Annotated in this window: 44 protein-coding genes (1 of these 44 running past the window's edge); 20 read left to right on the forward strand and 24 right to left on the reverse strand. The window is 71.0% G+C overall.

Annotation, left to right across the window (positions count from 1 at the left end; all coding sequences use genetic code 11):
• The 5 genes from L2K70_RS01290 to L2K70_RS20860 all read left to right on the forward strand — a co-directional run.
• A protein-coding gene (locus L2K70_RS01290; RefSeq protein WP_236397839.1) for a DUF4395 domain-containing protein crosses the window boundary here: on the forward strand, nucleotides 1–118 show its 3' end. The gene continues 350 nt to the left of window position 1, outside the view; 118 of the gene's 468 nt are visible here — the last part of the coding sequence; its start codon lies off the left edge, out of view; the stop codon is at nucleotides 116–118.
• 53 nt (nucleotides 119–171) lie between these two features.
• Complete coding sequence (locus L2K70_RS01295) at nucleotides 172–1,020, forward strand: sulfurtransferase (RefSeq protein ID WP_236397842.1); 849 nt, start codon at nucleotides 172–174, stop codon at nucleotides 1,018–1,020.
• Nucleotides 1,020–1,337 (forward strand): DUF1416 domain-containing protein, encoded by a 318-nt coding sequence (locus tag L2K70_RS01300; RefSeq protein WP_236397845.1) that lies wholly within the window; start codon nucleotides 1,020–1,022, stop codon nucleotides 1,335–1,337. The genes L2K70_RS01295 and L2K70_RS01300 overlap by 1 nt, the downstream gene beginning before the upstream one ends.
• A 137-nt stretch (nucleotides 1,338–1,474) precedes the next feature.
• The gene (locus L2K70_RS01305) at nucleotides 1,475–2,971 is read left to right on the forward strand and encodes a sensor histidine kinase (protein ID WP_236397847.1); all 1,497 of its coding nucleotides are present in this window, start codon (nucleotides 1,475–1,477) and stop codon (nucleotides 2,969–2,971) included.
• A 441-nt stretch (nucleotides 2,972–3,412) separates the two neighbouring features.
• Entirely contained in the window at nucleotides 3,413–3,535 is a 123-nt protein-coding gene (locus L2K70_RS20860) for a hypothetical protein (RefSeq protein ID WP_268929993.1), read from the forward strand.
• A 38-nt stretch (nucleotides 3,536–3,573) separates the two neighbouring features.
• Here the strand turns inward: L2K70_RS20860 and L2K70_RS01310 are convergent, their stop codons facing one another.
• From L2K70_RS01310 to cysD, 3 genes are all read right to left on the reverse strand, one after another.
• Nucleotides 3,574–4,932 carry a helix-turn-helix domain-containing protein gene (locus L2K70_RS01310; protein ID WP_236397851.1) on the reverse strand — a complete coding sequence of 453 codons (1,359 nt, stop codon included), beginning with the start codon at nucleotides 4,930–4,932 and terminating at the stop codon, nucleotides 3,574–3,576.
• 156 nt (nucleotides 4,933–5,088) lie between these two features.
• Nucleotides 5,089–6,402, reverse strand: a complete 1,314-nt coding sequence (cysN, locus tag L2K70_RS01315) for a sulfate adenylyltransferase subunit CysN (protein ID WP_236397854.1) — start codon at nucleotides 6,400–6,402, stop codon at nucleotides 5,089–5,091.
• Nucleotides 6,402–7,316 (reverse strand): sulfate adenylyltransferase subunit CysD, encoded by a 915-nt coding sequence (gene cysD / locus L2K70_RS01320; protein WP_236397856.1) that lies wholly within the window; start codon nucleotides 7,314–7,316, stop codon nucleotides 6,402–6,404. The genes cysN and cysD overlap by 1 nt, the downstream gene beginning before the upstream one ends.
• A gap of 171 nt (nucleotides 7,317–7,487) precedes the next feature.
• Between cysD and L2K70_RS01325 the strand changes: the two genes are divergently transcribed.
• Nucleotides 7,488–8,618, forward strand: a complete 1,131-nt coding sequence (locus tag L2K70_RS01325) for a glycoside hydrolase family 16 protein (RefSeq protein WP_236397859.1) — start codon at nucleotides 7,488–7,490, stop codon at nucleotides 8,616–8,618.
• On the opposite strand, the gene dtd is transcribed toward L2K70_RS01325, so the two are convergent.
• Nucleotides 8,619–9,047, reverse strand: a complete 429-nt coding sequence (gene dtd, locus L2K70_RS01330; protein ID WP_236397862.1) for a D-aminoacyl-tRNA deacylase — start codon at nucleotides 9,045–9,047, stop codon at nucleotides 8,619–8,621.
• A gap of 55 nt (nucleotides 9,048–9,102) precedes the next feature.
• Between dtd and L2K70_RS01335 the strand changes: the two genes are divergently transcribed.
• Both L2K70_RS01335 and L2K70_RS01340 read left to right on the forward strand, forming a co-directional pair.
• On the forward strand, nucleotides 9,103–9,927 hold the full coding sequence (locus L2K70_RS01335; protein WP_236397864.1) for a beta-keto acid cleavage family enzyme: 825 nt from the start codon (nucleotides 9,103–9,105) through the stop codon (nucleotides 9,925–9,927).
• Between the two features lie 51 nt (nucleotides 9,928–9,978).
• Complete coding sequence (locus tag L2K70_RS01340) at nucleotides 9,979–10,575, forward strand: TetR family transcriptional regulator C-terminal domain-containing protein (RefSeq protein WP_236397868.1); 597 nt, start codon at nucleotides 9,979–9,981, stop codon at nucleotides 10,573–10,575.
• Nucleotides 10,576–10,751: 176 nt separating this feature from the next.
• Here the strand turns inward: L2K70_RS01340 and L2K70_RS01345 are convergent, their stop codons facing one another.
• The 3 genes from L2K70_RS01345 to cysC are packed head-to-tail and all read right to left on the reverse strand — an operon-like array spanning nucleotide 10,752 to nucleotide 13,467.
• A complete protein-coding gene (locus L2K70_RS01345) occupies nucleotides 10,752–11,759 on the reverse strand; it encodes a sulfite exporter TauE/SafE family protein (protein WP_236397869.1) in 1,008 nt (335 codons plus the stop codon).
• Complete coding sequence (locus L2K70_RS01350; RefSeq protein WP_236397872.1) at nucleotides 11,759–12,283, reverse strand: arsenate reductase/protein-tyrosine-phosphatase family protein; 525 nt, start codon at nucleotides 12,281–12,283, stop codon at nucleotides 11,759–11,761. The genes L2K70_RS01345 and L2K70_RS01350 overlap by 1 nt, the downstream gene beginning before the upstream one ends.
• Nucleotides 12,280–13,467 carry an adenylyl-sulfate kinase gene (gene cysC, locus L2K70_RS01355; RefSeq protein WP_236397875.1) on the reverse strand — a complete coding sequence of 396 codons (1,188 nt, stop codon included), beginning with the start codon at nucleotides 13,465–13,467 and terminating at the stop codon, nucleotides 12,280–12,282. The genes L2K70_RS01350 and cysC overlap by 4 nt, the downstream gene beginning before the upstream one ends.
• A gap of 41 nt (nucleotides 13,468–13,508) precedes the next feature.
• Between cysC and L2K70_RS01360 the strand changes: the two genes are divergently transcribed.
• The 4 genes from L2K70_RS01360 to L2K70_RS01375 all read left to right on the forward strand — a co-directional run bounded on the left by L2K70_RS01360 (nucleotide 13,509) and on the right by L2K70_RS01375 (nucleotide 16,162).
• Entirely contained in the window at nucleotides 13,509–14,474 is a 966-nt protein-coding gene (locus L2K70_RS01360; RefSeq protein ID WP_236397878.1) for an asparaginase, read from the forward strand.
• Nucleotides 14,475–14,567: 93 nt separating this feature from the next.
• Nucleotides 14,568–14,984: a helix-turn-helix domain-containing protein gene (locus L2K70_RS01365; protein ID WP_236397881.1), complete on the forward strand. Its 417-nt coding sequence runs from the start codon at nucleotides 14,568–14,570 to the stop codon at nucleotides 14,982–14,984.
• A 43-nt stretch (nucleotides 14,985–15,027) separates the two neighbouring features.
• Complete coding sequence (locus L2K70_RS01370; protein ID WP_236397884.1) at nucleotides 15,028–15,756, forward strand: hypothetical protein; 729 nt, start codon at nucleotides 15,028–15,030, stop codon at nucleotides 15,754–15,756.
• 109 nt (nucleotides 15,757–15,865) lie between these two features.
• The gene (locus L2K70_RS01375; protein ID WP_236397887.1) at nucleotides 15,866–16,162 is read left to right on the forward strand and encodes a DUF2516 family protein; all 297 of its coding nucleotides are present in this window, start codon (nucleotides 15,866–15,868) and stop codon (nucleotides 16,160–16,162) included.
• Between the two features lie 78 nt (nucleotides 16,163–16,240).
• Here the strand turns inward: L2K70_RS01375 and L2K70_RS01380 are convergent, their stop codons facing one another.
• From L2K70_RS01380 to L2K70_RS01390, 3 genes are read right to left on the reverse strand one after another with little or no spacing between them, the layout of a single operon-like run.
• Complete coding sequence (locus tag L2K70_RS01380) at nucleotides 16,241–17,674, reverse strand: sugar nucleotide-binding protein (RefSeq protein ID WP_236397890.1); 1,434 nt, start codon at nucleotides 17,672–17,674, stop codon at nucleotides 16,241–16,243.
• Nucleotides 17,671–18,669 (reverse strand): dTDP-glucose 4,6-dehydratase, encoded by a 999-nt coding sequence (gene rfbB / locus L2K70_RS01385; RefSeq protein ID WP_236397892.1) that lies wholly within the window; start codon nucleotides 18,667–18,669, stop codon nucleotides 17,671–17,673. The genes L2K70_RS01380 and rfbB overlap by 4 nt, the downstream gene beginning before the upstream one ends.
• A gap of 25 nt (nucleotides 18,670–18,694) precedes the next feature.
• Nucleotides 18,695–20,608 (reverse strand): DUF4012 domain-containing protein, encoded by a 1,914-nt coding sequence (locus L2K70_RS01390; protein ID WP_236397894.1) that lies wholly within the window; start codon nucleotides 20,606–20,608, stop codon nucleotides 18,695–18,697.
• A gap of 53 nt (nucleotides 20,609–20,661) precedes the next feature.
• Between L2K70_RS01390 and rfbA the strand changes: the two genes are divergently transcribed.
• A complete protein-coding gene (rfbA, locus tag L2K70_RS01395; protein ID WP_236397897.1) occupies nucleotides 20,662–21,528 on the forward strand; it encodes a glucose-1-phosphate thymidylyltransferase RfbA in 867 nt (288 codons plus the stop codon).
• 110 nt (nucleotides 21,529–21,638) lie between these two features.
• On the opposite strand, the gene L2K70_RS01400 is transcribed toward rfbA, so the two are convergent.
• Together L2K70_RS01400 and gmd are read right to left on the reverse strand one after the other, a co-directional pair.
• Nucleotides 21,639–22,586 carry a GDP-mannose 4,6-dehydratase gene (locus L2K70_RS01400; RefSeq protein ID WP_236397904.1) on the reverse strand — a complete coding sequence of 316 codons (948 nt, stop codon included), beginning with the start codon at nucleotides 22,584–22,586 and terminating at the stop codon, nucleotides 21,639–21,641.
• Complete coding sequence (gmd, locus tag L2K70_RS01405; RefSeq protein WP_236397907.1) at nucleotides 22,583–23,563, reverse strand: GDP-mannose 4,6-dehydratase; 981 nt, start codon at nucleotides 23,561–23,563, stop codon at nucleotides 22,583–22,585. The genes L2K70_RS01400 and gmd overlap by 4 nt, the downstream gene beginning before the upstream one ends.
• Nucleotides 23,564–23,606: 43 nt before the next feature.
• On the opposite strand from gmd, the gene galE reads away from it, so the two are divergent.
• The 3 genes from galE to L2K70_RS01420 all read left to right on the forward strand — a co-directional run bounded on the left by galE (nucleotide 23,607) and on the right by L2K70_RS01420 (nucleotide 26,416).
• Nucleotides 23,607–24,620, forward strand: a complete 1,014-nt coding sequence (galE, locus tag L2K70_RS01410; RefSeq protein ID WP_236397910.1) for a UDP-glucose 4-epimerase GalE — start codon at nucleotides 23,607–23,609, stop codon at nucleotides 24,618–24,620.
• A 215-nt stretch (nucleotides 24,621–24,835) separates the two neighbouring features.
• On the forward strand, nucleotides 24,836–25,525 hold the full coding sequence (locus L2K70_RS01415; RefSeq protein WP_236397913.1) for an N-acetylmuramoyl-L-alanine amidase: 690 nt from the start codon (nucleotides 24,836–24,838) through the stop codon (nucleotides 25,523–25,525).
• Nucleotides 25,526–25,636: 111 nt separating this feature from the next.
• Nucleotides 25,637–26,416: a DUF559 domain-containing protein gene (locus L2K70_RS01420; RefSeq protein ID WP_236397916.1), complete on the forward strand. Its 780-nt coding sequence runs from the start codon at nucleotides 25,637–25,639 to the stop codon at nucleotides 26,414–26,416.
• 46 nt (nucleotides 26,417–26,462) lie between these two features.
• Here L2K70_RS01420 and L2K70_RS01425 read toward each other — a convergent pair whose 3' ends face one another.
• The gene (locus L2K70_RS01425) at nucleotides 26,463–27,365 is read right to left on the reverse strand and encodes a dihydropteroate synthase (RefSeq protein WP_236397919.1); all 903 of its coding nucleotides are present in this window, start codon (nucleotides 27,363–27,365) and stop codon (nucleotides 26,463–26,465) included.
• Between the two features lie 30 nt (nucleotides 27,366–27,395).
• On the opposite strand from L2K70_RS01425, the gene L2K70_RS01430 reads away from it, so the two are divergent.
• Entirely contained in the window at nucleotides 27,396–28,079 is a 684-nt protein-coding gene (locus L2K70_RS01430) for a dihydrofolate reductase family protein (RefSeq protein WP_236397923.1), read from the forward strand.
• A gap of 7 nt (nucleotides 28,080–28,086) precedes the next feature.
• Here the strand turns inward: L2K70_RS01430 and L2K70_RS01435 are convergent, their stop codons facing one another.
• The gene (locus tag L2K70_RS01435; protein ID WP_236397926.1) at nucleotides 28,087–28,611 is read right to left on the reverse strand and encodes a type 1 glutamine amidotransferase domain-containing protein; all 525 of its coding nucleotides are present in this window, start codon (nucleotides 28,609–28,611) and stop codon (nucleotides 28,087–28,089) included.
• Nucleotides 28,612–28,680: 69 nt separating this feature from the next.
• On the opposite strand from L2K70_RS01435, the gene npdG reads away from it, so the two are divergent.
• On the forward strand, nucleotides 28,681–29,346 hold the full coding sequence (gene npdG, locus L2K70_RS01440; RefSeq protein WP_236397929.1) for an NADPH-dependent F420 reductase: 666 nt from the start codon (nucleotides 28,681–28,683) through the stop codon (nucleotides 29,344–29,346).
• Between the two features lie 89 nt (nucleotides 29,347–29,435).
• Here the strand turns inward: npdG and L2K70_RS01445 are convergent, their stop codons facing one another.
• From L2K70_RS01445 to L2K70_RS01455, 3 genes are read right to left on the reverse strand one after another with little or no spacing between them, the layout of a single operon-like run.
• Nucleotides 29,436–30,596, reverse strand: a complete 1,161-nt coding sequence (locus L2K70_RS01445; RefSeq protein WP_236397932.1) for an acyl-CoA dehydrogenase family protein — start codon at nucleotides 30,594–30,596, stop codon at nucleotides 29,436–29,438.
• Between the two features lie 43 nt (nucleotides 30,597–30,639).
• Nucleotides 30,640–31,050 (reverse strand): ANTAR domain-containing protein, encoded by a 411-nt coding sequence (locus tag L2K70_RS21455; protein WP_236397935.1) that lies wholly within the window; start codon nucleotides 31,048–31,050, stop codon nucleotides 30,640–30,642.
• Nucleotides 31,051–31,081: 31 nt separating this feature from the next.
• On the reverse strand, nucleotides 31,082–32,146 hold the full coding sequence (locus L2K70_RS01455; protein WP_236397938.1) for a hypothetical protein: 1,065 nt from the start codon (nucleotides 32,144–32,146) through the stop codon (nucleotides 31,082–31,084).
• A gap of 24 nt (nucleotides 32,147–32,170) precedes the next feature.
• On the opposite strand from L2K70_RS01455, the gene L2K70_RS21460 reads away from it, so the two are divergent.
• Nucleotides 32,171–32,581, forward strand: coding sequence for a VanZ family protein (locus L2K70_RS21460; protein ID WP_236397941.1), 411 nt, complete (start codon nucleotides 32,171–32,173; stop codon nucleotides 32,579–32,581).
• Here the strand turns inward: L2K70_RS21460 and L2K70_RS01465 are convergent.
• Together L2K70_RS01465 and L2K70_RS01470 are read right to left on the reverse strand one after the other, a co-directional pair.
• Complete coding sequence (locus tag L2K70_RS01465) at nucleotides 32,553–32,837, reverse strand: PqqD family protein (protein WP_236397944.1); 285 nt, start codon at nucleotides 32,835–32,837, stop codon at nucleotides 32,553–32,555. The two genes, L2K70_RS21460 and L2K70_RS01465, sit on opposite strands and share 29 nt — an antisense overlap.
• Entirely contained in the window at nucleotides 32,834–33,697 is an 864-nt protein-coding gene (locus L2K70_RS01470) for a nucleotidyltransferase family protein (RefSeq protein ID WP_236397947.1), read from the reverse strand. The genes L2K70_RS01465 and L2K70_RS01470 overlap by 4 nt, the downstream gene beginning before the upstream one ends.
• An 82-nt stretch (nucleotides 33,698–33,779) precedes the next feature.
• On the opposite strand from L2K70_RS01470, the gene L2K70_RS01475 reads away from it, so the two are divergent.
• Nucleotides 33,780–35,270, forward strand: a complete 1,491-nt coding sequence (locus tag L2K70_RS01475) for a tyrosine-protein kinase domain-containing protein (protein ID WP_236397950.1) — start codon at nucleotides 33,780–33,782, stop codon at nucleotides 35,268–35,270.
• A 6-nt stretch (nucleotides 35,271–35,276) separates the two neighbouring features.
• Here L2K70_RS01475 and L2K70_RS01480 read toward each other — a convergent pair whose 3' ends face one another.
• The 5 genes from L2K70_RS01480 to L2K70_RS01500 all read right to left on the reverse strand — a co-directional run.
• Nucleotides 35,277–36,689, reverse strand: a complete 1,413-nt coding sequence (locus tag L2K70_RS01480) for a sugar transferase (RefSeq protein ID WP_236397953.1) — start codon at nucleotides 36,687–36,689, stop codon at nucleotides 35,277–35,279.
• A gap of 18 nt (nucleotides 36,690–36,707) precedes the next feature.
• Nucleotides 36,708–37,817 (reverse strand): glycosyltransferase, encoded by a 1,110-nt coding sequence (locus tag L2K70_RS01485; RefSeq protein ID WP_236397956.1) that lies wholly within the window; start codon nucleotides 37,815–37,817, stop codon nucleotides 36,708–36,710.
• Nucleotides 37,817–38,839 (reverse strand): glycosyltransferase family 4 protein, encoded by a 1,023-nt coding sequence (locus tag L2K70_RS01490; protein WP_236397959.1) that lies wholly within the window; start codon nucleotides 38,837–38,839, stop codon nucleotides 37,817–37,819. Before L2K70_RS01490 ends, L2K70_RS01485 begins: the two co-directional genes overlap by 1 nt.
• Nucleotides 38,832–39,998 carry an O-antigen ligase family protein gene (locus tag L2K70_RS01495; RefSeq protein WP_236397962.1) on the reverse strand — a complete coding sequence of 389 codons (1,167 nt, stop codon included), beginning with the start codon at nucleotides 39,996–39,998 and terminating at the stop codon, nucleotides 38,832–38,834. The genes L2K70_RS01490 and L2K70_RS01495 overlap by 8 nt, the downstream gene beginning before the upstream one ends.
• Nucleotides 39,995–41,103: glycosyltransferase (locus tag L2K70_RS01500; RefSeq protein WP_236397965.1), on the reverse strand; the 1,109-nt coding region annotated here is incomplete at its 5' end. The genes L2K70_RS01495 and L2K70_RS01500, both read right to left, overlap by 4 nt.

Genomic DNA, 41,103 nt, shown 5'->3' on the forward strand with positions numbered 1-41,103 from the left:
CACCGTCGTCGCCCAGGTTGCCGTCGGCGCCGCGCTCGTCGCGGCGCTGCTCAACGCCGTCTTCGCCTTCTGCCTGGGATGCGAGGTCTACCTGCTCATCAAGCGCGTCACCGCCTGACGCACCCACCCACCTGACATCGAAGAACCACCACAGCAAGGAGCACAACCACCATGAGCCGCGAGAACTCGCTCGTCACCGCCCAGTGGGTCGAGGACAACCTCGACACCGACGGCATCGTCCTCATCGAGGTCGACGAGGACACCACCGCCTACGACAAGGGCCACATCCGGGGCGCCATCAAGCTCGACTGGACGACCGACCTCCAGGACCAGGTCCGCCGCGACTTCGTCAACAAGGAGCAGTTCGAGGCGCTGCTGTCCGAGCGCGGTGTCGCCAACGACGACACCGTCGTCCTCTACGGCGGCAACAACAACTGGTTCGCCGCCTACGCCTACTGGTACTTCAAGCTCTACGGCCACCAGGACGTCAAGCTGCTCGACGGCGGCCGCAAGAAGTGGGAGCTCGACTCCCGCGAGCTCACCGACGAGGCGACGAGCCGCGAGAAGACGTCGTACACCGCCAGCGAGCAGGACTCCTCGATCCGCGCCTTCCGCGACGAGGTCGTCGCCGCGATCGGCACCCAGAACCTCGTCGACGTCCGCAGCCCCGACGAGTACGCCGGTCGGCTGCTCGCCCCGGCCCACCTCCCGCAGGAGCAGGCGCAGCGCGCCGGCCACATCCCGACCGCCGCGAGCGTGCCGTGGAGCAAGGCGGCCAACGACGACGGCACGTTCAAGTCCGACGAGGAGCTGAAGCAGATCTACACCGAGGCCGGTGTGGACTGGGACAAGGACACGATCGCCTACTGCCGCATCGGCGAGCGCTCCTCGCACACGTGGTTCGTGCTCAAGGAGCTGCTCGGCCAGGACAACGTGAAGAACTACGACGGCTCGTGGACCGAGTACGGCTCGCTGGTCGGCGTCCCGGTCACCCTGGGTGACGAGCGGGGCGACGCCTGATGTGCGGCGCGACCGAGGGCGGGCTGTCGCTCGACGGCGTCAACGTCGCCAAGGAGGCCGTGATCCAGGGCCAGGTGCTGCGCGGCGGTGCTGACGGTGGGGGAGAGCCCGTGGGCAACGCCTACGTGCGCCTGCTCGACCGCAGCGGCGAGTTCACCGCGGAGGTGCCGACCTCGGCGACCGGACACTTCCGGTTCTTCGCCGGCGACGGCGAGTGGACGCTGCGGACGCTCGCGCCCAAGGCCGAGCCCGTCGACACCAAGGTCGTGGCCGCGACCGGATCCGTCGCCGAGGTGCAGGTGCTCGTCTCCGCCTGACCCGACGGCTCCTCGGAACCGCCCCGGACGCATCGGCGTACGGGGCGGTTCTCGCATTTTCGGCATGGTTCCGGGCAAGCCGAGGTGGAAGACTGCGCTTCCTCGTACCGTGGGGTGGCAGGGGAAGGAGGGTCCTCATGGACGCTCTCTCCGGTGTCCTCGACACCGGAGAGCTGTGGCGCCTGACCATGGAGCACTCTCCTGTGGGGATGGCGCTGGTCTCGACCGACGGGAAGATCCTCGCCGCCAACACGGCGCTCGGCGAGATGCTCGGCTACGACCCCGACGAGCTGGCGCAGCGCTCGGTGGCCGACCTCACCCACCCCGACGACCTCGCCACCGACCTCGACCTCATGCGCCAGGCCATGGCGGGCACGACGACGTCCTACCGCGTGCCCAAGCGGTGCTTCCGCTCCGACGGCAGCCTGTTGCAGGGGGAGCTGTCGGCGCTCCTGCTGCGTGACACCGACGGTGTGCCGCTGCAGTTCATCATGCAGATCATCGACCGCACCGAGGTGCACGCGTTCGCCGAGCGCCTCGACGCCGCCGAGGAGACCACCCACGACCTCATCAGCAAGGGACAGGCCATCCTCGGCAGCGTCTCGGTGGGGCTGCTCCTGGTCGACGCCGACGGCACGTACAGCGCCTGGAACCACCGCCAGCAGGAGCTCCTCGACATCGCCTTCCCCGACGGTCACGGCGGCCGCGCCGGGCAGCTCGGCTTCGTTTACGACGCCGACCAGGAGGCAGCGCTGACGTTCGAGCAGTTTCCGTGCGCGCGCGCCACCCACGGCGAGGGGGAGGAGTTCGACGACCTCCTGATCTGGATCGGCGAGGAGCCGGCCTCGCGTCGCGCCCTCTCGGTGTCGGCGCGAACCGTGCGGGACCGCAGCGGGTCGCTCACCGGGGCCGTGCTGGCCTACAACGACGTCACCGAGCTCATCCGTGCCACGCGGGTCAAGGACGAGTTCGTCTCGACGGTGTCGCACGAGCTGCGTACGCCGCTGACGTCCGCGCTCGCCTACCTCGAGCTGCTCGACGAGTCGGTCGAGGCGGCGCCGGAGGCGCACCAGCAGGTGGCTGCGGCGCGCCGCAACGTGCTGCGGCTCTCGCACCTGGTCGCCGACCTGATCTTCTCCACCCGCGCGGGGTCCGGGTCGCAGGTGATCGACCCGCACCCGACCGACGTGGTGCGTGTGGTGCGGGAGGCGGTCGATGCGGCGGGTGTCGCCGCTGACGGTGCGGGTGTGGGGCTGGTGCTCGAGCACCCCGAGCGCCTCGAGATGGTCGCGGACGGTCTGCGCCTGCGTCAGGTGCTGGACAACCTGCTGGACAACGCGATCCTCTACGGCCGGCCCGGTGGCCGGGTCCGGGTCGTGGTGGAGGAGACCCCCGGGGCCGTGACGATCACGGTGGCGGACGACGGCGACGGCGTCGACCCGGACGACCTCCCGGAGGTCTTCGAGCGCTTCTTCCGCGGCCAGAACGCCCAGCGGCGCCAGGTCGGGGGCACCGGTCTGGGCCTGGCCATCGTGCGGACGATCGTGGAGGCCCACGGCGGGGAGGTCTCGATCTCGAGCGAGCCCGGGGAGGGCACGACGGTGCGCGTGCTGCTCCCGCGGACCGCGCTCTAGACAGCGCCACTGACGACCGATTCCGTCGCCGGCGGTCCAGACCAGCACGCATCCCGTGTCCAGAGCCGGCGGCGGTCCGGCTCAGGTTGCCCGCAGGTATGCCGCACGAGGCAAGTGGCGGGGCACACGCGCCCTACCGTTTCCGGACCGGCAGGCGGCAACGAGCCGGACGAAGCCCGGGAAACGCGAGGACCCCCCGCACGAGTGCGAGGGGTCCGGGCGCGTACCGGGTGGGGTCCGGTGCGTGTCTCGCGAGGTGGGGGCCATCCCGCGAGGCTGTCGCCAACAACTGCCATCAGGAGCATTTGCCAACGGCTCTTGCCTAAGTTTGCCAAAGCACGACACACTCTGCACAGGTTTTGGGACTATTTCTTTCGACAGCTTTCTCGCGGGACGCTGCTCACCAACCCCACACAGCACAACAAACCCCTGGAGACCCACATGAAGACCAAGGCCCCCCGCCTCGTCGTTGCCCTCATCGCGATCGTCGGCGTCGCCGGCATGACCGTTCCCGCTGACGCCGCGCCTGCGAAGCAGACGGCGCGCAGCGTCTGGTGCTGCTGATCCCTCGTTCTCTGAGCGGGGCCTGACGGCCCGACGGCTCAGCTGCGGGCGTACGTCGTCGTGGCGACGCGCGCCCGCAGTCCGGACGACACCGCCGCCCGGCGGTAGGCATCCAGGGCGGCCTCGTGCATGCCGACTCCGTTGAGGAGGTCAGCGAGGTCGAACCACAGTTGCGCGGCTTCCTGGTCGGAGCCAATGGCTGACAACCTGAGCACTGCGTCCTGGTAGGACGCGGCCGCGCGCTCAGTCGCCCCCTCGGCCGCGTAGGTCCGGCCCTCGAGGGTCAGTGCCTCGGCCTCGACGATCGGTGCGTGGCCTTCGGTGGTCGCGTGGACCTGAGCGACGAGCTCACGGCTCTCGTCGTGATCGCCGGCGATGAAGGCCACCCGAGCCAAACCGAGCAAGGTGTAGGCGACGTCGATGGGGCTGGCGCTGCTCCACTTCATGTCGGAGGCAGCCTGCTCGAAGTTGTGGCGTGCGTCGGCCAGGGCCGGCGGGTCGAGCTCGAGCTGGAGCCGCCCCACCTCGGTGCGCAGGCGCGCGAGGTTGCGGGCGTCCTGCCCCTCACTCATGAGCGCAAGCGCACGCTCTGCGAGTGGTACGGCGGCTGCGGCGTCGCCCCGGCGTCCCTGCATCACGCTGGCGTTCCAGTAGGCCGAGGCGCGCGCACGCGGCGAGCCGAGGGCCTCGGCGCGGGCGATCGCCTTGCGACACAGCCGCACCGCGTGTCCGGTGTCGCCCCGCTCGAAGTGCGCGGCCGCCACGGTCACGGCGAGCTGGACGGCCTCGTCGCACGCGGCGAGGCCGGCGTCCTCCACCTGCGCGATGACCCGCTCGCCGCACTCGATGGCGCGGCCGAGGTCGCCGGTCTCCCGGAAGATGCGGCTCAGCGCGATGCCCGCCTTGATCCTGGTCATGCCGTTGGTCGTCGTGTCCTCGAGCAGGGACTCGAGCTCGAGGACCGCGTCGTCCTCGCGCTTGGTGGCCTCCAGGGCTCGCGCGTGGAGCAGGCGCGCGCGCTCGCGCATGCCCTCCATCTCCTTGCTGGCGAGCGCGTCGAGCGCCTTGCTGAGGTGCTTCTCCGCTTCTTCGGGCTGGCCCGACTCGAGGGAGAGCTCGGCGTAGTCGAGAGCGAGACGCATCTCGTGGATCTCGCGACGGTCCGCGACCCCGAGCAGGGACTCGACGGTGACGTCGAGACGGACGGCCAGCGTCTCCAGCGCCAGGGCCGTGGGCTGACGGTGCCCGGACTCGATGCGGGAGAGGTAGGCCACGGACATCAGGTCGTCGGCCACCTCACCCTGCGTGAGGCCGCGCGCCTGCCGCGCAGCGCGCAACCGTCCGCCCAGCTCCACACGGTCGGTCTGCGCCAGCACAGCCGCAAGTCGCGAGTCCATGAGGGCCATTGTGCGGCACGTTTGACTGAAATCCGTTGAATTGGGTCAAGTATTAACTTAGGAGATCCTTTGCTGCCCCATTCAGGTGAGCTCAGGGGTTCGACGAACGTAGGTCTCACGTGCCGCGTTTGACCGCGGCTTGAGCGTCCCTGCTGCTCAGCTGCCGCTGTTGATCATGCCGGCGCCGACGGTCACGCCGGTCGCCTCGTCGATCAGGATGAACGACCCAGTGGTCCGGTTCTTCGAGTACGGGTCGCACAGCAGCGGCACCGTCGTACGCAGCTGGACGCGACCGATCTCGTTGAGGCCGAGCTCGCCGGCCTCCTGGTCGCGGTGCAGCGAGTTCACGTCGAGGCGGTACTGGATGTCCTTGACCATCGCGCGACCGGTGCGGGTCGTGTGCTTGATCGCGAGCTTCTGGCGCGGACGCAGCGGCTCGTTGGTCATCCAGCACACCATCGCGTCGATGTCCTGGCTCGGCTTCGGGGCGTTCTTGGGCCGGGCGATCATGTCGCCGCGGGACACGTCGACGTCGTCCTCGAGGTGCACGGTGACCGACATCGGCGGGAACGCCTCGGTGACCTCCTGGTCGAAGAGCTCGACGCGCAAGATGGTCGACGTCATGCCGCTCGGCAGCACGACGACCTCGTCGCCCTTCTTCAGCACGCCGCCGGCCACCTGGCCGGCGTACCCGCGGAAGTCGTGGTACTGGTCGGACTTGGGCCGGATGACGTACTGCACCGGGAAGCGCGTGTCGACCAGGTCGCGGTCGGAGGCGACGTGGACGTGCTCGAGGTGGTGCATGAGCGTGGGGCCTGAGTACCACGGCGTGTTCTCGGAGCGGTTGACGACGTTGTCGCCCTGGAGCGCCGAGATCGGGATGACCTCGAGGTCGGGGATGTTGAGCTTGGTCGCGAACTGGGTGAACTCGCGGTGGATCTTCTCGTAGACCTCCTGCGACCAGTCGACGAGGTCCATCTTGTTGATCGCCAGCACGAGGTGCGGCACGCGGAGCAGCGACAGCAGCACCGCGTGGCGGCGCGACTGCTCGGTGAGGCCCTGGCGGGCGTCGACGAGCACAAGGCCCAGGTCGGCGGTCGAGGCGCCGGTGACCATGTTGCGCGTGTACTGGATGTGGCCCGGGGTGTCGGCGATGATGAACTTGCGGTTGGGCGTCGCGAAGTAGCGGTAGGCCACGTCGATGGTGATGCCCTGCTCGCGCTCGGAGCGGAGGCCGTCCGTCAGCAGCGCCAGGTCGGTGTAGTCGTAGCCCTTGGACTGGCTGGTCGTCTCGACCGCCTCGAGCTGGTCCTCGAAGATCGACTTGGAGTCGAGGAGCAGCCGACCGATCAGGGTCGACTTGCCGTCGTCGACGGAGCCGGCCGTCGCGAAGCGCAGCAGGTCGGCGTTCTCGGTGACGGCGGCTGCGTCCGCGCCGGCGGTGGTCGGGGTGGTGTCCGGGGTGGCCATCAGAAGTAGCCCTCCTTCTTGCGGTCTTCCATGGCGGCCTCGGAGAAGCGGTCATCGCCTCGGGTGGCGCCGCGCTCGGTCACCCGGGCGACGGCGATCTCCTCGATGATGGCGGCGGTGTCGGCAGCCTCGGACTCCACGCACCCGGTCTGGGTGCGGTCACCGACGGTGCGGAAGCGCACGGTCTTCGTCACGGGGGTCTCGCCGGCCTTGGGCTGGATCTCGGGACCGACCGACAGCAGCATGCCGTCGCGCTCGATCACCTCGCGCTCGTGGGCGAAGTAGATCGACGGGATCTCGATCTGCTCGCGGTGGATGTAGCTCCAGATGTCGAGCTCGGTCCAGTTGGACAGCGGGAAGATCCGCATGTGCTCGCCGGCGTGGATGCGGCCGTTGTAGAGGCTCCACAGCTCGGGCCGCTGGTTCTTCGGGTCCCACTGGCCGAAGTCGTCGCGGTGGGAGTAGACGCGCTCCTTGGCGCGGGCCTTCTCCTCGTCGCGGCGGCCGCCACCGAAGGCGGCGGTGAAGCCGTTCTCCTCGATCGCGCCGAGCAGCGTGCCGATCTGCATGCGGTTGCGGCTGGTCTTGCCGTCGTCGACGACGTGGCCCGCCGCGATGGCCTCGTCGATGGTCGCGACGATCATCCGGGCGCCGAGGCGGTCCACCCACGAGTCACGGGTGGCGAGCACCTCGTCGAAGTCGAGGCCGGTGTCGACCTGGAGCAGCGGGAACGGCAGCTTCGCCGGGAAGAACGCCTTCTCCGCCAGGCGGAGCATGACGATGGAGTCCTTGCCACCCGAGAACATCAGGACCGGCTTCTCGAACTCGGCGGCGACCTCACGGAAGATGTGGATCGACTCCGCCTCGAGCTGGTCCAGCTGGCTCAGCTGGTAGTCGACGTGGGTGTTGGTCATGACGCAGGGAGGGCCTCTCTCGGGACAGCAGCCATCATCGTAGCGACGGGCGACCGCGTGGACGATTCGCGCTCGCGCGACCGAGTCGGCGAGACTCGCCGGATGAGCCGTCGCCTCCGACTCGCACGTCCCGCCTCTTCGCGCAGGCCCCGCAGGACCACCCTGTCCGCCGTGGCCCTCATCACGGCGGCAGCCACCTTCGCGGGCTGCTCCTCGTCACCGAGCAGCGACGGCGAGCGGCCGTCGTACACGACGAGCGACGACGTGCAGGCGCGGGTGCTGCCCCAGCTCGCGGCCAACGGCGACGACGTGGAGTCCGCGGACGACGCGTCGTGGGTCGTCGACGCGACGGTCGCCGGGGTCGATGAAGGCACGACCGTCACCCTCCTCGCCAAGACCGATGGCGGGGACTGGGACGAGGTCTCGGAGGGCGAGACGGACGCCGACGGGCACGTCGCCCTCACGAGCGACACGGCCGGCACGCTGGTCGTCGTGACGGGTGACGGCGACGACGCGATCGGCACCGAGGTCGACACCAGCGACGCGCCGGAGCCGACGTTCACCGACGAGTTCGACGACGCCGACAGCGTCGACGGCGGTCCGGACGCCAAGTGGCGCACCCGCCAGCAGGGCCGCACCGGTGTCCGCACCTGCTCCCACGCTGACCCGAGCGCCGCCGAGGTGACGGACGGCGTCCTCGTGCTCAGCGTCGAGGAGGACCCGGCCGGCGGCGAGTGCCAGCTGCCCGGACGCCGCAAGATGTTCCCCTACCGGATCAACGGACATGTCGGCACCGAGAGCATCTTCGGCTTCACCTACGGCTACGCCGCGGCCCGGATCCGCACCCAGTCCGCGCGCGGGCAGCACGCTGCCTTCTGGATGCAGGCGGTCGGCGGGCAGCAGCCCGGTGGCCCGAAGGCCGGCGGCGCCGAGATCGACATCATGGAGTACTTCGGTGACGACCACCCAGAGGGCGGCCTGACGAGCTTCACCTACTTCCTGGACAAGGCCGGCAAGAAGCAGACGCTCGGCGGATGGCTGCCGGACGTCGATGACCTCGGCGACGACTGGGCCGAGAAGTACCACGTGTTCTCCGTCGAGTGGACGCCCGAGGAGTACGTCTTCCGGATCGACGGTCAGGTGACGCAGCGGATCGAGGGGGAGACCTCCGGGCGCGAGGAGTTCCTCATCCTGAGCCTGCTGTCGTCGGACTACGAGCTGCCCCGGTTCAACGGTGAGCTGCCCGAGACCATGGAGGTCGACTGGGCGCGCGTGTGGGAGACCGGTCCCGAGGAGGGCTGATCACGGCGAGTCGAGGACCAGGGTGATCGGCCCGTCGTTGACGCTCTCCACGCGCATGTCCGCGCCGAACCGGCCGTGCTCGACGTGGGCGCCGAGGCGCTCGAGCTCGGCGCACACCGCGTCGTAGAGCGGTTCGCTCACCGGCCCGGGCGCGGCCGCCTGCCAGGTCGGCCGCCGGCCCTTGCGGGCGTCGCCGTACAGCGTGAACTGGCTGACGACCAGCACCGGCGCGCCGACGTCGCTGGCGCTCGTCTCCTCGCGCAGGAGGCGCAGGTCCCAGATCTTGCGCGCCGTCCACGCCACCTCGCCCGGCCCGTCGTCGTGGGTGACGCCGAGGTAGACCAGGAGGCCGGGGGAGCCGAGCTCGCCGACCACCTCGCCGTCGACGCGGACGCTGGCGGAGAGGACCCGCTGGATGACTGCGCGCATGGTGACATGGTCTCGATACGCTCGCTGCGCTCGCTACTCGACCACCGAGGAAATGATGACTGACCCGCTCCTGATCACGGTCGCGCCCACCGGCGCCGAGACCGCGAAGGCCGACTGCCCGCAGCTCCCCACCACCCCGGAGGAGATCGCGCGCACCGCGGCCGCGTGCGAGGCGGCCGGCGCCGCCATGATCCACCTCCACGTCCGCGATGGGGAGCACGCGCCCACGCTCGACCAGGCGCTGCTGCGCGAGTGGGTGGCGGCGGTGCGCGAGTCGTCGTCGCTCGTGGTGCAGCTCTCCACCGGCGGCTCCGTCCACGACCCGCTGGACGAGCGGCTGAAGGTGCTCGACGCCGAGCCCGACTCGTGCAGCCTGACGATGGGCACGACGAACTTCGGCGATGACGTCTTCCTCAACCCGTGGCCGTTCGTCAAGGACCTCTACCAGCTCGCCCTCTCCCGAGGCGTGGCGCCGGAGTTCGAGCTGTTCGACCTCGGCCAGGTGCACGCCCTCGGGCGGCTGATCCGGGAGTACGGCGTCCCCACCGGCGGCAAGGTGCACGTCGACTTCGTGATGGGGGTGCCCGGCGGCATGCCCGGCACCGCCCCGGCCCTGGTCGCCGGTGTGGCGGCACTCCCGCCCGAGGTGACCTCGTGGTCCGCGACGGGCATCGGCCGCTCGACCCTCGCCGTGGCCATGGCCTCGCTCTCGATGGGCGGCCACCTGCGCGTCGGCATGGAGGACGTGCTGACGATCAGCCGCGGCGTACCGGTGGAGTCCAACGCACAGCTCGTCGAGCGCGCCGTCGACCTCGGCCGGATCGCCCAGCGCACCCCGATGTCACCCGCCCAGTGCCGGGAGCTCCTCGGCCTGTCCTGAGCCTGTGGAGGACCGTTTTCCTCCGGGCCCGATCGCTGGTGGGGTGGCAGGGTGCACCAGCTGCCACGCATTCCCCGCCACCTGAGCTCCCGCGAGTCCACGCTGAGCTCCCTGGCCGAGTCGCTCTACTGGACTATCAACGCCAGCGGGCTCCGGCTTCCGGCCAGACGTGACCTGGCCCGTCACGCCCTGGTGTCGGAGCCGACGATCTCGCGTCGCCTCCGCGCGTGGGCCGACGGCGAGGAGCGCCTCGTTGCCCGGCTCGTCCTCGCGCGCCAGAGGACCTACCCGCCTGGCTACGCCGAGGAGGGCTGGAGTCGGTGGATCCCCCAGGACGACGCCGATCTCCAGGACGCACGAGCATGGCTGGCCTGCCTCACGTTCGCTTCATCGGGGGAACCCATGCATCCCGTCGTCCGCCAAGCCGTGTGTGAAACCTGGTGGCACGAGCACGACGAGGTCGTCCGCCAGCTGGTTCGGAGCGGTGTGCCGACAACGGGTGGTCATGAGGGAGAGGCGTCGCTTCGCGCTGAGATCGTCCAGTCCCTGCTGCTGGGCCTGAGCCTCAGGCGTCTGCTCGACCCTGATTGCACGGCTCAGCACGCCGAGGCCCTGCTGGACCGTGCGGTGGCATCCCTCGGTGGTTGATCGAGAACTTTCGCTCACCGGTCCGCCGCTGCTGAGGGTCTCCGTGAGCGATAATTCTCGATCACCGAGGCCTGGGTCTGGGCGTCGGGCCGCGCACGAAAGTTCTCGATCACACGCCGACGGACTGCTTGGCGATTGGTGCACGAAAGTTCTCGATCGGCGCCACGAAGCGTGCGTCAGGAGTCGTCGACCTTCTTCATGCCAACGACGCCGGGCCGGTAGCCGGGGTCCTCGAGCTGGGCGATGGTCGGGGAGCCGAACATCGGCAGGCCCTGGGACTTGCGGATGAAGCCCCAGACGATCGGGAGCACCAGCAGGACGAACAGACCCACGCCGGCGATCAGCATCGGGTGCGTCTCGTCCTCGCCGGCGCCGAGGGGTGCCCAGCCGGCCTTGTCGAGGAGCGCGACGCCGCTCATGGTCAGGACGACGACGATGCCGCGGCGGATGAAGGACTGCGGGACCCGCGGCGCGATCGCGGAGCCGATCAGGGTGCCGGGCACCGAGCCGATCACCAGCGGGATCAGGATCGCCCAGTCGAGGCCGTGCAGTGCGATGTTCGAGATCGCCGCGGCCAGCACCAGGGGGACGGCCTGGACGAGGTCGGTGCCCACGAGCCGTACGGCGGAGAGGCCGGGGTAGAGCATCAGCAGCGCGATCATGATCACCGAGCCGGAGCCCACGCTGGTGATCCCGACGAGCAGGCCGCCGAGCGCGCCGACCAGCAGCGTCGGCAGCGGCCGGATCTTCGGGTTGTCGTCCGGGTGCTCGCCGCCGCGGACCCGCACGAGGTTGAGGTAGAGGCGCAGGGCGTAGGTCGCCGCCGCGAGCAGCAGCGCGAAGCCGATGCAGAGCTTGAGCGTGTCGTCGATGTCCTCCGGTGCGACCACCCACGACACGAGGTGGGGGCCGAGGAGGGCCATCGGTATCGACCCGATCATCAGCCACTTCGCGAGCTGCATGTTGGGCGAGCCCTCGCGCTTGTGCACGATCGCCCCGCCAGTCTTGTAGATCGCGGCGGCCGTGAGGTCGGCCGTCACGACGGTCGCGGCCTCGCCGACGCCGAGGAAGATGAGGGCGGGCGTCATGAGGGCGCCGCCGCCCATGCCGGTCAGGCCGACCACGATGCCGACGAAGAAGCCGGCGGCGAGGATCGAGAAGAAGGTGGCGGTGATCCAGTCCATCAGCTGTCTCCGGTCAGGCGGGGGATGACGACGCGCAACATCTCGGTGATTCTGGCGGTGGCGGTGGCCGCCGCCTTCTCCCCACGCCGGTAGGGGTCGGCGACGTCGAGCTCCGGGTGCGCCGGCTGGCGCTTCTGGCCGACCGCCGTGACGAGCTCACGACCCGAGAGGTCGGGGATCTCCTCGATCGCGGCTTCGAACTGGCCGAGCGTGAAGATCTTGCGGTGGTGGTGTGCGTAGTCGTCCAGCACGTGCTGGCGGTGGATCGACTCCGCGGTGAGCACGAGGTCGGCCTCGTCCACCATCTCCGGCTTGAGCCGTCGGCTGCGGAACCCCGAGACGTCGAGGTGCGGGATCGTCGCCGCCTGCACCGGGTTCATCCGGTGACCGGTGTGGGCGTGCGTGCCGGAGCTGGAGAAGACGACGTCGGCGTCGCCTGCCAGGTCGCGGGCGATGATCTCCATCGCGGGCGAGCGGCAGATGTTGGCGGTGCAGAGGAACAGCACCGAGAGCGGCTCGGTCATGCGCCTGCGGCTCCCCGGGCCAGGTGGAGGTATCCGGCCTCGTCCAGCGCGACGAGCACGTCGTCGAGCGCGTCCTCGATGGTGCGGCCGGTGGTGTCGACGCGCACGGCCGGGTCCTCGGGCTCCTCGTAGGGAGAGGAGATCCCGGTGAACTCGGGGATCTCGCCCGCCCGCGCCTTGGCGTACAACCCCTTGCGGTCGCGACGCTCGCACTCCTCGAGCGGGGTCGCGACGTGGACCAGGAAGAAGGCGCCGCCGGCGTCCTCGACCATCTGCTGCACCTGCGCGCGCGTCTCGGCGAAGGGAGCGATCGGCGAGCACACGGCGACCCCGCCGTGCCGGGCGATCTCGGCGGCCACCCAGCCGATGCGACGGATGTTGGTCTCGCGGTCGGCCTTGGAGAAGGTGAGCCCGGCGGAGAGGTGGCGCCGTACGACGTCGCCGTCGAGACTGGTGACCGTGCGGCCACCCTGCTCGAGCAGCAGGTCCATCAGTGCCCGCGCAAGCGTCGACTTGCCGCTCCCGGACAGGCCCGTGAAGAAGAGCACGAGGCCCTGGTCCTCGGGCTCGGGCCGGTCGGCCGCGACGATCTCGGCGATCGAGGCGGGGTAGTGATCGTCGGGGTGCTCGGCCAGCGCGTGGACCGGGTCGTCTCCGGCGTAGGTCGCGACGACCCGGGCCCCGAGCTCGTGGTCGACGTCGGCGTCACCGTGCGACGGGAGGGGTACGGCGACCACGTGGGCGTCACCCAGCAGGTCGGCGGCAGCGAGGGAGGCCCGCACCAGGGCGACGGGGGAGAGGTCGGCGGTGCCCGTGCCGGTCAGCGCGACGAGGACGACGCGACCGAGGCCGCGGACCTCGTCGAGCTCGGCCTCGGTGAGCGCGTCGACGACCCGGACGAAGGTGGCGCCGGCGTGCTGCTCGCGGACCTGGTCCGGCGTCAGGTGCAACCGGCGGAAGGGGCCGTACTGCGCGTGCGTCAGGGGCGCCAGGCTCCCGTCGCTCGACACCCGCGCGAGGGGCAGGCCTTCGGGGTCGACGAGCTCGGCCTCGGTCTCGCCGCCGGGCAGGTCGAGGGTGACCGGGCTGCCGGGCTCGTTGAAGCGGGTGAGCGGTGCGTAGGCGCCGGAGACGAGGAGCTCGAGGTCGTCGAGCTCGGTCGGCGTCGGGCAGTGCTGGATCACCCGCGCATCTTCTCAGAACGCCGGTGAGTAGCCTGCGCCTCATGTCCCACGCAGGTCTGCCCGTCGTCGCAGAGATCGTCCGGTCCGGCTTCGTCGAGGGTCACCACTACGGCTCGATCGTCGCGCTCGCCGCCGACGGCACCGTCGACTGGTCGGTCGGCGAGGTCGCCGCTCCGGTGCTCCCCCGCTCCAGCAACAAGCCGGTCCAGGCGCTGGCGATGGTCGAGCTCGGGCTGGACCTGCCGCCCGACCTGCTGGCCCTGGCGTGCGCGTCGCACTCGGGGGAGCCTTTCCACGTCGAGGGCGTACGACGCACGCTGGCGTCCGCCGGCCTCGACGAGTCGGCGCTACAGACACCGCCCGACTATCCCTTGGACGACGACGCCCGTGAGGCCGTCATCCGCGCCGGTGGGGCGCGGTCGCCGATCCTGATGAACTGCTCGGGCAAGCACGCCGCGATGCTGGCGACGTGCGTCCTCATGGGGTGGGACACCGCGACCTACCTCGACCCGCAGCACCCGCTGCAGGTCGCGATCATCGAGACGTTCGCCCGCGTGACCGGCGAGCCCGTGACCACCGTGGCCGTCGACGGGTGCGGCGCGCCGCTGCTGTCCACCTCGCTCACGGGGCTGGCCCGCGCGTACGCGACGTTGGCGACGGCGACCGAGGGCCCGGAGCACCGCGTCGCCGAGGCGATCCGGCAGCACCCCGAGTTCGTCAGCGGCACCACGCGCGACGAGCTCGCCCTGCACCGCGCGGTCCCGGGCCTGATCGGCAAGGCGGGCGCCGAGTCGTGCTACGCCGTCGCCCTTCCGGACGGCCGCGCGTGGGCGCTCAAGACCGACGACGGCGCTGCCCGCGTCCGCCCGGTGCTGATGGCTGAGGCACTGCGCCGGTCCGGCGTCCTGGCGGAGGAGGGGGTCGACGCGGAGGCGGTCGAGGCCACCGGGCGCCTCGACCTGCTCGGTGGCGGCAAGCCCGTCGGCGTGATCCGTGCTGCCTTCTAGCTAGCGCCGAGAACTCCCGTGGAACGGGCCTTTGTGAGGGCCGTCACCCCCCTCCGGTTTGCATCTGCTAACAGTAGTTAGCACACTGGAGGCATGGCCAAGGACAAGAGCGCCAAGGCGGCGAAGACGAGCGGCACGGTCGTCGGCTCGCTGGGCTCGCTGGGCGACTACCTCAAGGAGCAGCGCCTGGCCGCCCGGCTGTCACTCCGCCAGCTCGCCGACCAGGTCGGCGTCAGCAACCCCTACCTCAGCCAGATCGAGCGCGGTCTCCGCAAGCCGTCCGCCGAGGTCCTGCAGCAGCTGGCTCGCGCGCTGCGCGTCTCTGCCGAGCAGCTCTACGTCCGTGCCGGCATCGTCCACCCCGACCCCGGCCAGGCGGGCTCCGTCGAGCTCGCCGTCCTGGCGGACACCCACCTGACCGAGCGGCAGAAGCAGTCCCTGCTCGACGTGTACGCCTCGTTCCTCGCGCTCAACGAGCGCGACGCGGCCGCACCGCCCGACCACCCCTGAACCAGACCAGCACCACCCCACACCCACCAGAAGGAGACCAGCAATGGCCACCGCCAAGTTCGACATCAAGACCGAGGCCCTCAGGCCGCTCCTCGCCGGCGTCGGCGTCACCGACCTCGCCGTCGAGGCCGTCCGCGAGGCCGTGGCCGACGTGCAGAAGCGCGCCGCCGCCGCCCAGAAGGACGTCACCACCCGCGTCGCCGACGCCCGCAAGGACGTGACCGCCCGCGTCGCCGACGCCCGCAAGTTCGACGCCAAGGCCGAGGCCAGGGCCCGTCGTGCCGCCGTCGAGTCCCGCGTGGCCGAGCTCCAGGCCGAGGCCAAGTCGTACCCCACCAAGGTCTCCGCGCTCGTCGACGAGAACGTCGCCGCCGCCACCGCCACCTACTCCGAGCTCGTCAAGCGCGGTGAGTCCCTCGTCGGCCGCATCCGCCGCCAGGAGTCGACCAAGGCCACCGTGAGCTCCGCGAAGACCACCGTCTCGAAGGCGAAGACCACCGCGACCCAGGCCAAGAAGGCCGCTGACGCCAACGCCACCGCGGCCGACCGGACCGCCGCGACCAAGGTCGCCCCGAAGCCGAAGAAGACCGCCAAGAAGGCCACGCGCTCCGCCGCTGCCAAGAAGGCGTCCGCCACGACCGCCCGCAAGACCGCGGCCAAGAAGACCGCCACCGCCCAGAGCAGCGCGAAGGCCACCGCCACCGCCGCGCAGGCGACCGCGACGAACGCCCTCAAGGCCGTCGCCGACGCCGCCGAGAAGATCGGCGACTGAAGAGCGATCGACGACGTCGAGCAGCTGACGCTGTTCTAGTCGCACCAGCGAGGACCCCCGGCCGGACAGGTCGGGGGTCCTTCCGCGTCCGGTCGCCTACTCTTGGCTCGTGAACATCTACGCGTTCAACAGCACGCTCATGCTCGTCGTGCTGGTGGTGCTGCTCGCGATCAAGGGCTTCGCCTTCATCAACGCGCTCACCTACTCCGCCGGGGCCTACGAGGCCGCCGGCAAGCTGACCAAGCAGGCGTGGTGCGCCATCACCGGCCTGGGCTTCGCCGCCCAGCTGATCCTGATCGGCGGCTCGCCGCTCGGGATCATCCACCTGGTCTTCACGATCGCCTCGTTGGTCTACCTCGCCGACGTGCGACCCGCGCTGGCCGAGGTGACCTCCGGCCGCCGCTGATCCCCGCTGGTCGAGGAAGGACGTAGTCCTGTCACGAGACCAGGACCTCGGTTTCGAGACGGTCGCTGCGCGACCTCCTCAACCAGCGGTCAGGTAGCGGTCGAGCGCGACCAGCGCGTCCTCGGGCTCGAAGCCGGTGGCCCGGATCTTCTCCAGCGACAGCGCCGAGTTGAGCGGACGCGGGGCGAACGGGTTGCCCTGCGCCAGCACCCCCTCGGCGTACGACGCCGTGGTGGTGCCGGAGACGTCGTCGGCGCTGCGTCCGGACCGCTCGAAGACGGCCTGGGCGATCTCGCGCCACGACATCGCGGGTCCGCCGTTGGAGAGGTTGTAGGTGCCGTAGGCCGCCCCGGTGTCGAGCAGGTGCTGCGTGGCGCGCACCAGCTCCTCGGTGAAGGTGAGCCGGCCGACCTGGTCGTCGACGACGCTGGGGGAGACCCCCTTCTCGGCGAGCGAACGCATGGTCCGCACGAAGTTCTTGCCCTCGCCGATCACCCACGACGTGCGCAGCAGGTAGTTCCTCGGCGCGAGGCCGACAGCGAGGTCGCCCGCCGCCTTCGACTGCGCGTAGACGCCGAGCGGGGAGAGCGGCTCGTCCTCGGTGTGGCCGGGGTCGAGGTCCGCGGTCCCGTCGAAGACGTAGTCCGAGGAGTAGTGGACGAGCGTGAAGCGGTGTGCGCGCGCGAGCCGGGCGAGGGTCGCCGGCCCGGTGGCGTTGGCCGACCACGCGGCGACGCGCCCCTCGGGCGTCTCGGCGGCGTCGACGGCGGTGTAGGCCGCCGCGTTGAGCACGACGGCGTACTCGTGCCACGGCCAGGCGTCGACCGCCTGCGTGTCCGCGAGGTCGAGTGCGGTGACCCCCTCGCCCTCGAACAGGTCGACGCGGTTGGCGTCGGGGTAGGCAGCGAAGAGCGCGCGACCGAGCTGGCCGAGAGCGCCCACGATGAGCGTCTTCTTCGGCGCCATCGCGGTGCTCGGGTCGAGCGCCGGCGCGTTCTGGTCCTTCTCGCTGATGATCGCCTCGCTCAGCGGGATCGGCCAGGCGATCGCGGCCGTCGGGTCACCGAGGGCCAGCGCCGGGTAGGTGACGCCCGGGCGCCAGTGGTCGTTGACCAGGTAGGTGTAGGCCGTGCCGTCCTCGAGCACCTGGTAGCTGTTGCCCACGCCGCGGGGCACGAAGACCGCGACGGACGTGTCCATCTCGAGCGTGAAGGTGGTGCCGAAGGTGTCGCCCCGACGCATGTCGACCCAGGCGCCGAAGATCCGGCCGGTCGCGAGCGAGATGAACTTGTCCCACGGCTCGGTGTGGATGCCCCGGGTGACGCCGCGGTCGCTGTTGAACGACACGTTGTTCTGCACCGGTCCGAAGTCGGGCAGCCCGATCGCGAGCATCTTCTCGCGCTGCCAGTTCTCCTTGAAGAAGCCGCGGTCGTCGTCGCGCCGGTCGAGCCGTACGACGACGAGGCCGGGGATCGGCGTGTGCTCGAGCGTCGGGAGGGGTGGGAGGCTCACTGGCCCTTCTCCGCGTACTTCGCCTCGACGGCGTCCTTGTGCGGTCGCCACCAGTCCTCGTGCTGCTGGTACCACTCGATCGTGTCGGCCAGCCCGGACTCGAAGTCCTGGAACCGCGGCTGCCAGCCGAGCTCCTGCCGCAGCTTGCCCGACTCGATGGCGTAGCGCAGGTCGTGGCCGGCCCGGTCGTTGACGTGGTCGAAGTCGTCGGCGTCCTTGCCCATCAGGGTGAGGATCAGCCGGACCACCTCGAGGTTGTTCTTCTCCCCGTCGGCGCCGATGAGGTAGGTCTCGCCGATGCGGCCCTTCTCGAGGATCGTCAGGACGGCCGAGGAGTGGTCGTCGGCGTGGATCCAGTCGCGGACGTTCTCGCCAGAGCCGTAGAGCTTGGGGCGGATGCCGTCGATGACGTTGGTGATCTGGCGCGGGATGAACTTCTCGATGTGCTGCCAGGGGCCGTAGTTGTTGGAGCAGTTGGACACGGTGGCGCGCAGGCCGAAGCTGCGCACCCAGGCGCGGACCAGGTGGTCGGAGCCGGCCTTCGACGCGGAGTAGGGGGAGGACGGGTTGTAGGGCGTGTCCTCGGTGAATCGCTTGGGGTCGTCGAGCTCGAGGTCGCCGTAGACCTCGTCGGTCGACACGTGGTGCAGCCGCTTGTCGTGCTTCCGGACCGCCTCGAGGATCGTGTAGGTCCCGAGGATGTTGGTCCTGATGAACGGGCTCGGGTCGTTGAGCGAGTTGTCGTTGTGCGACTCGGCTGCGTAGTGGACGACCGCGTCGTGGGCCGTGACCAGCGGGTCGACGGCGTCCTCGTCGGCGATGTCCCCGACCACGAGCTGCACCCGGTCCTCGGGCAGCCCCGCCAGCGACTCCTTCGAGGCGGCGTAGGTCAGCTTGTCGAGGACGGTGATGCGGTAGTCGGTGTGCTCGACGAGGTGGTGCACGAAGTTCGACCCGATGAACCCCGCGCCCCCGGTCACGAGAAGGCGTTCCATGGGCCGGAGTCTAGGGCTCGCGCCGTCAGGAGTCCGAAGCGGTGAGGCTGAAGCTCGGCTGCGTGACGAGGCCCGGGTCGTCGTACGTCGCCCGGCCCCGGCCGTCGCGCGCCCAGCCCTCGGGCAGGTCGGTGACCCGGTAGCCCTTCGGGAACTCGACCGAGACCGACACGACCTCGGGGACGACCATGCCCTGGGGCGTGAGGTCGAGCTGGTAGGTCAGGTCGGTGCCGGCCACGCGGGCGGCCTCGGGCACGACGTAGGACAGCTTCGCGACCTTGGTCGTCTGCGGGGGAAGGACGAGCCGCAGCAGCTTGTAGGGGCGGCCGTAGTAGTCGAAGGTGTCGGTCCCGAGCGACTTGCCGTCGGCGGCTGCGCTGGAGATCCGGGCGTCGCGGGGGAGGAAGACGCCGACGGTCATCCCGTTCCAGCGGGTACGGCTGCTGCCCCCGCGGTTGTCGCCGTAGATCTGGTTCTCGCCGTAGGGCGGCGAGTCGTTGTAGACCGAGATCGTCATCTCGACCTCGGCCGAACCGTCCGGGCGCACCGTCACGTCGCTGGTGACCGTGCGCTTCTGCCAGTAGTCGGACTTGCTGATGTTGGTGTTCTGGTTGAAGACCGCGATGTAGTCGCGGTCGGTGTCCGACAGGTCGCCGGCCAGGCCGATGTCGGACACGGCCGCCTGGACGTCCTCGTCCCGCATCCACATCGCGAAGTGCCGGGCGCGGGCGGAGTTGCGGATGGACTCGATCTTCTCGAGGCCCTGCCCGGGCTCGAACAGGCGGTCGGCGAAGACGGGGACGATCGCCCGGTTGAGGCCCTTGCGGGCCTCGTTGTCGGGGTAGGTGTCGTAGTCGCCGACGAGCTTCTGGGTGAAGTTGGAGGCGTCGAGGGTGCCGTAGAGCTCGGTCTCGACGGGGCCGGTGATGCGCAGCATGTCGGCGAGGGCGACGACGTCGACGGCCACGAGCCCGTCGGTCTGCTGTCCGGTGCGCCGCTCCCAGCCGCGCAGCACCTCCTCGCCGGACACGGACCAGTCCGGGGCGTACGTCGCCGTCGAGATCCGCAGCTTGCCGTCATGGAACGGGTTGCCCTCGACCTTGTCCCAGCGGCCGACCCGGAACAGGTCGGGGTCGGAGGTGTCGCGCGCGTCGCCCAGCGTCAGGCGGCCGTCGGCGACGTCCATCGGCACCACCGTCAGCGGCGCGCCCCCGGAGAAGCGCTGCTCGCTCGGGTTGAGCAGCGCCAGCAGGTAGGTGCGGTCACCGTCGGCGCCGAAGAGGGTCGGCAGGACGTCGGCGAGCGGCTTGGCCCGCCGGGCGTCCCGGGCCAGCGGCGCGACGACGGAGGTCGCCTCGTCGCGCGCGTCCGCCAGCATCGTCCCGACGCCGAGGGCGGAGTCGCCGACCTCGCCGAGCTCGAGCTGGGCCGCGTCGAGGTGGATGCTCGCCTCGTCGACCGCGCCCACCAGCGTCCGCAGGGTCGGCACGTCGACGGCCTGGTCCTCGAACAGCGTGGCGTCGTCACCGTTGACCGCCGGCCAGGTGTCGACGGCGATCTCGGCAGCGTTGGTCAGGTTGTCGAGTGCGTTGCCGAGGTGGCGTACGTCCGAGACGGGCTCGCCGACCACCGGGATCAGGCTCCAGACGTCGCCACCGATGCCCTGCATCGCGCCCTGCACCTCGTCGACGTGCTTGCGGGCGCTCTCGATGGACGTCTCGGCGGTCGCCATGTCGCCGTTGCCCAGCGCCACCTTGGCGGACTCGAGGTCGGCCTTGGCCTCCTTGGCGTTGCCCGGCGCCTTGAGGAACGGGATCGCGAGCAGCGCCAGGCCGATGAGCAGCAGGAAGAGCAGCGCGATGATCGTCCCCGGGCGCAGCAGCCGTCGCTTCGGCCCGCGCGCTCGCTCGCGCGAGGACCCACGGCTGGAGGACGGCATGCGCACATGGTGCCAGTCCACCCCTCGGGGCGTGGGCCAATAGGGTGGCCCCCATGCGCGGAATCATCCTGGCCGGCGGCACGGGCTCGCGGCTGCACCCGATCACCCAGGGCATCAGCAAGCAGCTGGTGCCGGTCTACGACAAGCCGATGATCTACTACCCGCTCTCCACGCTGATGCTCGCGGGCATCCGCGACGTCCTGATCATCACGACCCCCCACGAGGCCGACGGCTTCCACCGGCTGCTCGGCGACGGGTCGCAGTTCGGGATCAACCTCACCTTCGCCACGCAGCCCTCGCCCGACGGGCTCGCCCAGGCGTTCATCATCGGCGCGGACCACATCGGCAGCGAGCGCTCCGCGCTGGTGCTCGGCGACAACATCTTCTACGGCTCGGGCCTCGGCTCCCAGCTGCTGCGCTTCAAGGACCTCGACGGCGCCGCGGTCTTCGGCTACCACGTCGCCGACCCGCGGGCCTACGGCGTCGTGGAGTTCGACGACAACGGCAAGGCCCTCTCGCTCGAGGAGAAGCCGGAGAACCCGAAGAGCGACTTCGCGGTCCCCGGCCTCTACTTCTACGACAACGACGTGGTGCAGTACGCCGCCGAGCTGGAGCCGTCGCCGCGTGGCGAGCTCGAGATCACCGACCTCAACCGCCGCTACCTCGAGGAGGGCCGCCTCCACGTCGAGGTGCTGCCCCGCGGCACGGCGTGGCTCGACACCGGCACCTTCGACTCGCTCAACGACGCCTCCAACTTCGTCCGCACGATCGAGGGCCGGCAGGGCTTCAAGGTCGGCGCCCCCGAGGAGGTCGCCTGGCGCATGGGCTTCCTCTCCGACGACGAGCTGCTCGAGCGGGCGGAGCCGCTGCGCAAGAGCGGGTACGGCGAGTACCTCCGCGGCCTGCTCCAGCACGGCTGACCTGTTCCCCTCGCCGGTCGAGGTGCGAGGAGCGCCAGCGACGAGCCTCGAGACCTGACTGGTTTCGAGGCTCGCTGCGCTCGCACCTCAACCAGCGGGGAGCTCGCACCTCAACCAGCGAGTGGCGGGAGGTCGGCGGCCACCATCCGCGCCACGATCTCCTCGAACCCGACTGTGGGCTCCCAGCCGAGCACGTCGCGGGCCTTGGACGCGTCGCCCACCAGCTCGGTGGGGTCGGCGGGGCGGAAGAAGCGCTCGTCCTGGCGCACCAGCGGCTCCCAGTCGGCGATGCCGGCCGCGGCGAAGGCGGCCGCCACGAAGTCGCGCACGGAGTGGGCACGGCCGGTCGCGACCACGTAGTCGCCGGGGTCTTCGGCCCGGGCGGCGCGGACCATCGCGTCGACGTAGTCGGGCGCCCAGCCCCAGTCGCGGCGGGCGTCGAGGTTGCCCATGACGAGCTCGTCGGCCTCGCCACGCGCGATCGCGGCCACGGTCGAGGTGATCTTGCGGGTCACGAACCGCTCGTGGCGCCGCGGCGACTCGTGGTTGTAGAGCACGACGCTCGACACGTGCTGGTCGCGCTGCCGGAAGACGCCGGCGGAGAGGTGCGCGAAGGCCTTCGCGGCGCCGTACGGGTTCACCGGACGGACCGGGGTGTCCTCGGTCTGCGGCGACTCGGCGGCCTCGCCGAAGATCTCGGCGCTCGACGCCTGCACGAGGCGTACGCCGCCCACCTGGCGCGCGGACTCCATCAGCGCGACCGCCGCCTGCCCGTTGACGTGCGCGGTGAGGTCGGGCTCGTCCCACGACTGGGCGACCGAGCTGATCGCGGCGAGGTTGTAGACCTCCTGCGGCGCCACGTCGAGCACGAGGCGACGGGTCGCCTCGAGGTCGCCGAGGTCGCCCGTGTGGAGGACGACCTCCCCGGGGCAGTGCGCCGGGTGGCCGTCAGCGCTCAGGACGAGGGCGTGGACCTCCATGCCCTCGGAGACGAGACGTTCGGCGAGGTAGGTGCCGTCCTGGCCGCCGATGCCGGTGATGAAGGCGCGAGCCGTCACCAGCCCGCCTTGGCGGCGGCGATGTCGCTGTCCACCATCATCGCCACGAGCTCGGCGAACGAGACCGTCGGCGTCCAGCCGAGCTTGTCCTTGGCCTTGGACGCATCGCCGATCAGCAGCTCGACCTCGGCGGGCCGCATGAAGCGCGGGTCCTGCTTGACGAGGTGGGCCCAGTCGTCGACGCCGATGTGCTTGAAGGCCAGGTCGAGGTAGTCGCGGATGGACCAGGTCTCGCCGGTCGCGATGACGTAGTCGTCGGCCTCGTCCTGCTGCAGCATCCGCCACATCGCCTCGACGTAGTCGCCGGCGTAGCCCCAGTCGCGGCGGGCGTCGAGGTTGCCGAGGGTGATGTCGTCCTGGAGGCCGAGGCTGATCCGGGCGACGGCCTGGCTGATCTTGCGGGTCACGAACTCCGGCCCGCGGCGCGGCGACTCGTGGTTGAAGAGGATGCCCGACGAGGCGTGCATGCCGTAGGACTCGCGGTAGTTGATCGTCATGTAGTGGCCGTAGACCTTGCTCACGCCGTAGGGCGAGCGCGGCCAGAGCAGGGTGCTCTCCGACTGGGGGACCTCCTGCACCTTGCCGAACATCTCCGAGCTCGACGCCTGGTAGAACCGGATCGACGACGGGTCGTCGCCCGCGTGGAGGCGTACGGCCTCGAGCATGTTGAGCACGCCCATGCCGGTCACGTCGCTGGTGACGAACGCGTTCTCCCACGAGTAGGCGACGAACGAGATCGCGCCGAGGTTGTAGACCTCGTCGGGCTGGGCGTCGTTCATCGCGCGCATCAGGCTCGACAGGTCCGTGAGGTCGCCGTTGTGCAGCTGGACGTCGGGGACGAGGTTGGTGACGAGCTCGCGGCGGGGGTTGTTCTGGCCGCGGATGAGGCCGTGGACGTCGTACCCCTTCTCGAGCAGCAGCTCGGCGAGGTAGAGGCCGTCCTGGCCGGTGATTCCGGTGATGAGTGCACTGGGCATGGGGCGCATTCTGTCAGGAGCGCCGATCGTTAGGGTGACCCGCATGAAGATCCTCGTCAGCGGCGGAGCCGGCTACATCGGCTCGCACACCGTCGTCCAGCTCGTCGCCGCCGGCTACGACGTCGTCATCGTCGACAACTTCAGCAACTCCCACCCGGTGGTGCAGGGCCGGCTCGAGGCGCTGACGGGGCAGCGGATCGCGCTGCACTCCTTCGACCTCACCGACCACGACAAGACCGAGCACCTCTTCGCCACCGAGCACTTCGACGGCGTCATCCACTTCGCCGGCTTCAAGGCCGTCGGCGAGAGCGTCGAGAAGCCGCTGGACTACTACGAGAACAACCTCGTCTCGACCTTCGCCCTGGTCCGAGCGATGCAGCGCTACGACGTCGACAAGCTGGTCTTCTCCTCGAGCGCCACTGTGTACGGCGAGGACCAGGCCGCCGCGACCGAGGACCGCCGCACCTACGCGACCAACCCCTACGGCTGGACCAAGGTGATGCAGGAGCAGATCCTGCGCGACATCGCCGTCGCCTCGCCGCAGATGCGGTTCGCGCTGCTGCGCTACTTCAACCCGGTGGGCGCGCACCCGTCCGGGACGATCGGGGAGGACCCGTCGGGGATCCCCAACAACCTGGTGCCGTTCATCGCCCAGGTGGCCGTCGGCAAGCGCGAGAAGCTGATGGTGTTCGGCGGCGACTACGACACCCCGGACGGCACCGGCGTCCGCGACTACATCCACGTCGAGGACCTCGCCGCCGGCCACATCGCCGCGCTGAAGGCGCTCGAGACCACCGACGAGCCGGTCAACACCTGGAACCTCGGCTCCGGCACCGGCACCAGCGTGCTGGAGATGCTGCACGCCTTCGAGCGCGCGGTCGGCCGCGAGCTCCCCTACGAGATCGTCGCGCGGCGCCCCGGCGACATCGCGACGTCGTACGCCGACCCGTCCAAGGCCAACGCCGAGCTCGGCTGGCGCACCCAGAAGACGATCGACGACATGTGCGCCGACACCTGGCGCTGGCAGTCGCAGAACCCCGAGGGCTTCGCCGGGTGATCCTCCGGCTCGCGGCGGTCGTCCTGCTAGTCCTCGTCGGGCTGACCGCGCCCGCGTCCGCCGCGCCAGTGCTGGTCGAGGTGCGAGCGCAGCCATCGGTGGTTGAGGTGCGAGCGCAGCCATCGGTGGTTGAGGTGCGAGCGCAGCCCTCGGTGGTCGAGGTGCGAGCGCAGTCCTCGGTGGTTGAGGTGCGAGCGCAGTCCTCGGTGGTTGAGGTGCGAGCGCAGCGAGCCTCGAAACCACTGGGCGGCCGCACGATCGTCCTCGACCCCGGCCACCAGCTCGGCAACCACAACTTCCCGGCCCAGATCAACCGGCCGGTCCCGGCCGGCGGGTTCACCAAGCCGTGCAACACGACCGGCACGGCGACCGACGGCGGCTACCCCGAAGCGACGTTCGCCTGGCAGGTCTCGCGCCTCGTCGCCCGGAGGCTCCGCGCCCTCGGCGCGACTGTCGTGCTGACGCGGCACAGCAACCGTCAGGACCGGTGGGGTCCGTGCGTCGACGTCCGCGGCCGCGCGGGCAACGCGATCGACGCCGACCTCAAGCTGTCGGTCCACGCCGACGGGTCCTATGCCGCCGGCGCCCGCGGGTTCCACGTGATCGCTCCGGCCGACCGGGCGCCGTGGACCGACGACATCTTCCGGTCGTCGTCCCGGCTCGCGCGGGACGTGAAGGCAGGACTCGTGTCCCGCGGGTTCAGCCCCGCGAACTACATCGCGGGTGGTGACGGCCTCGACGTCCGCTCCGACCTCGGCACCCTGAACCTGTCCGACGTCCCGACCGTGATGGCCGAGCTCGGCAACATGCGCAGCGCCGCCGAGGCGCGGGTGATGACGTCTGCCGCCGGGCGGGCGCGCTACGCGCGCGGGCTCGTCGCCGGGGTGCGCGCCTTCCTGGGCTGACCACCGGGAAGGCAGTTCGTCGGCCCGGTCGACGCGCTTCGCGAGCTCGGCGGGGTCGCGACGTTCGGTGAGCTCGTCGGAATGACGACACCTCGCCAGCTCAGGACCGCAGTGGCGACAGGTCGGATCCACAAACCACGGCACAACCGGTACTGCCTGGCGGACGCCGAGGCCACGATGCTGGCCGTCGCGCGGACCGGAGGAACGGCCTCGCATCTCAGCGCCGCCCAGGAGTTCGGCTGGAAGCTCAAGCACGACCCGGTCAAGCCCTGCATCACCCTGCCGCGCAGTGCGCGCAAGCCAGCCGGCTCCTACGAGCTGCACTGGGGAGACCTCTCGGACCGCGAGCGTCGACGCAACGTCACGTCGAGGACCCGCACCGTCATCGACTGCGCACGGACGTACGAGTTCGACGTGGCGCTGTCCGTGGCCGACTCGGCGCTGCGGGAGGGGATCGTCGACCGTGATGACCTGCTCATCGCGGCTGCCCGCAGTCCGCGGACGGGGAGGAACAAGGCGCTGCGCGTTGCCCAGTCGGCGTCACATCGACGGGCGAACCCGTTCGAGACCTGCCTCTACGTGATCGCGACGACCGTCGCTGGCCTGCGCGTGGTCCCGCAGGGCGTGGTGCCGGGTGTGGGCTACGTCGACCTCCTGGATCGGTGGCTCGGCATCGTCATCGAGGCCGAGTCGTTCGAGCACCACTGGACGAAGGCCGGTCTCCAACGAGACGTGGACCGCTACACGCGAGCGGCGCGCCTCGGCCTGGTCGTGCTCCGCTTCACCTGGGCCGAGGTGATGTTCGCGCCCGACGAGGTCGCCGAGGCCATCGCGGACGTCGTCCGGTGGCGCACCGTGCAGGCAGTTGGGCGTCACGGCCTCGCCGCGTGAGCGTGACCGACAGCGGTCAGCACGCGAACTGCCTTCACGGTGGTCGTCAGCGCACGTCGAGCTCGTCCATCGAGCGGAGGACGACGCGGAGGTGGGCGGGTTCGTGGGTGCGGACCAGGTGGGTGCCGCCGAGGGTGGCGAGGACGCCGAAGAAGCCCTCGGCCTTGCGGAACTCGTCGCCGAAGAGGTCGAAGCTGTGCGGCACGGCGTTGCAGACGGGTACGCCGAGGGGGCGCAGGCGGAAGCCCTGCAGGAGCACGCGGGCCTGGTGCCGGGCACGGGTGATCGGGTCAACCAGGTTGCTGTAGTAGAAGCCCATCCCGGGGTCGATCACGACGCGGTCGACGCCGAGCTCGCGGGCGTGGGCGATGCGCGGCGCGAAGTGGTCGAGCAGCACCGGGACCGGGTCCTCGTCGGGCGGCACGTCGGAGATCTCGCGGACGTTGGCCGTCTCGCCGAAGCACAGCACGACAGCGGCGTCGTACTCCGCGGCGAGGGCGAGCATGTCGTCCTCGTGCTCGCGGCCGGTCATGTTGAGGATCCGGGCGCCGGCACCGAGGCAGGCGCGGACGACGTCGGGCTCGTAGGTCTCGACGGAGACGACGGCCTCCGCCGCCAGCCCCTTGACGGTCGGCACGAGAGCCTCGATCTGGTCGTCGGCCGTGACGCGTGCGGCCCTCGCCGTGCTCGACTCGGCGCCGAGGTCGATGATCGCCGCGCCCTGCGCGGCCTGCACACGCCCCATGCGGACGGCGTCGGCGGGGCTGGTCGCGACGCTCTCGCGGTAGGTGGAGTCGCGCGAGAGGTTCACGCACCCCATCACCGTCACCGGTCCGTCGCCGATGACGACGGAGCCGCGCGGGCCCTCGACCACCACGGGTGCGACGGGGCTGGCCCACGCGTCGCCGTGGGCGTCGTGGAGGGCGGCCAGGTCCGACAGGGTGATCACGCGATCGAGCGTAGAGGGCAGGATGAAGGCGTGACGGAGTCCTTCGAGCTGCAACGCCTGGCCGACCTCACCGACGACGAGCTGCAGGCGGCCTACGCGCCGCGCGGCGAGCCGTGGCTGCGGGTGAACTTCGTCAGCACGGTCGACGGCTCGGCCACCGGCGCCGACGGGCTGAGCGGCTCGATCAACAACGAGGCCGACAAGCGCGTCTTCGACACCCTGCGCAAGCACGCCGACTGCCTCGTGGTGGGAGCCGGCACCATTCGCGACGAGGAGTACGACGTCCCCGCCATCCCGGTGGTCGTCGTCAGCCGTAGCGCCGACGTGCCCCCGACACTCCGGGAGGCGCCGCGCGGCCGCGTGCTGGTGGCGACGGTGTCGTCGGCCAAGGGCCTCGACGAGGCGCGCGAGCTCCTGGGGCACGAGCAGGTGCTCGTGCTGGGCGAGGACGAGATCGACCTGGTGGCCTTGAAGGCCGAGCTGCTCAGCCGGGGCTGGCGCGACCAGCTCTGCGAGGGCGGACCGTCGCTCTTCGGTGACCTGCTCGCGGCGGGTGTCGTCGACGAGCTCTGCTGGACCATCTCCCCGCGCCTCGTCGCCGGCGACGGGCCGCGGATCGCGGGCGGACCCGTGGTCGACGTCGCGCTGCGTCCCGCCCTGCTGCTCGAGCAGGACGGGACGCTGCTGGGACGCTGGCTGGTCGACCGCTCCTAGGAGAGACCTACGAGAGCGCGTCGAGCAGCGCCTTGTTGAAGGCGGGGATGTCGTCGGGGTTGCGGCTGGTGATGAGGTTGCCGTCGACGACGACCTCCTCGTCGGCCCACTCGCCACCGGCGTTGCGGATATCGGTCTGGAGGCTCGGCCAGCTGGCGAGGCGCTTGCCCTTGACCCGGTCGGCCTCGACGAGCGTCCACGGGGCGTGGCAGATGGCGGCGACCGGCTTGCCCGAGTCGACGAAGTCGCGGACGAACGCCACGGCGGTCTCGTCGCCGCGCAGGGCGTCGGGGTTGGCGACGCCGCCCGGGAGGACGAGGGCGTCGTAGTCACCGATCGACACGTCGCTGACGCGGCGGTCGACGCGCTGGGTCTTCGACTTGTCGAGGTGCTGGAAGAGCTGTACCTCCCCCTCGTCGAGCGACAGGAGCTCGGCGGTGTGGCCGGCGTCGGTGGCCGCCTTCCACGGCTCGGTCAGCTCGACCTCCTCGACGCCCTCGGATGCGGTCAGGAATGCGATGCGCTTGGACATGGCTCCACCGTCGCTCGCGTCCCGGACCCGGACAACACACCTCGGGGTGGTGCCGCTAGCGTCGCCGACATGAGCGACGTCGACGTCTCCGCCCTGACCATCGCCGTGCTCGGAGGCACGGGTCCGCAGGGCCGGGGGCTGGCGCGCAGGTTTGCGGCCGCCGGGCTCGAGGTCGTGCTGGGCTCGCGGGACGCGGCGCGGGCGGCGTCCGCCGCCGACGACCTCGCGTCGGTCGGTCGCGTCCGGGGCACCTCCAACGCCGAGGCCGCCGCAGCCGGTGACGTCGTGCTCGTCGTCGTGCCGTGGGACGGCCACCGCGAGCTGCTGGAGTCGCTCGCCGACGAGCTCGCCGGCAAGGTCGTCGTCGACTGCGTGAACCCGCTCGGCTTCGACAAGCAAGGCCCCTACGCCCTCCCGGTCGAGGAGGGCTCGGCCACCCAGCAGGCCGCCGCGATCCTCACCGGCTCGCGCGTCGTCGGTGCCTTCCACAACGTCAGCGCCGTGCTGCTCGAGGACCCGTCGGTCACCTCGATCGACACCGACGTGCTCGTCCTCGGCGACGACCGCGAGGCCACCGACCTGGTGCAGGCGCTCGCGGACGTCGTACCCGGCATGCGGGGGAGGTACGGCGGCCGCCTCCGCAACGCGCACCAGGTCGAGGCGCTCACCGCCAACCTGATCGCCATCAACCGGCGCTACAAGGCCCACGCCGGCATCCGGGTGACCGACGTCTGAGCGAGCTTCGTGGTCGAGTCCTACGGTTGTCGGCCGAGATCTCGGCCGACAACCGTCGTGGTCACCGGACATCCGGTGACTCCAGCGATCTAGCTGATCCCGGCCGCGGTGTACGTGGGGAGGGGGCGCGGGGTGAACATCCGCTGGATCTGGTTGGTGCCCTCGAAGATCTGCATCACCTTCGCCTCGCGCATGTAGCGCTCGACGGGGAAGTCGCGGGTGTAGCCGTAGCCGCCGAGGACCTGGACGGCGTCGGTGGTGACCTTCATGGCGTTGTCGGTGGCGACGAGCTTGGCGATGGAGGCCTCTCGGGAGAACGGCAGCCCGGCGTCGCGCAGCCGCGCGGCGTGGAGCATGGTCGCGCGGGCCGAGACGATCGCCGCCTCCATGTCGGCGAGGACGAACGCGAGGCCCTGGTGGTCGATGATCCGGGTGCCGAACGTCTCCCGCTCGCGGGCGTAGGCCACCGCGGAGTCGAGCGCGCCCTGGGCGAGCCCGACTGCCACGGCGGCGATGCCGAGCCGGCCGGAGTCGAGCCCGGCGAGCGCGATCTTGAGGCCCTCGCCCTCCTCGCCGAGGCGGCGTTCGGCAGGCACGCGGACGTTGTCGAACCGCATCGTCGCGGTCGCGGAGCCGGTCAGGCCCATCTTCCGCTCCGGCGGGTCGGCGGAGAGCCCCTCGGCGTCGGCGGGGACGAGGAAGCAGGAGATGCCGTTGCGGTCGTCGGACGTGCGAGCCATCACCTTGTAGAAGTCGGCGTGGCCGCCGTGGGTGGTCCACGCCTTGGCGCCGTTGATGACGTACGAGTCGCCGTCGCGACGCGCGGTCGTCCGCATCGCGGCCGGGTCCGAGCCTGCGTGGGGCTCGGAGAGGCAGTACGCCCCGAGCAGGTCGCCGCTCAGCATGTCGGGGAGCCACTGCTCGCGCTGCTCGTCGGTGCCGAAGTAGGCGAGCCCGAAGCACGACAGCGCGTGCACGGAGACACCGACGCCGACCGACGCCCACACCGCGCCGATCTCCTCGAGCACCTGGAGGTAGACCTCGTAGGGCTGGTCGCCGCCGCCCATCTCCTCGGGGTAGGGCAGGGACAGCAGGCCTGCCTGGCCGAGCATGGCGAACACGTCGCGGGGGAACGTCTCGCTCGCCTCGGCCTCCGCCGACCGCGGCGCGAGCTCCTTGGTGGCGATCTCGCGGGTGAGCGCGAGGAGGTCGCGTGACTCCTCGGTGGGCAGCTGGCGGCGGGCAGTCATGTTGGCACGCTACCGCCGGGCCGGGGCCGCACGACGACCCGGGCTAGCGGCCCGTCGAGGCCTCGCCGACGAGTGTCTGGGCGAGGTCGCGCAGCTTGGTGTTGGTGCGCTGGCTCGTCTCCTTGAGGACGACGAGTGCCTCCTCCTGCGTGATGTTCCGCGACGCCATCAGGATGCCGAGCGCTGCGCCGATGGTGCGTGAGGAGGTGAGCGCCGCCTGGAGCTCGGCCACGTGCTGCTGGTGCAGCACCCCGTCGGCCTGCAGCGCGGCGATGAGCTCGCGGTCGATCATGGACCGCGCCTCCAGGTCGTCGGCCCGCTCCTGGGCGGCGTCGGCACGGAGCTCGGCGCGATCGGCGCGCTCGGTCAGCCCATCGATGTCCGCGCGGTTGCGCTTCATGATCTGCACGAGCTCGTCGATCTGTCGCTGCAGATCGTCGTACTGGTGGGTCACGAGGCCATTTTGCCGGTCGAGTGCGGGCTCCTCAAGCGGGTGGCCCGATGACCAGCCCGTCCTCGGCGAGGAGGGCGAGGGCACCCGCCACCAGACCTTCGGCGTCAGGGTGATCGCCCATCTGCTCGGTGGTCGTGACGACGAGCTCGTCGAGCGTGCGCGGCCCGGTCAGCGCGAGCCAGAGGACCAGTCCGAGGCCGACGAGGACCCGGACCTCCGTGTCGACCATGACCACGACCTCGTCGTCGTACTCCACCGCGTCGAGCCAGGGCTCTCGTCGCCAGGCACCCGGCGTGGGCAGGCCGCGCGTGCCGCGCCAGGGGTGGTGCGCCCGCGCGGGTGCCGGCCGCGGCTCCCGGTCGAGCAGGCCGACGAGCTCGTCGAGCCGTTCGCCGATCTCGCGGTAGCGGAGGCTCCACACGCCGCCACACGCGTCGATCGTCTCGGCCAGGCGCAGGATGGGCTGCTCGACCTCCACGAGGGACGACGTCTGCTGGACGATCTCCGCGATGGCGTACGCCGGGGCGACCGGCACGAGCCCCGAGTCGTCCTCGCCCCGGTGCAGCAGGACGATGCGGTGCAGCCGCGACACGGGCGGGGGTCGGAGGAGACCGGCGTCGTCGGGAGACACCGACAGCTTGACCTGCGGGTTCGTCGGGTCGGTGATGACGGACAGCGGCTTGGGGTGTGCGTGGACCACCAGTGCCTCGTCGAGGGACACCGTCTCGTCGGACAGGTAGCCCAGCCGCGTGGCCAGCAGTGCGACAGCCGTCGTCTTGCCCGACCCGGAGGGGCCGATGACGGCCAGCGTCCGGCCGTCCTCGTCAGCCACGGCGCCGCCGTGGATGTTGATCCGCTGACCCTTGGTCGCGTCGAGAGCGGCGACGGTCACCAGTGCGGTGGTCGCATAGTCGGTCGCGACGTCACCGTCACCGTGGAGCCGGTCGAGTTCGATGACGACCACGGGCGACCGGTCGGAGAGGGACCGGCTCCACTGGCGGCGCAGACGCTCCGCGTCGGGACCGGTGACCGGGATGCCGACGGGGACCCCGAGTGCGTCCACCACGACCTCGGGCGGAGCGTCCTCGTTGTCCACGACGGCCACTCTAGGGTGGACGACGTGGGTCGCGTGGGTCGTTGGTACGCCGTCGTGCTGCTGGCGGCGTACGTCGCGGCCCTCCTCGTCGTGGTGACCCAGCCCTGGGGCTGGGAGCTGAACCGCCTGACCGTCCGGCTGTGGACCTTCTTCCGGTTCGACTGGCCGGTCGCGCCGAGGCGCATGGGACCGGAGCACTACGGAGTGCTGCTCAACGTCCTGCTCTTCGTGCCCTTCGGCGCCCTGCTGACGATCGCGCTGCGCCGCCCTTGGTGGTGGGCGACCACCGCGGCGCTGGTGACGTCCGCGCTGGTCGAGCTCGCGCAGCATCGCTGGCTCGAGCGCGACGGCAGCTGGAGTGACGTCGCGGCCAACACGTGCGGCGCGTTGATCGGGGCGCTGGCCGTCAGGCGGTGGTCACGAGATCGAGCCTGACCAGCTCCTCGACCAGGGAAAGGACGTCCTCGTCGATGTCGGCGGGCTCCGCACCCCACATCTGGGCGGCCGCAGCGGTGATCTCCGCGGGCGACCCGCCCTCCGCCAGCGCCAGCCACACGACGCAGGCCGGACCTTCGAGCGTGGTCGGGGGACCCTGGGGCAGTCGCGTGACGTAGGCGGTCGGGGTGCCACCGTTGTCGAGGTCCTCGTGGCTCACCCACGCCACGTCGTCGGCGATCCGGTACCGGGTCATCGGCGCTCCCACCGACGCGAGAGCTCGCCGACCGCGCGACGCAGACGACGCACCTGGCGGGCGCGGACCTCCTGACGCGTCGGCGGGTGTCCCAGCTCCATCCTGAGGTGGTCGCGGTTCACGCGCAGCGCGGAAGTGAGGAGCCCGGCCTTGGCGCGGGTCCCCGTCGCCGCCGTCAGGCGGGCGCGCCACTCGTCGAGCCGGCTCCCGCCGTGCAGGAAGTGGTGCCACAGGGCGTACGTCGGCGCCCCCCGGTGCAGCTCGAGCTCACCGATCCCCGCAGCGAGGGCGACCTCGGCGCCCAGCTCTGCCGTCAGCCGGCGGACCTCCGCCTGCTCGGCGGGGTCGGCACTCGTCCACGCCGCCTCGACGTCACCGAGCCCGCCCGAACGGGCGGCGTGCAGCACGAGGACGAGGCGTTGGGCGGTGCGACACGGGACCGGGCAGGGGCGGTGCGCGATGGGGTGCAGTACGGCGTCGCGCGACAGCACGTCGAACGCCCGCTCGGCGTCGATGGTGACGCCGGGCCAGCTCACGTGCACGTCGACCCAGCCCCAGCCGTCGTGCCACCAGTTCGCGGCGTGCGCGAAGACCGAGCCGGTGGCGAAGTCGGTGCGCTGCTCCCACCCGACGGACTCCAGGGCGTCCACCAGCTTGTGGAGGTGCGAGGGACGCACGAGCACGTCGACGTCGCTGGACTGGCGGTTGCCCGCCCGCAGGCCCGGGAGGACGGCTGGGCCCTTGAGGTGCAGCAGGTCGATCCCGCGGTCGTCGGCCAGCTTCTGCACCACGGCGTGCGCCAGGTGGACGCGCGCGCCGATGGGCATCTGGCCCGTCGCCGCGCTCGCCTGCTGGGTCATGGGGCCATCGTGCCAGCCGCACGACCGGGCGGTGTCCCGGTTATGACCGGATGACTGCGCGTCTCGGCCTAGACTCGCGAGCATGACGTTTGCCGACTTCGTGAGGCTGAGCCGCGCCTACGTGTGGGTGCTGATCGGCTGCACGATCCTCGGCGCCCTGCTGATGATCGCCAAGACCACCCGGGAACCGGTGCTCTACGCGGCCACCTCGTCGGGGCTGGTGCGGGTCGGGCAGGCCACGGACGCGGGCACGGAGCAGGGCAACAGCCAGCTCGCCGAGGACAAGGCCAACCTCTACGCGTTCCTCGTCTCCAAGCAGCCCGTGGCGCAGGAGGTGGTCGACGAGCTCGGCCTCGACGTGCCTCCGTCGGCGATCGCGGGGCGGTTCTCCGCCTCCGTCGACGCCGACGTCAACTCGATCACGATCACCGCCATCGGCACCACGCCGGAGGAGGCGCGCGACCTCGCCAACGCCGTGGTCAAGGCGGTGGTCGTCGTGGCGGAGGACGTCGACGGCGACACCGGCCTCACCAAGATCATCCCGCTCGAGGAGGCGCAGCTGCCGGGCGCCCCCTTCACCCCGGACTACCAGCGTGCCGCCATGAAGGGCGCCGCCGGTGGGTTGGCCATCGCCTACGGGTTCCTGATCGCCCGCCGCCTCATCGACCGCCGGGTGCGCTCGGCCAAGCACGTCGAGGAGGCAACCGGGGCGTCCGTCCTCGGGGTGATCCCGAAGGAGGAGGTGCTCGGTCGCACCCACCGTGGCGTCCGCGGCGACCTCGGTCGGGCCGCCGAGTCGTTCCGTCAGCTGCGCACCAACCTGCGCTTCGTCGACGTCGACAACGAGCCGCGCAAGATCGTGGTGACCTCGGCGCTGCCCGGGGAGGGCAAGTCCACGGTGTCCTCCAACATCTCGCGCCTGGTCGCCCAGGCGGGCACCAAGGTGCTGCTGGTCGACGCCGACCTGCGGCGCCCGATGATCGCCACCACCTTCGAGATCGACGGTGCCGTGGGCCTGACCCAGGCCCTCGCCGGCGACATCGACGTCAGAGACGTCATCGTCGACTCCGGGATGACCAACCTGAGCCTCCTGCCCGCCGGGCGCATCCCGCCCAACCCGAGCGAGCTGCTCGGGTCGCTGAAGATGAAGCAGCTGATCGACGAGCTGTCCGAGGAGTACCTCGTCATCCTCGACGCGCCACCGCTTCTCCCGGTGACCGACGCCGGCCTGCTCTCCGCCTTCTGCGACGGCGCCCTGCTGGTGCAGGCGTCGGGGAAGACCCAGATCGAGCAGAGCCAGCACTGCCGCCGGATCCTCGACCAGGTCGGCAGCCGGCTGCTCGGCGTCGTGCTCAACAAGGCGCCGGTCAAGGGCGCCAACGCGATCGTCTACGGCGGTGGCTACGGCGGCTACGGCGGCTACGGCGGCTACGGCGGTGGCTACAAGTCGGAGTACAAGTCGGTCGACGCCTACTCCACGGCCGGCAAGGGCCGGCGCCGGAAGCCCCCGAAGGCCGAGAAGACCGACAAGGCCGAGAAGCCCGCCAAGCCCGCCAAGGCGGCGAAGGCCTGACCGGGGTCAGTAGGCGCCGCGGCTGCCGATCACGGCGCTGACGGTGCGGGCCAGGATCAGCAGGTCCTGCACCATCGACCAGTTGTCGACGTAGTAGAGGTCGAGGCGGACGGTGTCCTCCCACGACAGGTCGGAGCGGCCGGAGACCTGCCACAGTCCGGTCATGCCGGGCAGCACGTTGAGCCGGCGGAGCATGTCGTCCTCGTACTGCTGCACCTCGGACGGCAGCGGCGGCCGCGGTCCGACGAGGCTCATCTCACCCCGCAGGACGTTGATCAGCTGAGGCAGCTCGTCGAGCGAGAACCGGCGGATGAAACGACCCGGCTTGGTCACGCGGGGATCGTCGGCGCTCTTGAAGAGCACGTGGTCGCGCGCCTCGAGCTCCGTCAGTCGCTGCTCGGCATCCACTGACATCGAGCGCAACTTGAGGCAGGTGAACTCCGCCCCCTCGCGGCCAACGCGAGTCTGCCGGAAGAGCGACGGTCCGCCGTCGTGCCACCTGATCCACAACATCAGACCGAGGAGCAGGGGCCACAGCACGGCGAGGATCGCGAGCGAGCCGACCACGTCGAAGGCGCGCTTCGCGTCGTTGGTGGCCAGCTGCGAGCGCGACCGGCCGAGGTGCATCAGCGGCAGCCCGGCGACCGGGCGGATCCGCACGCGCTCGCTCGACACGTCGGTCACGTTGGGGGCCACGATGATCTGCACGTGGGCGTGGTCCTCGAGGTCCCACGCGAGGCGACGCAGGGCCGTCGAGGAGCTCACGGCACCTGCCGTGAAGAAGACGACGTCGGGGTTGAGCTCGTCGACCACCGCCCGCACCTCCTCGCTGTGCCCGAGCACCGGGAGGCCGGTCGAGGTCGTCTCGAGGCCCGCGTAGTCGCTCGGGACGAGGCAGCCCATCACCTGGTAGCCCAGCCACTTCTCGCGTGCGAGCACGGTGTGGATCTCGCCGATGTAGCCGGGCGTGCCGACGAGCAGCACCTTCTCGTTGAAGTGCCCGGCGGCACGCAGGCGCTGGATCAACCGTCGGGTCAGCAGCCGGCCCAGGACGAGGAGGACCACCCCGAGCGGGAAGAGGAGCACGAAGAACCCGCGGGAGAGGGGGTACTGCATGAGGAAAGCCATCGTGGCCACCAGGGCGGCGGTGAAGAACGAGGCGTTGACGACGAGCTTGAACTCCTCGGTCCCGGCGCCGAACACGTCGAGCTCGTAGGTACCGAAGAACGCCAGCATCACCAGCCAGGTGCCGACGAAGAACACGCTGGCGAGCGCGGAGTTCTCCAGGACGTCGCCGGCCGTGTCGAAGACCGGCAGCGAGACCCGGAAGCGGATGGCCAGGACCGTGGCGAGGGCGATCATGAGCAGGTCGACGCTGCCGACCATCCACGGCAGGAGCCTGATCCCCTCAGGGCGCATGTCGGTCCACCTCCTCGCTCAGCCGTCCGTCTCGCCGAGTGCGATCGCTCGGATCCTGTCGATGAACCGGGCCTCCCCGAACTCCTCGGCCCTGCGCCTCATTGTGTCAGCGTCCCAGTCGTGGCGGTCCGAAAGGGCGAGGGTCGCAGCGATGTCGTCCGGCGTGGGCCGGTCGAAGAACAGGCCCGTGCTGCCCTCGATCACCGTCTCGAGGAAGCCGCCGCCGCGCAGGGCAGCGGCCGGCACGCCGAACGCCGCCGCCTCCAGCGGCGCGAGCCCGAAGTCCTCGTGGCTGGCCGCCACCAGCACCCCTGCGCGGGAGTAGACCCAGCGGAGCTGGGCATCGCTCAGGCCGCCGAGCAGCTGCACGTGGTCGGGGAGCGTGGCCCGCAGCCGCGCCTCCTCCGGCCCGTGGCCGACGACCACGAGGCGGCGCCCCGTGCCTCGGACGGCCTCGATGACGGCGTCGACGTTCTTGTAGGGGAGCAGGCGCGACACCACGAGCGCGTAGCCCGGCTCCCACCCCGCCAGCTCGGGCACGGTCTCCTGCTCGGCCGAGGCGTCCATGCCGTGCGGCGGTGGGAGCAGCTCGGCCTGCCTGCCGTACGTCGCCGCGATCCGCTGCTGGACGACGCGGCTGTTGGCGAGGTAGGTGTCCACCCGGTCGGCGGCGCGCCGGTCCCAGCGCCGGAGCAGCGGGCGCAGCGCGAGGACGGGTGGTCCGAGCGGGGAGCGCCACGCGGGCCCGCCGAGGTACTCGTCGGTCTGGTACAGCCACCGCGCCGGGTTGTGGCAGTAGACGACCGTGCGGCCCGAGGTGCTGAAGCCGTGCGCCCAGCCGCTGCTCGACGCCACGACGACGTCCGCATCGATGTGCATGCGCGACGACGCGGGGGCGAGCAACGGCAGCGCGAGGCGGTGGTCGTGGCGGAGCGCGCCTAGCCGGTTGATCGGGGAGGTCCGGACGTCGGCGTCGGCGAACTCCGGGTAGGTGCCCTCGGGGTCGTAGAGCGTGGTGTGGACGGGCGCGCCGGGGAAGGCCCTCATGAGGCTCAGCACCACACGCTCGGCACCGCCGCGCTGGGTGAGGTAGTCGTGGGCGATGGCCACGGTCGGAGCGCGGCCCATCACGCCCCCACCTCGTCGAGGAGTCGTCGTACGCGCTCGCGTCCGGCCGCGGGGGAGTACTCGTCCTCCCACCGCTTCCGCGCCACGTCGGTCACGGTCCTCAGCCGCTCGGGTCCGGCCGACAGCGCGTCCCGCACCTCTCGCGCGAGGTCGTGCGGGTCGCCGCTTCGCGCGACCCACGGGTGGGTCGGGCCGGCCACCTCGGGGAGGGCCCCGGCGTCGGTCACCACGAAGGGGACGCCCGCCGCCATCGCCTCGGCCACGACGAGCCCGAAGGACTCCGCGATGCGGCTCGGGAAGACCGCGAGGTCCACCTGGTCGAAGAATGCGTCGGGGGAGTCGACGCGGCCGAGCAGGCTCACCCTCTCCCCCAGTGCTGCGAGCGCCTCTCGGACGGGTTGGCCCTCGGCGTCAGGCACCCAGCGCGCGTCGCCGGCCACCACGAGGCCGACGTCCTCGAGGCCTCGCTGGGTGAGTGCGTCCGCCAGCACGTCCAGCCCCTTGATCGTCGAGAGCCGCCCCAGGAAGCCGACGCGCCCCCCATGGGCCCGATCAGAGCGGCGCCGCAGGTCGTCCGTCCAGTTGGCGAACGGCTGTGCACCGCCGAGCCGTCGGGCGAGGAACCGCGACGGCACGAGCAGACGGTCGCTCCCGGCCCGCGCGGCGACCAGCGCCCCCATCTGTGCCCGTGAGCGCGGGAGCTGGTGGAGGTGCACGATGCGACGCCGGTGACCGGCGGTGGCGAGCGAGGGGACCAGGCCGTGGCACCAGAGCAGGCCGCTCCTGTGGCTGCGGTCCCACGACCGGAGGCGTCGCAGGTAGTGCTGCCGGTTGTCTGCTCGGATCGCCACGGGCACGGCACCCACCCCCGCGGCAGCGTCCAGCACCTCGGTCGGGGAGTCGGGGGCGACCACGGCCACGTCGTGGCCCAGGTCGAGCAGTGCAGCCGCGGCACGGATGAGCATCTGCTCGCCACCGCCCAGGTCGGCGTTGTTGGCGGCGAGGTGGATCCGATCAGCCATCGGGTGGTTCCTCGGCAGGGCGACGTAGGGCGTGCCCGAGGGCGAAGGCGACCACCACGCTCACCGGAGTGTCGAGGAGCACCTCGCCGAGGGTGATCGCCATGACGCCGGTAGAGACGATGGCGGCCTGGCATGCCGCGGCCTTGAGGTCCCCCTGCCGGGATTGCGGCGACACTACGACGAAGCAATACGCCAGCAGCAGCAGGATAAGAAGGAGGGCCGGCCAGCCGCCCTCCTGGCGGGTCGCCAGGTAACTGTTGTGGAAGTAGAAGGTCAGGTCCCGGATCTGGACGGTCGCCGTCCCCGGTCCGTTGCCGTACCACGGTGCGCCCGCCAGCTCGACCTGCTCCTGCGCGATGATCCGGAGGCGCAGCCTGTCGCTGCCGGAGCGGTCCGAGAAGGGTCCGACCGTGGTGAGGCTCTCCGGAATGTTGTTGACGGCCCAGACCATCCCGATTGACAACACGGCACCCGCCACTTGGCCCAGCCTGCGCCCGAGGAGCAGCCACACGGCCGCGAAGGCGCCGGCGAGGAGGCCAGTGCGTGAGTAGACGAGGACCAGACCGACCACGATCGGCACGGCGACCGCAATGCGCACCTTGGCGCGGTCGTCGCAGAAGAAGATGGCGAGGATCCCCACCACGGCGATGAAGTACGCCCCGGCGTTGGGGTCCGCGAGGTAGCCGGTCAGCCGTCCGGGGTAGTAGTCGCCGCCCACCTTGACGATCGCGAGCGCGATCACCACGACGAACCCCGTCGCCAAGCCCGCCCCGGCCGACCTGAGCGAGACCCTGCCGGTCCCACCAGCCCAGATCATCCCGGCCATGATGACTACGTGCCCGACGCGGCGCGTCCAGTCCACCTCGACCAGCGCCGGCCCGTTCGCCAGCCCGGAGTAGACGAGCACGGCGAGCAGGGCACCGATGATCAGCACGACGGCACCCGGAAGCCTGGCCCCGCCGCGAGAAGGTCGGAACGCACACAAGCCGACGAGAACGACGATCGCCAGCTCGTTGAGCGGGAAGCCCGCCACCGCGATCGAGCGCACCGGCAGAAGGGCGAGAAGGAAGAAGTCAGTCGCCCGGATCTCGCGGTCGGCCTCGTCGGCTCGCGCAACCGTCTTGTCCGGGAGCGCCCACGGCGTGTCCTTCGCGCTCACGTCCGTGCTCCGGCGTCGGCGTACGTCGCGGCGATCCGCCCGCACATGTCAGCGACCGACGGCCAGCCAGCCAGCCCCGGGCGCACCTCGGGCTTGAGTCCCTGGTCGGCCAAGGTGGCAGCGATCGCGGTGGTGTCGGTCGCATCGACCAGGGTGCTCGCCGGGAGGATCTCCGGGTTCCCGCCGACCGAGGTCGCCACCACGCCCATCCCGCGGGCCGCGGCGTCGAGCAGCGCGTAGGAGCAGTTCTCCCAGACCGACATCATCGCCAGCACGTCGTGCTCGGCCATCGCGAGGTTGGGGTCGACGAACCCCGGCATGGTCACGGCGTCGGTCAGGGCGAGCCGCTCGACCTGCCGGCGCAGCGCGGCCTCCTCGGGACCGGTCCCGGCCAGCGTCAGCCGTGCCTCCGGGTGTGCCCGGCGGAGCTCGGCGAAGCCGTCGACCAGGGCGGGCAGGCGCTTCTCCGGTGACAGCCGTGCCAGGGAGAGGATCCGCAGGCCCGGTCCTCTGGTCCCTTTCCGTGGTTCAGGTGCGAGCGGGGCGAGCCTCGAAACCTCGTCGATCGGGTCGACGCCGTTCGGGATCACGGTCAGCGGGACCTTCGGGTGCCACTTGTCGCGCATCGCGTCCGCGGTGGCCCGGCTGACGGCGATGGCAGCGTCGAAGCGACGCAGCCGGGCCGTGTGGGCGAGCGCCATGACGCGGCTCTTGGCCGACGAGAGGTGGTAGACCGCGTCGTCGCGCGCGATCCCGTGCTCGGTGGTGACGAGCCGCGGGCCGCGCACGACGAGGGCGGCCACGATGTCGGCGTAGGCGAGGTGCGAGTGCACCACCGCCGGCCGCTCACGCCGTACGACGTCGCGCAGCGTCCGCGCCGACGACGGAAGCCCGTGCGCCGGGCCGAAGTCGCCCTCGACCACCTCGGCGCCGACCGTGCGCAGCTCGCGCGGCAGGTCGCCGGGCGGGGTGAGGAAGATCAGTCGCCAGCCAGGGACGCCGGTGCGCGCCACGTCGAGGACGTGGCGCGCCACCCCCGCCAGGTCGCTCACCGGGACCACCCAGAGGGCGGTCGGCAACCCGGCGGGCGGCAGAACCCTTGCAC

It is taken from the genome of Nocardioides potassii (assembly GCF_021648885.1).
Lineage (GTDB): Bacteria > Actinomycetota > Actinomycetes > Propionibacteriales > Nocardioidaceae > Nocardioides > Nocardioides potassii.

Coding starts and splice junctions, on each gene's coding strand:
- L2K70_RS01295 (WP_236397842.1), top strand. CDS start 172: ATGAGCCGCGAGAACTCGCTCGTCACCGCCCAGTGGGTCGAGGACAAC.
- L2K70_RS01300 (WP_236397845.1), top strand. CDS start 1,020: ATGTGCGGCGCGACCGAGGGCGGGCTGTCGCTCGACGGCGTCAACGTC.
- L2K70_RS01305 (WP_236397847.1), top strand. CDS start 1,475: ATGGACGCTCTCTCCGGTGTCCTCGACACCGGAGAGCTGTGGCGCCTG.
- L2K70_RS20860 (WP_268929993.1), top strand. CDS start 3,413: ATGAAGACCAAGGCCCCCCGCCTCGTCGTTGCCCTCATCGCGATCGTC.
- L2K70_RS01310 (WP_236397851.1), bottom strand. CDS start 4,932: ATGGACTCGCGACTTGCGGCTGTGCTGGCGCAGACCGACCGTGTGGAG.
- cysN (WP_236397854.1), bottom strand. CDS start 6,402: ATGGCCACCCCGGACACCACCCCGACCACCGCCGGCGCGGACGCAGCC.
- cysD (WP_236397856.1), bottom strand. CDS start 7,316: ATGACCAACACCCACGTCGACTACCAGCTGAGCCAGCTGGACCAGCTC.
- dtd (WP_236397862.1), bottom strand. CDS start 9,047: ATGCGCGCAGTCATCCAGCGGGTCCTCTCCGCCAGCGTCCGCGTCGAC.
- L2K70_RS01335 (WP_236397864.1), top strand. CDS start 9,103: ATGACTGACCCGCTCCTGATCACGGTCGCGCCCACCGGCGCCGAGACC.
- L2K70_RS01345 (WP_236397869.1), bottom strand. CDS start 11,759: ATGGACTGGATCACCGCCACCTTCTTCTCGATCCTCGCCGCCGGCTTC.
- L2K70_RS01350 (WP_236397872.1), bottom strand. CDS start 12,283: ATGACCGAGCCGCTCTCGGTGCTGTTCCTCTGCACCGCCAACATCTGC.
- L2K70_RS01360 (WP_236397878.1), top strand. CDS start 13,509: ATGTCCCACGCAGGTCTGCCCGTCGTCGCAGAGATCGTCCGGTCCGGC.
- L2K70_RS01365 (WP_236397881.1), top strand. CDS start 14,568: ATGGCCAAGGACAAGAGCGCCAAGGCGGCGAAGACGAGCGGCACGGTC.
- L2K70_RS01370 (WP_236397884.1), top strand. CDS start 15,028: ATGGCCACCGCCAAGTTCGACATCAAGACCGAGGCCCTCAGGCCGCTC.
- rfbB (WP_236397892.1), bottom strand. CDS start 18,669: ATGGAACGCCTTCTCGTGACCGGGGGCGCGGGGTTCATCGGGTCGAAC.
- L2K70_RS01390 (WP_236397894.1), bottom strand. CDS start 20,608: ATGCCGTCCTCCAGCCGTGGGTCCTCGCGCGAGCGAGCGCGCGGGCCG.
- rfbA (WP_236397897.1), top strand. CDS start 20,662: ATGCGCGGAATCATCCTGGCCGGCGGCACGGGCTCGCGGCTGCACCCG.
- gmd (WP_236397907.1), bottom strand. CDS start 23,563: ATGCCCAGTGCACTCATCACCGGAATCACCGGCCAGGACGGCCTCTAC.
- galE (WP_236397910.1), top strand. CDS start 23,607: ATGAAGATCCTCGTCAGCGGCGGAGCCGGCTACATCGGCTCGCACACC.
- L2K70_RS01435 (WP_236397926.1), bottom strand. CDS start 28,611: ATGTCCAAGCGCATCGCATTCCTGACCGCATCCGAGGGCGTCGAGGAG.
- npdG (WP_236397929.1), top strand. CDS start 28,681: ATGAGCGACGTCGACGTCTCCGCCCTGACCATCGCCGTGCTCGGAGGC.
- L2K70_RS01445 (WP_236397932.1), bottom strand. CDS start 30,596: ATGACTGCCCGCCGCCAGCTGCCCACCGAGGAGTCACGCGACCTCCTC.
- L2K70_RS01465 (WP_236397944.1), bottom strand. CDS start 32,837: ATGACCCGGTACCGGATCGCCGACGACGTGGCGTGGGTGAGCCACGAG.
- L2K70_RS01470 (WP_236397947.1), bottom strand. CDS start 33,697: ATGACCCAGCAGGCGAGCGCGGCGACGGGCCAGATGCCCATCGGCGCG.
- L2K70_RS01475 (WP_236397950.1), top strand. CDS start 33,780: ATGACGTTTGCCGACTTCGTGAGGCTGAGCCGCGCCTACGTGTGGGTG.
- L2K70_RS01480 (WP_236397953.1), bottom strand. CDS start 36,689: ATGCGCCCTGAGGGGATCAGGCTCCTGCCGTGGATGGTCGGCAGCGTC.
- L2K70_RS01485 (WP_236397956.1), bottom strand. CDS start 37,817: ATGGGCCGCGCTCCGACCGTGGCCATCGCCCACGACTACCTCACCCAG.
- L2K70_RS01490 (WP_236397959.1), bottom strand. CDS start 38,839: ATGGCTGATCGGATCCACCTCGCCGCCAACAACGCCGACCTGGGCGGT.